The sequence below is a fragment of the Nonomuraea sp. NPDC004580 genome (assembly GCF_040609855.1).
GTDB lineage: Bacteria > Actinomycetota > Actinomycetes > Streptosporangiales > Streptosporangiaceae > Nonomuraea > Nonomuraea salmonea.
Window position 1 is genome coordinate 1 of record NZ_JBEXLH010000061.1, and the last position, 51,121, is coordinate 51,121.

General features: G+C 71.9%; 41 protein-coding genes and 1 pseudogene. 22 read left to right on the plus strand and 20 right to left on the minus strand.

Annotation, left to right across the window (positions count from 1 at the left end; all coding sequences use genetic code 11):
* Nucleotides 1–632, minus strand: a 632-nt coding sequence (locus tag ABZW11_RS37955) for an ROK family protein (protein WP_355428432.1), incomplete at its 3' end; no start/stop codon positions are given.
* A gap of 93 nt (nt 633–725) precedes the next feature.
* On the opposite strand from ABZW11_RS37955, the gene ABZW11_RS37960 reads away from it, so the two are divergent.
* The 4 genes from ABZW11_RS37960 to ABZW11_RS37975 all read left to right on the plus strand — a co-directional run bounded on the left by ABZW11_RS37960 (nt 726) and on the right by ABZW11_RS37975 (nt 3,416).
* Nucleotides 726–1,739, plus strand: coding sequence for a phosphotransferase family protein (locus ABZW11_RS37960; RefSeq protein ID WP_355428435.1), 1,014 nt, complete (start codon nt 726–728; stop codon nt 1,737–1,739).
* Nucleotides 1,740–1,907: 168 nt separating this feature from the next.
* Nucleotides 1,908–2,171: a hypothetical protein gene (locus ABZW11_RS37965; protein ID WP_355428438.1), complete on the plus strand. Its 264-nt coding sequence runs from the start codon at nt 1,908–1,910 to the stop codon at nt 2,169–2,171.
* Between the two features lie 57 nt (nt 2,172–2,228).
* Entirely contained in the window at nt 2,229–3,080 is an 852-nt protein-coding gene (locus tag ABZW11_RS37970; RefSeq protein WP_355428441.1) for a helix-turn-helix transcriptional regulator, read from the plus strand.
* Between the two features lie 69 nt (nt 3,081–3,149).
* Nucleotides 3,150–3,416, plus strand: coding sequence for a hypothetical protein (locus ABZW11_RS37975; RefSeq protein WP_345386917.1), 267 nt, complete (start codon nt 3,150–3,152; stop codon nt 3,414–3,416).
* Between the two features lie 104 nt (nt 3,417–3,520).
* Here ABZW11_RS37975 and ABZW11_RS37980 read toward each other — a convergent pair whose 3' ends face one another.
* The 3 genes from ABZW11_RS37980 to ABZW11_RS37990 form a co-directional block, all read right to left on the minus strand.
* Nucleotides 3,521–4,885: a HAMP domain-containing sensor histidine kinase gene (locus ABZW11_RS37980; RefSeq protein ID WP_355428444.1), complete on the minus strand. Its 1,365-nt coding sequence runs from the start codon at nt 4,883–4,885 to the stop codon at nt 3,521–3,523.
* Between the two features lie 17 nt (nt 4,886–4,902).
* Nucleotides 4,903–5,601, minus strand: a complete 699-nt coding sequence (locus ABZW11_RS37985) for a response regulator transcription factor (protein ID WP_355428446.1) — start codon at nt 5,599–5,601, stop codon at nt 4,903–4,905.
* A 65-nt stretch (nt 5,602–5,666) separates the two neighbouring features.
* Nucleotides 5,667–6,866: a cytochrome P450 gene (locus tag ABZW11_RS37990; RefSeq protein ID WP_355428449.1), complete on the minus strand. Its 1,200-nt coding sequence runs from the start codon at nt 6,864–6,866 to the stop codon at nt 5,667–5,669.
* 86 nt (nt 6,867–6,952) lie between these two features.
* Here ABZW11_RS37990 and ABZW11_RS37995 point away from each other — a divergent pair, with 86 nt between their 5' ends.
* Entirely contained in the window at nt 6,953–7,525 is a 573-nt protein-coding gene (locus ABZW11_RS37995) for a TetR/AcrR family transcriptional regulator (protein ID WP_355428452.1), read from the plus strand.
* A 54-nt stretch (nt 7,526–7,579) separates the two neighbouring features.
* Here the strand turns inward: ABZW11_RS37995 and ABZW11_RS38000 are convergent, their stop codons facing one another.
* Entirely contained in the window at nt 7,580–9,085 is a 1,506-nt protein-coding gene (locus ABZW11_RS38000; protein WP_355428455.1) for an NAD(P)/FAD-dependent oxidoreductase, read from the minus strand.
* A 166-nt stretch (nt 9,086–9,251) separates the two neighbouring features.
* On the opposite strand from ABZW11_RS38000, the gene ABZW11_RS38005 reads away from it, so the two are divergent.
* From ABZW11_RS38005 to ABZW11_RS38015, 3 genes are all read left to right on the plus strand, one after another.
* On the plus strand, nt 9,252–10,178 hold the full coding sequence (locus ABZW11_RS38005; RefSeq protein ID WP_355428458.1) for a pseudouridine-5'-phosphate glycosidase: 927 nt from the start codon (nt 9,252–9,254) through the stop codon (nt 10,176–10,178).
* Entirely contained in the window at nt 10,175–11,104 is a 930-nt protein-coding gene (locus ABZW11_RS38010; protein ID WP_355428461.1) for a sugar kinase, read from the plus strand. Before ABZW11_RS38005 ends, ABZW11_RS38010 begins: the two co-directional genes overlap by 4 nt.
* Nucleotides 11,105–11,186: 82 nt before the next feature.
* Nucleotides 11,187–14,414 (plus strand): hypothetical protein, encoded by a 3,228-nt coding sequence (locus ABZW11_RS38015; RefSeq protein WP_355428463.1) that lies wholly within the window; start codon nt 11,187–11,189, stop codon nt 14,412–14,414.
* 165 nt (nt 14,415–14,579) lie between these two features.
* On the opposite strand, the gene ABZW11_RS38020 is transcribed toward ABZW11_RS38015, so the two are convergent.
* From ABZW11_RS38020 to ABZW11_RS38045, 6 genes are all read right to left on the minus strand, one after another.
* On the minus strand, nt 14,580–17,597 hold the full coding sequence (locus ABZW11_RS38020) for an AAA family ATPase (protein WP_355428465.1): 3,018 nt from the start codon (nt 17,595–17,597) through the stop codon (nt 14,580–14,582).
* A gap of 49 nt (nt 17,598–17,646) precedes the next feature.
* Entirely contained in the window at nt 17,647–18,081 is a 435-nt protein-coding gene (locus ABZW11_RS38025) for a GNAT family N-acetyltransferase (RefSeq protein ID WP_355428468.1), read from the minus strand.
* A 93-nt stretch (nt 18,082–18,174) separates the two neighbouring features.
* Nucleotides 18,175–19,320, minus strand: a complete 1,146-nt coding sequence (locus ABZW11_RS38030) for an acyl-CoA dehydrogenase family protein (RefSeq protein ID WP_355428471.1) — start codon at nt 19,318–19,320, stop codon at nt 18,175–18,177.
* 3 nt (nt 19,321–19,323) lie between these two features.
* Nucleotides 19,324–20,229, minus strand: a complete 906-nt coding sequence (locus ABZW11_RS38035; protein WP_355428474.1) for a hydroxymethylglutaryl-CoA lyase — start codon at nt 20,227–20,229, stop codon at nt 19,324–19,326.
* Entirely contained in the window at nt 20,229–22,175 is a 1,947-nt protein-coding gene (locus ABZW11_RS38040; protein ID WP_355428477.1) for a biotin carboxylase N-terminal domain-containing protein, read from the minus strand. Before ABZW11_RS38040 ends, ABZW11_RS38035 begins: the two co-directional genes overlap by 1 nt.
* Before the next feature lie 3 nt (nt 22,176–22,178).
* Nucleotides 22,179–23,750: a carboxyl transferase domain-containing protein gene (locus ABZW11_RS38045; protein WP_355428480.1), complete on the minus strand. Its 1,572-nt coding sequence runs from the start codon at nt 23,748–23,750 to the stop codon at nt 22,179–22,181.
* 61 nt (nt 23,751–23,811) lie between these two features.
* Between ABZW11_RS38045 and ABZW11_RS38050 the strand changes: the two genes are divergently transcribed.
* Both ABZW11_RS38050 and ABZW11_RS38055 read left to right on the plus strand, forming a co-directional pair.
* Nucleotides 23,812–24,411, plus strand: a complete 600-nt coding sequence (locus ABZW11_RS38050) for a helix-turn-helix domain-containing protein (protein ID WP_355428483.1) — start codon at nt 23,812–23,814, stop codon at nt 24,409–24,411.
* 193 nt (nt 24,412–24,604) lie between these two features.
* A complete protein-coding gene (locus ABZW11_RS38055) occupies nt 24,605–25,102 on the plus strand; it encodes a hypothetical protein (RefSeq protein ID WP_355428486.1) in 498 nt (165 codons plus the stop codon).
* A 59-nt stretch (nt 25,103–25,161) separates the two neighbouring features.
* On the opposite strand, the gene ABZW11_RS38060 is transcribed toward ABZW11_RS38055, so the two are convergent.
* Complete coding sequence (locus ABZW11_RS38060; protein WP_355428489.1) at nt 25,162–26,493, minus strand: hypothetical protein; 1,332 nt, start codon at nt 26,491–26,493, stop codon at nt 25,162–25,164.
* Between the two features lie 199 nt (nt 26,494–26,692).
* Between ABZW11_RS38060 and ABZW11_RS38065 the strand changes: the two genes are divergently transcribed.
* Nucleotides 26,693–28,912: a thiamine pyrophosphate-dependent enzyme gene (locus tag ABZW11_RS38065; protein ID WP_355428491.1), complete on the plus strand. Its 2,220-nt coding sequence runs from the start codon at nt 26,693–26,695 to the stop codon at nt 28,910–28,912.
* On the opposite strand, the gene ABZW11_RS38070 is transcribed toward ABZW11_RS38065, so the two are convergent.
* Together ABZW11_RS38070 and ABZW11_RS38075 are read right to left on the minus strand one after the other, a co-directional pair.
* Nucleotides 28,901–30,532, minus strand: a complete 1,632-nt coding sequence (locus tag ABZW11_RS38070; RefSeq protein ID WP_355428494.1) for a protein kinase — start codon at nt 30,530–30,532, stop codon at nt 28,901–28,903. The genes ABZW11_RS38065 and ABZW11_RS38070 overlap by 12 nt on opposite strands.
* Before the next feature lie 46 nt (nt 30,533–30,578).
* Entirely contained in the window at nt 30,579–31,277 is a 699-nt protein-coding gene (locus tag ABZW11_RS38075; protein WP_355428495.1) for a M50 family metallopeptidase, read from the minus strand.
* A 121-nt stretch (nt 31,278–31,398) separates the two neighbouring features.
* Between ABZW11_RS38075 and ABZW11_RS38080 the strand changes: the two genes are divergently transcribed.
* The 7 genes from ABZW11_RS38080 to ABZW11_RS38110 all read left to right on the plus strand — a co-directional run bounded on the left by ABZW11_RS38080 (nt 31,399) and on the right by ABZW11_RS38110 (nt 37,737).
* Entirely contained in the window at nt 31,399–32,262 is an 864-nt protein-coding gene (locus ABZW11_RS38080; protein WP_355428498.1) for an LLM class F420-dependent oxidoreductase, read from the plus strand.
* Nucleotides 32,259–33,140 (plus strand): amidohydrolase family protein, encoded by an 882-nt coding sequence (locus ABZW11_RS38085; protein ID WP_355428502.1) that lies wholly within the window; start codon nt 32,259–32,261, stop codon nt 33,138–33,140. Before ABZW11_RS38080 ends, ABZW11_RS38085 begins: the two co-directional genes overlap by 4 nt.
* Before the next feature lie 7 nt (nt 33,141–33,147).
* Entirely contained in the window at nt 33,148–33,621 is a 474-nt protein-coding gene (locus ABZW11_RS38090; RefSeq protein ID WP_355428505.1) for a nuclear transport factor 2 family protein, read from the plus strand.
* Nucleotides 33,622–33,644: 23 nt separating this feature from the next.
* Nucleotides 33,645–34,763, plus strand: a complete 1,119-nt coding sequence (locus ABZW11_RS38095) for a magnesium and cobalt transport protein CorA (RefSeq protein ID WP_355428508.1) — start codon at nt 33,645–33,647, stop codon at nt 34,761–34,763.
* Nucleotides 34,764–34,889: 126 nt separating this feature from the next.
* Nucleotides 34,890–35,117, plus strand: a complete 228-nt coding sequence (locus tag ABZW11_RS38100) for a hypothetical protein (RefSeq protein WP_355428511.1) — start codon at nt 34,890–34,892, stop codon at nt 35,115–35,117.
* 29 nt (nt 35,118–35,146) lie between these two features.
* Nucleotides 35,147–37,180, plus strand: coding sequence for a hypothetical protein (locus ABZW11_RS38105; protein ID WP_355428513.1), 2,034 nt, complete (start codon nt 35,147–35,149; stop codon nt 37,178–37,180).
* Nucleotides 37,177–37,737 (plus strand): hypothetical protein, encoded by a 561-nt coding sequence (locus ABZW11_RS38110; RefSeq protein WP_355428516.1) that lies wholly within the window; start codon nt 37,177–37,179, stop codon nt 37,735–37,737. Before ABZW11_RS38105 ends, ABZW11_RS38110 begins: the two co-directional genes overlap by 4 nt.
* Here the strand turns inward: ABZW11_RS38110 and ABZW11_RS38115 are convergent.
* Both ABZW11_RS38115 and ABZW11_RS38120 read right to left on the minus strand, forming a co-directional pair.
* Nucleotides 37,708–38,567: pseudogene (locus tag ABZW11_RS38115) on the minus strand (winged helix DNA-binding domain-containing protein). The gene ABZW11_RS38110 and the pseudogene ABZW11_RS38115 overlap by 30 nt on opposite strands.
* Before the next feature lie 14 nt (nt 38,568–38,581).
* A complete protein-coding gene (locus ABZW11_RS38120) occupies nt 38,582–39,718 on the minus strand; it encodes a MoxR family ATPase (protein ID WP_355428519.1) in 1,137 nt (378 codons plus the stop codon).
* A 238-nt stretch (nt 39,719–39,956) separates the two neighbouring features.
* Here ABZW11_RS38120 and ABZW11_RS38125 point away from each other — a divergent pair, with 238 nt between their 5' ends.
* The 3 genes from ABZW11_RS38125 to ABZW11_RS38135 are packed head-to-tail and all read left to right on the plus strand — an operon-like array spanning nt 39,957 to nt 45,642.
* A complete protein-coding gene (locus ABZW11_RS38125) occupies nt 39,957–41,159 on the plus strand; it encodes a hypothetical protein (protein WP_355428522.1) in 1,203 nt (400 codons plus the stop codon).
* On the plus strand, nt 41,152–42,381 hold the full coding sequence (locus tag ABZW11_RS38130; protein ID WP_355428525.1) for a hypothetical protein: 1,230 nt from the start codon (nt 41,152–41,154) through the stop codon (nt 42,379–42,381). The genes ABZW11_RS38125 and ABZW11_RS38130 overlap by 8 nt, the downstream gene beginning before the upstream one ends.
* A gap of 57 nt (nt 42,382–42,438) precedes the next feature.
* Nucleotides 42,439–45,642, plus strand: a complete 3,204-nt coding sequence (locus ABZW11_RS38135) for a chromosome partitioning protein ParA (RefSeq protein ID WP_355428528.1) — start codon at nt 42,439–42,441, stop codon at nt 45,640–45,642.
* A 4-nt stretch (nt 45,643–45,646) separates the two neighbouring features.
* On the opposite strand, the gene ABZW11_RS38140 is transcribed toward ABZW11_RS38135, so the two are convergent.
* Nucleotides 45,647–47,047: a citrate synthase gene (locus ABZW11_RS38140; protein ID WP_355428531.1), complete on the minus strand. Its 1,401-nt coding sequence runs from the start codon at nt 47,045–47,047 to the stop codon at nt 45,647–45,649.
* 51 nt (nt 47,048–47,098) lie between these two features.
* Entirely contained in the window at nt 47,099–48,385 is a 1,287-nt protein-coding gene (locus ABZW11_RS38145; protein WP_355428534.1) for an MFS transporter, read from the minus strand.
* A gap of 105 nt (nt 48,386–48,490) precedes the next feature.
* On the opposite strand from ABZW11_RS38145, the gene ABZW11_RS38150 reads away from it, so the two are divergent.
* The gene (locus tag ABZW11_RS38150) at nt 48,491–49,123 is read left to right on the plus strand and encodes an HAD family hydrolase (RefSeq protein ID WP_355428537.1); all 633 of its coding nucleotides are present in this window, start codon (nt 48,491–48,493) and stop codon (nt 49,121–49,123) included.
* Nucleotides 49,124–49,129: 6 nt separating this feature from the next.
* On the opposite strand, the gene ABZW11_RS38155 is transcribed toward ABZW11_RS38150, so the two are convergent.
* Together ABZW11_RS38155 and ABZW11_RS38160 are read right to left on the minus strand one after the other, a co-directional pair.
* On the minus strand, nt 49,130–50,014 hold the full coding sequence (locus tag ABZW11_RS38155) for an NAD(P)-dependent oxidoreductase (protein ID WP_355428539.1): 885 nt from the start codon (nt 50,012–50,014) through the stop codon (nt 49,130–49,132).
* A gap of 154 nt (nt 50,015–50,168) precedes the next feature.
* Nucleotides 50,169–51,121 (minus strand): SbcC/MukB-like Walker B domain-containing protein (locus ABZW11_RS38160; RefSeq protein WP_355428542.1); only part of this gene is annotated, 953 nt, incomplete at its 5' end.

A 51,121-nucleotide genomic window follows, 5' to 3' on the forward strand; every position in this document is an offset into this window, starting at 1 on the left:
GGACGAAGGTCCTTCGAACGAGGGCCGTCCAGCACTGACGCCCGCTTGCCGAACGCGGCCGACCCCGACGCGTACGCCGCCAGGCACCCCGACTGCCCGCACCCGCACGCGAGCCCGTCGGGCCACACGGGGACGTGCCCGATCTGCCCGGCCCAGCCGCCCGCGCCGCCGTAGAGCGCGCGCGACGGCACCACGGCTCCCGCGATGCCCGTGCCGATCGGCAGGTAGAGCGCGTGTGCTTCGCCGCCCCCGTACGCCAGCTCGGCCTCCCCCGCCGACCGCACGTCGTGGCCGAGTGCGACGGGCAGGTCCACGTCGGCGAACGCGGTGGCGGGCACGTCACGCCAGCCGAAGGCGGCGGAGAAGACGGCATGCGCAGGGCTGACGAGCCCCGGCACGGCCAGCCCCAGCGCCACCGGCCGCGCCCCCTCCTCAACCGGTGAGGGTGTTCTTGAGCCGTCCCAGGGCCGGGTGAGGTCGGCGGCGAAGCGGGAGATCGCCGCGATCACGCGCTCCGGCCCCTCGGCGCGCGGCGTGGGCCGGCGTTCGAGGTGGAGGATCGTCCCGTCGCGGGCGACGAGCCCGCCCTTCATGGTGGTGCCGCCGACGTCGATCGCGGCCACGTACGTCACCCGCGGCATCCTTTCACAGCCCCATGGTTGACCGGCCGGGAGCCGCTCTCGTAAGGTCGGGCACCAGAATATCGTTCTGTCGAGGGGCGGCCCATGACCTCCACCCACATCGACGTCGGCACGATCGACTTCGACGCGCTCGGCGCGTGGATGGACGCCCAGGGCCTGCCCGGCGGCCCCATCACCGGCCGCGCGCCGGTGCTCGGCGGCACGCAGAACGTCATGGTCCGCTTCGAGCGCGGCGGCCGCCCGTACATCCTGCGCCGTCCGCCCGTCCACGCCCGCAGCAAGAGCAACGAGGTGCTGCGCCGCGAGGCGCGCGTGCTGGCGGCGCTGCGCGGCACGCAGGTCCCCGCGCCCCGGCTGGTGGCCGCGCAGACGCTGCGCGAGCCGGTGTTCTACCTCATGGAGCCGGTGAACGGGTTCAACCCCTCGACGGGGCTGCCGGAGCCGCACGCCTCCGATCCGGCGATCAGGCACCGCATGGGCCTGGAGGCCGCCGCGGCGCTGGCCGAGCTGGGGCGGGTCGATCCTGGCGTGCTGCCGGGGTTCGGGCGGCCCGACGGCTTCCTGGAGCGGCAGGTGCCGCGCTGGCTCAAGGAGCTCGACTCGTACGGGGAGCTCGGAGGCTATCCCGGCCCCGACATCCCCGGCCTGCGCGAGACCGCCGCGTGGCTGACCCGGCACCTGCCCCGCACCTTCACGCCGGGCATCATGCACGGCGACTACCACTTCGCGAACCTGATGTTCGCCTGCGACGGCCCGCGCGTGGCGGCGATCGTCGACTGGGAGATGTGCACGATCGGCGACCCGCTGCTCGACCTGGGCTGGCTGCTGGCCACCTGGCCGTCGAGCGCCGGGCACGTGCCCGGCCTGCCCGCGCCGCAGGAGATCGTCGCCTACTACGGCGAGCTGTCGGAGCGCGACATGTCGGCCGTCGAGTGGTACGCGGTCATGGCCTGCTTCAAGCTGGGCATCGTGCTCGAAGGCACCCACGCGCGGGCGTGCGCCGGCAAGGCGCCCAAGGACATCGGCGACCTGCTGCACGCGACGACGCTGAGCCTGTTCGAGCGGGCGCGGGAGTTCATGGGCGGCGCGCTCTCCTGAGCGGTCGAACACCCCGAATCCACACATAGCCACCATAAATCGCCATAAAAGGCACGTATCCGCACCCGGCCTTATATCACGATTTCCGGAAAAACGATCACATGCTTACCCCCGGCCCGTACAATTGCGCGCAATTGCATCAATCATCGGGGAAGGATCGTCATGCGCATGCGGTTTCTCGGCTCCACCTCGGAGGCGGGCGCCTGCCCCACCCTGTACGAGACCGATCGCGGCACCATCGTCGTGCAGGGCCTGCAAGTCACCGACGCGGAGGCGCTCGCGGACCTCCGCGACGTCCTCGACGGCGAGACAGCGGTCGAAGTGCCCCGCGAACTGCTCACCGACATCGCCCGCCGCGTCCTGCCCGATGATCGGAATGGGACGGTAACCGCTTTCCCGACCAGCGAAGGGACACCCACGGCAACCGCTTGATCACATTTGCGGAGGGCCCTGGCATGATCGGCGTGACCGGAGCTAGCCTCTTGCCGCGTGACGTCCTTTCAGCAGGCGCGCATCGATCTCGGCAGCCAGTTACGCCAATTGCGCGAGGCGGCCCATCTGTCGGGCAAGGAGCTGGCCGAGCGGTTGCGCTGGCAACCCTCCAAGGTCTCCCGCCTCGAGAACGCCCGGCAGACCGCGACCGAGGATGACGTCGTCGTGTGGGCGCAGGCCGTCAACGCCTCGCCCGACACGACCGACGAGCTCATCCGGCAGTCGATCGCGCTGCTCGAACGGCACGACGACTGGAAACAGCGCCACCGCAGCGGCCTTGCCGCACTTCAGGAGGACATCCGCGACCTGGAGGCGCGCACGAAGTTGTTCCGCGTCTTCGAGCCCGGCATCATCGTGGGCCTGCTGCAGACCTCCGAGTACGCCAGGCACGTCTTCCGCAAGGTCAAGCGCCTCTACAGCGCCGCCGACCAGATCGACGTGGCGGTCCGGGTGCGCATGCAGCGCCAGGAGATCCTGTACGACCGCACGCGCACGTTCAGGTTCGTCGTCACCGAGGCCGCGCTGCGCTCGGCGCTGGCCCCGCCTGAGGTGATGCGCGGCCAGCTCGACCGCCTGCTCGCGGTCAGCACACTGCCGAACGTGGAGTTCGGCGTCATCCCGTTCGGCACCGAGCTGCCGTCCAGCCCGATCAACGGCTTCTGGATCTTCAACGAGGCCATGGTCGCGGTCGCCACCATGACGAAGGACCTCATCCTGCGCGACCCCGACGACATCGCCTTTTACGTACGGGCCTTCGACGATTACGTGAAGGTGGCGGAGTTCGATGAGACCGGACGGGAGGTCATCATCTCCGTTCTTCACGAATACCGGAAACAAACTCCACATTAACCGCAGCAATTGCTTGCCTCCTCCGCCAAGATCGTGCAATTCTGTCGCGAGACGTTGCGGAGGTGACGCATGATGCTCGATACCGCGCTCAGCCTTGAGCGCTTCGCCTGGCACGCGGGTCGTCACGCTGACCTGTCCGTCCAGAGCATCGCGCTGGCCTGTGACCCGGCGTACGTGTCGGTCCGCAACCGGTTCTCCGCCACCCTCGCCGAGACCGTCACCTGCTCCGACGAGGGCGCGTTCATCACCTCCTGGGGCTACCGCCTGGGCACCACCGACGACGTCGAGTCGGCCGCCGCCCGCCTCGCCTTCCTCCTCGCCGCCCTCCCCGCCTGACCACCGCGCCTGACCACCGCGCCTGACCACCGCGTCCGGCCGGCCCGCGCTCAGCACCCGGCCTTGTTGTGGAGCACCTTCTGCACGTCGGGCTGGTCGACGTTTCAGGGCGCGGACTGGCGTACGTGACTCCCGGGCAGCTCCATGATCGCGATCGCGCCGCCACCGGGCGCGTTGCCCAGGCGTACCGTACCGCCCGCCTCCTCCACGGCCTGCTTGACGATCGCGAGGCCCAGCCCCGAGCCGGGCAGGCCGCGGGCGGAGGGCGAGCGCCAGAAACGTTCGAAGACGTGCGGCAGCTCCTCCTCCGGCAAGCCCGGCCCGTGGTCGCGGACGGTCAGCCGGCCGTCGAGCAGCCGCACCTCGATCTGGCCGCCGGGGCTGAACTTCGCCGCGTTGTCCATGAGGTTGAGCACGGCACGTTCCAGAGAGGCGGCGTTGCCCACGAGATACCAGGGCCGCAGGTCGGTGCTGACCTCGGCGCCGCGCAGCCTGGCCCGCTCGACCGCCGCGGTGACCACCTCGTGCAGGGCCAGCTCGACGTGCGGCTCGTGGTCGTTGTCGCCCCTGGCGAGCTGGAGCAGGTCGGCGACCAGTGTGGACAGCTCGGCGAACTGCGCCTTGACGTTGACCAGCAGGCGTTCCTTGGCGGCCGGGTCGAGGCTGCGGCCGGTCTGCTCGCTGCGCAGCAGCAGGTCGATGTTGGTGCGCAGGGTCGTGAGCGGCGTGCGCAGCTCGTGGCCCGCGTCGGCGACGAGCTGCTTCTGCCGCTCTCTCGACCCGGCCAGCGCGGCCGTCATGGCGTTGAACGACGACGACAGGCGGGCGATCTCGTCGTTGCCGGTGACGGGGATGCGGGTGCCGAGGTCCTCGGTCTGGGCGATGTGCTCGACCGCCTTGGTCAGCTCGCCGACCGGGCGCAGCGCGGCCCGCGAGATCACGAGCCCGGCCCAGGCCGCGCCGATGACGCCGAGCGCGGTGATGCCGCTCAGCATGAGCGCCGAGCGCCGCAGCGTGTTGCTCACCCACCACATCGGCCTGGCCTCCATCACGGCCACGCCCTTGTCGAAGTTGAGCGCCACCACCCGGACCGGCGTGCCGTCGCTGGTGTGGCCGTCGCGGTAGACCGGCTCGCACGGCTCGAACGCCTCGGAGTCCTTGTCGTACACGGGCACGATGGGCGGCCCGATCGAGCAGGTGGTGCCGTCGGAGTGCAGCAGCGTCGCCATGCCGTCGAACATGCCCTGCGTGCCCTGCTCGGTGCAGTGGTGCTTGAGGTAGTCGCGGTCGCTGTCCTTCAGCGACTCCACGATGCTCATGTCGAGGTTGCTGCGCAGCCGCTGCTGCACGATGTAGTAGGAAAGGCCGGCGCACGTCGCGATGGCCACCGCCACGGCGACCGTGACGAGCAGCGTCAGCCGCGTGCGCAGGCTGCCCTGCCTGGAGAGCGCGGCCAGACGTGACCGCATCGTGCTCATGCTCCTGCTCATGGGGAGTTCCGCAGGACGTACCCCACCCCGCGCACGGTGTGGATCACTCGCGGCTCGCCGCCGGCCTCGGTCTTGCGCCGCAGGTACATGACGTAGACGTCGAGCGAGTTGGAGGTCGGCTCGAAGTCGAAGCCCCACACCTCGCTCAGTATCTGGTCGCGGGTCAGCACCTGGCGTGGGTGCGCGAGGAACAGCTCCATCAGCAGGTATTCGGTGCGGGTCAGGTCGAGCCTGCGCTCGCCGCGGGTGACCTCTCTGGTGGCCTGGTCCATGCGCAGGTCGCCGTAGGTGAGCGTGTCGCCTTCCGGCGTGCCCGTGCTGATCGCGGCCCGCCGCAGCAGCGCGCGCACCCGGGCCAGCAGCTCGTCCAGCTCGAACGGCTTGACCAGATAGTCGTCGGCGCCCGCGTCGAGCCCGGACACCCGGTCGCCGACGGCGTCGCGGGCGGTGAGCATGAGGACGGGCACGGGGTTGCCCGACGACCGCAGCCTGCGGCACGCGGTGAGCCCGTCGAGCCGCGGCATCATCACGTCGAGCAGCACCGCGTCGTACGTCTCCGCGGCCAGCGCGTCGAGTGCCTGCTGCCCGTCGTCGGCGGTGGCGACCTTGTAGCCCTCGAACTCCAGGCTCGACTGCAGCGCCTCGCGCAACGCGGGCTCGTCGTCGACCACCAGCAGACGTGCAGGCTCACTCATACTTACCAAAGGTAAGACGTCATCATGAGAACCGGATGAACGATCTCACCTTTGTTTCCTGACGATCACCAGGCGACGGGCATCCTGGTGAGCCCGAAGATGGCCTTGCCGTACTTCAGGCCGAGCTCCTCCTCCGGCGCCGTGACGCGCAGCCCGGGCAGCCGCTCGAACAACGTGCGCAGCGCGATCTCCAGCTCGGCCCGCGCCAGGTTCTGGCCGAGGCACTGGTGCACCCCGTACCCGAAGGCCACGTGGTGGCGGGCGCCGCGCTGGACGTCGAAGTCGTCGGGCCGCTCGAACGCCCGCTCGTCCCTGTTGGCCGAGGCGCCGAGCACGTACACGCCCTCGCCCTTCCTGACGAGCTGCCCGCCGATCTCCTGGTCCTCGACCGCCACCCGGTCGAAGGCCACCCAGTCGACGATCGAGTGGTAGCGCAGCAGTTCCTCGACCGCGGCCGGCCAGCCGTCGGGGTTCTCGCGCAGGGCCGCGAGCTGGTCCGGGTTGCGCAGCAGCGTGTACGCCGACAGCGGGATCATGTTCGCCGTGGTCTCGTGACCGGCGACGAGCAGCAGGAAGGCCACCCCGGTCAGCTCCTCGGCGGTCAGCTTGCCGCCGGTGGCCAGCCGGCCCAGCAGGTCGTCCTCGGGCGCGGCGACGACGTCGGTGACGAGGTCGGCGAGATAGGACCTGATCTCGAACGTCGCCGCGCGCCTGGCCCGCTCGTCGGCCCCGGCGTCCACCATCATCCTGGTGCGGGACTGGAAGAAGTCGTGGTCGGCGTACGGGACGCCGAGCAGCCGGCAGATCACCAGCGACGGGAGCGCCAGCCCGTACGCCTCCACCAGCTCCCCCTCGTCGCCCTTGGCGATCATGTCGTCGAGCAGCTCGTCGGCCAGCCGCTGGATGCCTGGCCGCATCTCCCTGACCCGCCGGACGGTGAACTCGCTGATGAGCAGCCGCCGGAAGCGGGTGTGCTCGGGCGGGTCGTGGTCGATGAAGAACCCGACCGACAGCTGATGGGCGACGGCGATCTCCTCGGGCGTCATCGTCGCGGTGTCGAGGGCGTTGGGGTGACCGGGGGTGCGGGGGTCGGTGCTGAAGCCGGCTCCGGCGAGGACCTGCTGGGCCTCGGCGTGCCGGGTGACGAGCCACACCTCGCCGCGGGAGGTCTCGCCTCTGACGAGGGGGGCCTGGTCGCGCCAGCCCTCGTACTCGGGAGGCGGGGCGAACGGGCACGTGCGATGGGCAGGGAAGCTTTCCGCCATAGTCTGCTCCGTAATAGCCGGGCTCCGCATTGCTTACTTACGCGAAAGTAAACAATGCGGGCGCGGCCGTCAACAGAGGGAGCGAGATGGCAGGGCGGCGGACGGACACACGAGAGCGGATCCAGCAGGTCGCGCTGGAGCTGTTCGCCGAGCGCGGATACGACAAGACCTCGCTGCAGGAGGTGGCGGAGCGGCTGCAGATCACCAGGCCGGCGCTCTACTACCACTTCCGTACGAAGGAGGAGATCCTCGCCGGCGTGATCGAGGGGCTGGTCGAGTCGATCGAGGAACTGGTGGCCTGGGGGCGGCGGCAGCCGGCCACCACGGAGGCGCGGCTGGAGATCCTGCGGCGGATCTCCGGGCTGCTCTCCGACCAGTGGCGGCCGCTGTTCAGGTTCGCCCAGGTCAACCAGGGCGCGATGGAGCACCACCCAAAGGGCGAACGCCTGCGCGGGTGTGTGATCTCGCTGGTGTCGCTGCTGTGCGTGCCCGGCGAGAGCGCGGAGAAGCAGTTCGAGTCCAGGCTGGCGGTGCTCGCGGTGATCCTCGGCAACCTGCCGCTCCTGTTCGGGCCGGGGACGGACCCGGGGACGGACCCGGGGACGGACTTGAACGAGGTGGCGCTCCGCGTCGCCACCAAGCTCGTCACCGGCGAGTAACCGGCGGCGAGCCTCGCCGGCCCCCAAGCCCGGCCGGCCGCGCCGGGTGCGGCGTCAGGCGGTCAGCAGTGCCATGGCGGCGTTGTGGCCGCCGATGCCGCTCACGCCGCCGCCCCTGCGGGCGGCGGCTCCGCAGAGCAGGATGCGCTCGTGCCCGGTCTCCACGCCCCAGCCGCCGCTCTCCGCGTACGGCCAGCTCAGGTCGGTGTGGAAGATGTGGCCGCCGGGCAGGCCCGCGTCGGTCTCCAGGTCCACGGGGGTCTTGGCCTCGACGCATGGGGTGCCGTCGGGGGCGGTGAGCAGGCAGTCCTCGATCGGCTCTGCGAGGACGGCGTTGATGGAGGCGAAGGTGGCATCCAACGCCATCTTCCGCGCTTTCTCCGGATTTTTCCGGAAAAGGCGGGCTGGCATGTGCAGGCCGAACAGCGTCATCGTCTCCGCCCGCCCCCGCAGCTCGGGCCCCAGGATCGACGGGTCGGTCAGCGAGTGGCAGTAGACCTCGGCGGGCGGCAGCTCCGGGATCTCACCGCGGGCCGCCTGCTCGTACGCCCGCGCGAGCTGGTCACGTCCCTCGTTGATGTGGAACGTCCCGCTGAAGGCCGCCCGCGGATCCACCGTCGCGTCCTTGAGGCGGGGCAGCCGGGTCAGCACCATGTTGACCTTGAGCTGCGCGCCCTCGGGCACCGTCGCGGGCCGTCTCATGAGCCGGTCGAGCACCGCGGGCGGCAGGTTGACCAGCACGTGCCCGCCCCGCACGGCATGCTCGCCCGTCTCGTCCCTGAACGTCACCTCGCCCGACGGGTCGATGCCGACGATCTCCGCGCCCGTTTTGATCTCGGCGCCCGCCCGCCTGGCCGCGGTCTCCAGCGCGCCGGAGACCGCGCCCATGCCGCCGACGGGGACGTTCCACTCGCCGGTGCCGTCGCCGATCACGTGGTAGAGGAAGCACCGGTTGGCCGGCAGGTCGGTGTCGGGGTCGGCGAAGGTGCCGATGAGCGCGTCGGTGAGCACGACCCCGCGTACGGTGTCGTCGGCGAACCGCTCGGCCACGCTCTCCCCGATCGGCCGCCCGAACAGGTCGCGCCACGCCTCGGGGCCGACCATCCGCTCGATCTCGGCCTGCGGGCGCAGCGGCTCCAGCAGGGTGGGCGCCAGCACCCGCGCGACCTCGGCGACCATGCCGTAGAAGCGCCGCCACGCCTCGTGGTCGGACTCGCCGCCCGTCACGTGCCGGAACGAGGCCGCCGTCCGCAGGTCGTCCTCGTTGTCCACGAGCAGCCCCGTGTCGCCCTTGGGCGTGTACGAGGCGTAGCGCCGCCGGCGCAGCTCCAAGTCGAGCCCGAGATCGCGGGCGATCTTCGAGGGCAGCAGGCTGACGAGATAGGAGTAACGCGACAGGCGCACGTCCACGCCGGGGAACGCCTGCGCCGAGATCGCCAGGCCGCCGACGTGCTCGTGCCGCTCCAGCACCAGCACCCGCCGCCCGGCCTGCGCCAGGTACGCCGCCGCCACCAGCCCGTTGTGCCCGCCTCCGGCCACGATCACGTCATACGCGCTCATCCTCGCACCTTAAGGCCGATTCCGGTCAGGACGCCACGGGCCGCGCGGTCCTCAAGTGGACGGCCGGGCAAGGGGCCCGTACGCTGCTCTGTTCGGAACAAATTGCATCAGAGCCGCCGTTCCTCACACGCAGGGCCACCACCACTCAAGGAGCACGAGCCTCACCATGCGCAGCACCACCGACGCCGTTCCGCAGCCGTCCGACGAGGTCGCCGAGGCCCTGTCGACCGGAGCGCCGGTCGTGGCCCTGGAGTCCACGATCATCTCCCACGGGCTGCCGCAACCGCGCAACCTGGAGGTGGCGCGCGAGCTGGAGGGCATCGTACGCGCCGAGGGCGCCGTCCCCGCCACGATCGCGGTGCTCGACGGGGTGCCCCGCATCGGGCTGAACGAGGCCGAGCTGGAGCGCATCGCCACCGAGCCGGGCCTGCGCAAGCTGGGTCAGCGCGACCTGCCGATGGCGGCGGCGCTGAAGGCGAGCGGCGCGACCACCGTGTCGGCCACGTCGTTCCTGGCCGCCCGCGCCGGCATCCGCGTCTTCGCCACCGGCGGCCTGGGCGGCGTGCACCGCCACTGGACCGAGGACCAGGACGAGTCCGCCGACCTCGACACGCTCGCCCGCACCCGCATCACGGTCGTGTGCGCGGGCGTCAAGTCGATCCTCGACGTGCCGGCCACGCTGCAGCGGCTGGAGACGCGCGGGGTGAGCGTGGCCGGGTTCCGTACCGACACCTTCCCCGGCTTCTACCTGCACTCCTCCGGCCAGCCGATCGAGTGGCGGATCGAGACGGCCGACGAGGCGGCGGCCGTCATGCGCGGCCAGGACGCGCTCGGCGGCCCCGAGACGGCCCTGATCGTCGCCAACCCCGTCCCCAAGGAGCAGCAGCTCGATCCCGAGCTGCACGACCGGGTGCTCGCCGAGGCGCTGGCCGCCGCCGAGCGCGACGGCGTCAAGGGCCAGGCGATCACCCCGTTCCTGCTCGGTTACCTCGTCGACGGCACCAAGGGCGCGTCCCTGGAGGCCAACCTGGCCGCCGTGCGCGGCAACGCCGCGCTCGCCGCCCGCATCGCCCTGGCCTGGTCCCGATCGTGAGCGGTGACGCCCTCCTGATCATCGGCGACGTCGTCACCGACGTCGTGGCGCTGCACGGCTCGCCCGTCCTGGCCGGCGAGGACACCGCCGCCGAGATCGTGCTGCGTCCCGGCGGCTCCGGCGCCAACACCGCCGCCTGGGCCGCCTGCCTGGGAGCCGAGGTGCACCTGCTGGCCAAGCTCGGCTACGACAGCAGCGAGTGGCACGCCACCGAACTGATCAACACGGGCGTCCAGCCCCACTTCTCCGTGGACCCCGACCACCCCACCGCCGTGGTGATCGCCATGGTGGACAAGAGCGGCGAACGCTCGATGCTCACCAACCGCGGCGCCGGTGACCTGATCTCCGAGGACGACTGGGACCCGGCGCTGCTCGACGGCGTCGGCCGGCTGCATCTGTCGGGGTACGTCCTGTTCGCCGAGCCCGGCCTGCGCCTGGCCGCCCGCGCCATGGCCGACGCCGTGGCGGCGGGCATCACGGTGAGCGTGGACCCGGCCTCCACGGGGCCGCTGCGCGACTTCGGCGTCGAACGTTTCATGCAGGCGACGGCCGCCGCCGAGCTGATCCTGCCCAACCTCGACGAGGCGCTTCTGCTCACCGGGGTGACATCGGCCGAGCGTGCGGCCGTACTCTTGAGTGAGAGATATGGCACAGCGGTCGTGAAACTCGGCGCGGAGGGGGCGCTGGCCGCGCGAGACGGTGAGGTGGTGGCGACGGCCGAGGGCCGATCCGCTGAGGTCGTGGACTCGACAGGCGCAGGTGACGCCTTCGCCGCCGGGTTCATCGCCGCGACGCTGCGCGGCGCCGGGACGCGGGCGGCTCTGGAGGTGGGTTGCCGTGCCGGTGCCGCATGTGTGGCCCAGGTGGGCGGCCGTCCACGGTACGGTTTGGATCTGAACCGTCTTTACCCTATTCACACTGATTGATAGCTTGCCGCGTAGGCTGCACCATTAGCCACATGCGTTACGGGCAGCACACGCGGCTCACTGGGGAGGATAAGGTCCGCCGATGGAAGTCGAGTCATCGATCTGCCTGAGCGACCTGGTCCCTGCGCTGCGATGGAGCCGGCCCCAGCAGGTGGCCGAGGCGTTGGGCGACCCACGCCTGCCCGCCGGATGGTGGCACTCCCTGCCGCTGCCCAAGGCCCTCGGCATGACAGGGCTCGACTGGATCTGCGAACGCCTCGCCCGGCTCGCCTCCTCCCGCTGGGACCACCTCCCCCTGTCCGACCTGCTGCCCGCGCTGACGGTCCACCACATCGACCCCGCGCTGCCGGGCTGGCCCGACGCCACCCGCACGGCGATCACCGGCCTCGGCGGCTGGCAGCGGCTGCGCCGGCTGTCCCCGAGCGACCTCGGCACGCCGTCGGCCACGCCCGAGGTCGTCATCGGCTCGGTCTTCCGTGAGATCCTCGGCCGCATCCCGGCCCAGCCCGACGCATCCGGCGCCGCTCCTGGCGCCGCCGGCGTCCCGGGGGTCGCGGGCGGCCACCCCGAGGTCACCCGGCCGCTCCAACGCGGCCAGGGCGTACCGTCGGGCGCGTTCCCGGTACCGGAGTCCGGCCCCTTCCCCGCACAGGGCGACCCGGCCGCACAACCGCTGGCAGCCCAGGCCGGCGCCGGCGGCCCCTTCGCCCAGGCCACCCCCTCCGGCCCGCTCCCCGCACCCATCGACGCCACCACCGGCCGCCCCCGGACAAGCGGCCCCTTCGCCGCACAGGGCGGCCGGCCCCCAGCGGATGGCCAGAGCGGACCGTCCGCCGCACAGGCCGGCCGATCGCCGTCCAGCGGAGCCGAGGGCTCCCCGGCAGGCGCCCCCTTCGCCGCACAAGGCGGCCAGCCCCCAGCGGATGGCCAGGGCGGACCATCCGCCCCGCAGGACGGCCGGTCCCCGGCGGGCGGCCCCTTTGCGGGCTCCGGCACCCAGAACGGCCCGCTGCCCCAGCGTCCGGGCGGCTCCTACCCCGGCGCGCCCGCAGACGGCGACCCCCAACGCCCCGGCACCTTCCCCGAGGGCGCCCCCGGCCCGCGCCAGACGGGCTCCTTCCCGGCGGTGTCGGATGGCCCCCGCCCGACCGGCACGTTCTCCGACACCACCCCCGGCGCCCGCCAGACCGGCCCCTTCCCAGCGGTCCCCGACGCCCCCGGGTCGCGGCAGACCGGCAGCTTCCCAGCCGCCTCCAGTGGCGCGTCCGATTCCCGGCAAACCGGCAGCTTCCCGGCTGCTTCTGACAGTGCACCCGGCTCCCGACAGGCCGGCGACGTCCCCGGCGCCTCCGACGGCCAGCCCGGCACCGGCTCATCCCCCGCCCAGGGGGCCGACCCGCGCACGAGTGGCTCCTTCCCTGTTCCGCCCGGGTCGCGTTCGACCGGTTCTTTCCCGGCGGCGTCCCAGCCGGGGTCCCCCGGCGCGCCCGCCGACGGCGGCCAGCAGCGCCGCCCCGGCACCTCCCCCGAAGGCGCGCCCGGCCCCCGCCAGACAGGCTCCTTCCCAGCGGTCCCCGACGCCTCCGGCTCTCCCCAGACCGGAAGCTTCGCGGCGACCCCGGACGGCGCGCCCGGCGCCCGCCAGACGGGAAGCTTCCCCGCCGCCTCCAACGGCGCTCCTGGGGCGCAGGAGGGCGGCTCGCCCGCCGGGCAGGGCCCCGCAGGTCCCGGCCATAACAGCGCGCTCCCCGGTCTGGGCGGCGCGTACGCCGGCGATCAGCAGGGCGGCGCGGCCCGCCAGGGCTTCGCGGGCGAGGGCCTGCCCCAGCGCCCAGGCCAGCAGGACCTCGTCCCGCAACGCCCCGCACGTCCCCAGTCCGGCCGCCAGGACACCGGCTCCTCCACAGCCGGCGCAGGCAACGGCATGCCCGGCGCCCCCGGCAGCGCGGCGACCCCCGCAGGCGCCGGCAGCGCAGGCGGAGCGAGCACGGGCGGCCCCGGCACGGGCGGCGGACCTGGCGCGGGCGGCGCGCCCGGAATGGGCGCGGGCGGCCCCGGAACGGGCTCCCTTCCGGCGATCCCAGGCACGAACGCCCCCGGCTCCGGCACCCACGCACCGGGCTCGGGCTCGAACACCCCTGCCTCCGGCACGAACGGCCCGGCCTCGGGTGCGAACGGCCCCGGCTCCGGCACGACCAGGTCCGTCCCCGGGAAGGGCACGCCCGCCTACGCGGGCCCCGTCCCCACCGACCCGGACCACGCCATGGTCAGGGTCGTGGACAACCTCTTCCGCAACCTCGACAAGCTGGAGCTGGCCGTGGCCCAGCACCGGCTGTTCGCCGAGGACCCGGTGAGCCTGCGTACGCTCGCCCACAAGATGCTCGTCGAACGTGAGGCGCTCTCGCTGGCCCAGCGCACCGCCGAAGAACGCGTCCTGCAGTGGCTGCGCTCCTCGGAGTCCGCGCCGGTCACCGGGCACATGTTCCGGCTGACGGAGTGGCTGGGCGCGGCGGCCACCGAGGACCAGCTGATCGGCGCCGACCCGGCCCACCCGGTGACGGTCCCATCGCTGCGTACGCCGCTGTGGCGGGTCCTCGTGACGCTCATGCCGGACCGCCGCCTCCAGGACGGCTGGCTGGTCGTCGGCGACATGTACGGCCTCCAGGCGCGTACGCGGCAGCTCCTCGCCTCGGCCCCGCCCGACGCGGACGTCGTCGAGCTCATGAGCGAGCTGGGCATCCGCGCCCACTCCGCCAAGGCGTGGCTCGACGCCCTGCCCCCGGAGACGAGCCGCGACGCCGCAGCCGCGGCCCCCGGCCCTGCCCAGCCGCTCCCCCGCCGCACGCCGGGCGCGAACGGCCACCACCACCGCGGCGGCCAGCCCATCCCGCCCGCCGCGACCAGCTCGATCGACCCGTCGGCCGCGCTGGCCACCCTGTCGGCGCTGTCGGGCGGCCGCTCGCCCATGCTCTCCGGCACCTTGGCAGGCACGCCACCCACGCCTCCCCCGCCGCTGCCCAGCCCGTCCTCCGACCCGCGCCGCTGGCAACGCATCGAGGTCACCCCGGAACACCTCAGGGGCGGCCCGGTGCCGGTCCCGGAGGGTTACGCCGCCCAGCTCGGCATGCGCCCCGGCACCCTGCTGTCGGTCACGGGCCCCGGCGACAACGCCATCGTCCTGGTCTGGCAGGGTCACCAGCCCGTCTTCGACTCCCTCCAGCCGGTACTGATGCGCCTGAACGCCCGCCCCGGCGACCAGGTCTACGTCACGGTGGACGGCTACCGCCTAGAAGCCCAACTGACCGGCTGACCACCACCCGGCAAGGCAGAGGCAAACCGCAGAACACAAAAGCCGCGCCCCCACACAGACGCCCACTCAAGACACCCCCGCCGGCCCGTCGCACAAGGATGAGAAAGGCCGAAGCGGCAGCCTCGGCACGACAGAGGTGACACCGAGGCCGGACCACCAGCGGAGCTAGTCGAAGAGGTGGAGGCGGTGGGCGGTGGCGGCGGCTTCGCCTCGGGTGGCGACGCCGAGTTTGGCCAGGATGTTGGAGACGTGCACGCTCACCGTCTTGATCGAGATGACCAGCGCCTCCGCGATCTCGCGGTTGCTGCGGCCGTTCGTCACCTCGCGCAGGACCTCCAGCTCGCGTGCGGTCAGGCCCAGCGGCTGGGCGTCGGTGGCCTCGTCGGAGCCGCCGATCCTGGCGCGGCGGCCGAGTACGTCGAGTTGTTCGAGCAGCGGTGTGACGCCCAGGTCGCGGGCCAGCGTGCGGGCCCGGGCGAGCCGGGTGGCGGCCTCCTGGCGGGCGCCGCATGCGAGGGCCGCCTGACCGGCCGCCAGCAGGCACTGCGCCTCCGCGTACGGCTGCCGCAGCGCCGCCCACGCCTCCACCGCCTGCTCCCAGGCCGCGAACTGCCAGGCGGCCGGCTCGACCCCCTCGTCCCAGGGCTTCTCCGGGCCGGTCAGCGCGATGAAGGTGAGCCGATGCGCCTCCTGCAGCAGACCCTCGCACCTGAGCTCACGCCCGAGCGCCCGCAGCCGCCGCAGCAACACCAGCGCCTGCTCCACGAGCGCCTCACCCTGAGCCACCCCAGAACCCGGCGCGCCACCCGCATCCCCACTCAGCGCATCATCCGTGATCGCATCGAGCAGGCGTGAGGCGGGCACCGCCATGCGGACCAGGCGTCCGAAGGTGGTGACGACAGGCCAGGCGTAGCGGGGGCCGTTGATGAGGTCGTCGCCCTCCATGACGCGCAGCGCCGCCGCCACCGCCTCCCCGAGCTGCCCGCGGCACATGAGCGCCAGCACCTCCCTGCGCAGGTGGGGCAGGACGTGCTGGTCGCGGTGGGCGCCGCGGGCCAGGACGCGGCGGGCGGAGTCGAGCAGGCGGGCGGCCCGGTCGTGGTCGCCCCGCGCGAGCGCGATGTCGGTGGTGAACCCTCGCAGGCTGGCGGCGTAGGGGGCGGGCGGCGCGAGGTCGAGGGCGTGGTCGATCACCTGGAGCGCCTCGTCCCACCGCCCGAGCGAGACCAGCGGCTCGGCCAGGTTGATCGACAGGAACGCGCCGGACGTGCGGGCCAGCCCGTAGTGCAGGGACTGCTCGATGCCCTCCCTGGCCACCTCGGCGGCCTGCTCGTGCCGGCCCGCGCCTTCGAGCGCGTCGGACTCGGAGATCGCGCAGCGCAGGAGCGCGCTGAAGACCTCACCGCGCGCGGCGATCTGCCGGGCCTCGGCGAACGCCTGGAGCTGCGGCTCCATGTCGGAGTAGTCGGTCAGCCCCCAGGCGAGGTCGATGATGGCGTGGGCCTCGAGGCCGGCATGGCCCAGGGTGTGGCCGATCTCCATGGCGGCCCTGGCCGTGGCCGCGCGCTCGGCCCGGGTGGCCGGGCCGTGGAGCATGCGGGCCAGCGACTCCAGCACCCTGCCGCGCAGCAGCGGCTGGTCGTCGGGGACGAGCTCGGCGGCCCTGCGCAGGTCGTCGAGGGAGCCGGGGCGGCCGAGGTCGTAGCGGGTGTGGCCGCGCTGGCGCAGCAGCATGACGGCCCTGACCGGGTCGGCCTCGAGCCCGGGGTCGCGGGCCAGCTCGTCGAGCGCGGCGCTGGACACGGCGATGCCGCGCTCGAACTCGCCGGCCAGGTGGGCGACGACGGCGGTCACCCTGAGCACGTCGAGCCGGTCGGCGCCGATGCGCTCGGCCGCGTCGGGCACCTGGTCCCACAGCTCGAGCACGCGGGAGAGCATACGCAGTTGCTCGTCGTAGGCGGTGGACTTGCGGGCGGCGGCGGCCGCGTGCCAGGCGCTGACCAGCGCCCAGGTGGAGTCGTGGGCGGAGTGCCAGTGGTGGGCCAGCTCGATCGCGCCGCGCGGGGCGGGCAGGATCGACAGGTCGTGCTCGAGGGCCTCGGCGTAGCGGGTGTGCAGGCGGGTGTGCTCGCCGGGCAGCAGGTCGTCGTGGAGCGCCTCGCGGATGAGGGCGTGGCGGAAGGCGTAGCCCTCGCCGTCGACGACCAGGACGTTGCCCGCCACCGCCGGGCGCAGCGCGCGTGACAGGGCGGCGTCGTCGAGCCCGGCGACGGCGCTGAGCAGGGCGTGCTCGATGCGCTGCCCGCCGGCGCTGGCCACCCGCAGCAGCTCCTGGGTCTCCTCCGGCAGCCGCTCGACGGCGGCGAGCAGCAGGTCGCGCAGCGATTCGGGCAGCGGCTCGCCCGCCCCCGACTCGGTGAGCAGCGCCTCGACGAACAGCGGGTTGCCCTCGCTGCGGGCGTAGATGAGGTCCATGTCGGCCGCGGACGGCTCGCGCTCCAGCATGCCGACGGCCAGCGCGACGGCCTCCTTGCGGGTGAGCCTGCGCAGCTCGACCCTGCCGACCGACTCGATGCGCCCCAGCTCGGCGAGCAGCGGCCGCAGCGGGTGGGTGCGGTGGAGCTCGTCGGTGCGGTAGGTGACCACGAGCAGCACCCGGGCGGCAGTGCGCTGGTAGCGGACGAGGAACGTGAGCAGGTCGCGGGTGGAGCGGTCGGCCCAGTGGGCGTCTTCGACGACGAGCACCACGGGCCGCTCGTCGGCCAGGCGCTCCAGCAGCCCGAGCACCTGCTCGAACAGCCGCGCCCTGGCCTCGGCACCGTCTTTGCCCGGCTCGCCGAACTCGGGCAGCAGCCTGGCCAGCCCGCGCGCGTTGCCGCCCGGCACCAGCGCGGCGACCGCGTCGTGGCCCAGCTCGCGGACGAGCTGGCGCAGCACGGCGGTGAACGGCGCGAACGGCAGGCCCTCCGTGCCCAGCTCCAGGCAGGCGCCGACGAGCACCATGGCGTCGCCCGCGTGCCGCCCGGTGAACTCGTTGATCAGGCGGGTCTTGCCGGCCCCCGCCTCGCCGCCGACGAGCACGGTGGCCGGTATGCCGGCGTGCGCCCTGGACAGGGCGTCGCCGAGGGCGGCGAGCTCGCGGGAGCGCCCGACGAACAGCGGGCTTACGGCGTGAATCCTCACGCCCTCAGCATGCCACCCGGCGCCGACGGAATCGCCGGCCAGGTGGCCCTTATCGCAGCACCTTGCGGAAGAACGTGGCCGACGCCTCGTAGCCCAGCGCGTGGTAGAACTCCGGCGCCCGCCGCGTGGCCATCGCGACGTAGCCGGCCTCACGGGAGCGTGCCCACCGCTCGAACTCCTCCAGCAGCGAGCGCCCGACGCCCTGCCGCCGGGAGCCCGACTGGACCATGGCCTCCTCCACCCAGGCGACCGGCCCGTTGGCGAAGAGAGTGAGGTGGACGAAGCCGAGCAGGTAGCCGCGCACGCGCCCGTTGACGACGGCCACGAGCAGCAGGGCGTCGTCGTTGGCCAGCAGCGCGGGCAGCGCGGCGTCGAAGGCCTCGCGCTCGGGCCTGAAGGTCAGGCCGAACTCGCGGGCCAGCGCGAACACCTCGTCGGCGTCCGCTTTCTCCGCTCTCCTGATGAGAAGATCGTCAGCCGTCATGAGCATCGACCCTAGATCGTCGGTCGTCGCCTGCGCAAACCCATGCTTGACGTTTCCCCCCTTTTCGTGCCGGGATGAAACGGGCGCGGCGGGTCACAGGTCACCGAGCCCGAGCTGGCGGGCGATGAGCATGCGCTGCACCTCGCTGGTGCCCTCGCCGATCTCCAGCACCTTGGCGTCGCGGTAGAAGCGGCCGACAGGGAACTCGTTCATGAAGCCGTAGCCGCCGAACACCTGGGTCGCGTCGCGGGAGTTGTCCATGGCGGCGTTGGAGGAGACGAGCTTGGCGATCGCCGCCTCCTTCTTGAACGGCTCGCCCGCGAGCATCTTCTGTGCGGCGTGGTAGTAGGCGAGGCGGGCGGTGTGGGCGCGGGCCTCCATGTCGGCGACCTTGAACTGGATGGCCTGGTAGTGGCCGATGGGGTGGCCGAACGCCTTGCGGTCCCTGACGTACTTGAGGCATTCGTCCACGCAGCCCTGGGCCAGGCCGACGCCGAGCGCGGCGATGGCGACGCGGCCCTCGTCGAGGGTGCGCAGGAACTGGGCGTAGCCGCGGCCGCGCTCGCCGAGCAGGTTCGCGGCGGGCACGCGGCAGTCGGTGAAGGACAGCTCGCGGGTGTCGGAGGCGTTCCAGCCGACCTTGGAGTACTTCTTCGACACCGCGAACCCCGGCGTGCCGCTCGGCACGAGGATGGTGGAGATCTCGCGCTCGCCGGTGAGCCCGGTGAGCGCGGCCACGCCGACGACGCCGGTGATGTCGGTGCCGGAGTTGGTGATGAAGGACTTCGTCCCGTTGATCACCCATTCGTCGCCGTCGAGCACGGCCGTGGTCCGCATCCCGCCGGGCACGTCGGACCCGCCGCCCGGCTCTGTCAGCCCGAACGCGCCCAGCATCTCGCCCGAGGCGAGCTTGGGCAGCCACGTACGGCGCTGCTCGGGCGAGCCGAACCGGTAGACGGGCATCGCGCCGAGCGAGACCGCCGCCTCCAGGGTGATGGCGACGCTGGAGTCGACCCTGGCCAGCTCCTCCAGGGCCAGGCAGAGGGCGAAGTAGTCGCCGCCCATGCCGCCGTACTCCTCGGGGATGGGCAGGCCGAACAGCCCCATGGCGCCCATCTGCCGCACGATGTCGTACGGGAACTCCTCGCGCTCGTAGAAGTCCCCGATCACCGGCGCGACCACCTCGCGGGCGAATGCCTCGACGGTCTTGCGCAGCTCTTCGTACTCGTCGGTGAGCATCTTTCAGCCTTTCGCTAGCGCCTGTACGACGCGGGACGGGCTCGGCCGACCGAGCAGCTCCGCCAGCCAGGTGCTGGTGGCGACGAGCTTGCCCAGGTCGAGCCCCGTCTCGATGCCGAGTCCCCGGAGCATCCAGACGAGGTCTTCCGTGGCGAGGTTGCCGGTGGCGGACTCCGCGTAGGGGCAGCCGCCGATCCCGCCGGTGGAGGCGTCGATGGTGGTGACGCCGCAGTGCAGCGCGGCCAGGGTGTTGGCCAGGGCCTGCCCGTAGGTGTCGTGGAAGTGCACGGCGAGCCGGTCCGGGCGGCGGAAGGCGCGGATCAGCTCGGTGACGTGGCCGGGGGTGCCGACGCCGATGGTGTCGCCCAGGGAGAGCTGGTAGCAGCCGAGCCCGAGCAGCCGCTCGCCGACGGAGACGACCTGCGCGATCGGCGTCGGCCCCTCCCAGGGGTCGCCGAAGCACATGGAGACGTACGCCCGCACGCGGATCCCGTTGTCCAGCGCCCTGGCCACGACCGGCTCGAACATCTCGAACTGGCTCTCCAGGCTGCGGTTGAGGTTCTTGGCGGCGAACGTCTCGGTGGCGCTGGCGAAGATGGCGATCTCGGCCACGCCGAGGTCGAGCGCCCGGTCGAGGCCGCGCGCGTTCGGCACCAGCACGGGGTAGCGCACGCCCGTACGGCGGTGCAGGCGGCGCAGCAGCTCGTCCGCGTCGGCGAGCTGGGGCACCCACTTGGGGTGCACGAAGCTGGTCGCCTCGATCACCTTGTGCCCCGCGTCGGCGAGCCGGTCGATGAACTCGGCCTTGACCTCGACGGGGATGGTGGCGGCCTCGTTCTGCAGGCCGTCGCGCGGCCCGACCTCGTAGATCGTGACCTGCTGCGGAAGACCTTCCATCGGGTACGGCATCAAACCTCCTCGGCGGTGACCACGGCCAGGACGGCGTCCATGTCCACCGGCTGGCCCGCCTGCACGGGCAGCTCGGAGACCACGCCCTCGCACGGCGCGGTGACCGTGTGCTCCATCTTCATGGCCTCGACGACGACCAGCGGCTGGCCCGCACTGACCCGCTCGCCCTGCTGGGCCTTGACCAGCAGCACGGTGCCCGGCATGGGGCTCCTGACGACGCCGTCGCCGGCCGCCGCCGCGCCTGGGCGGTCGCCCGGGTCGCCGATGTGGTGGCGGGTGAAGGACCAGGACGCGCCGTCGCGGCCGAGCCAGAGCGTTTCGCCGTCGCGTACGCACAGATACCGCTCGCCGCGCCCGCCGAGCGTGACGGTCAGGTCGGCGCCGTCGCGCCTGATGCGCGCGGGCACCGCCTGTCCGCCCACGCGGACCTCCGCCTGCTCCTGGGGCAGCCCGCGCACCTGGATCGCGTGCACGCCGTCGCGGGACTCCAGCCGCCAGGTCGTCCAGGCCGGCTCGCCGATCCGCCAGCCGTCGGCGATCTCCCAGGGGTCGTCGCCGCGCGGGAGGTCGTGGAAGACCAGCGCCGCCGCTGCCGTCACCGCGTCAGGCGTCTCCGTGGCGGGCAGCAGGCCGGGCAGGACGCGTTCGACCAGGCCGGTGTCCAGCTCGCCGGCCGCGACGCCGGGGTGGGTGGTCAGGGCGCGCAGGAACGGGACGTTGGTGACGACGCCGAGCACCGCCGTGGCGGCGAGCGCGCGGTCAAGCGTCCGGTACGCCGCCGCGCGGTCGGACGCCCAGGCGATCACCTTCGCCATCATGGGGTCGAACTCGCTGCCGACCACGGCCCCTTCGGCAAGGCCCGAGTCCACCCGCACGACCGACTGGCCCGCCGGATCCCGAGGTTCGCGGAGCGCGAGCACGCGCCCGCCGGTCGGGAGGAAGCCGCGCGCCGGGTCCTCGGCGTACACCCGCGCCTCGACCGCGTGCCCGTCGAGCCGCACGTCCTCCTGCGCGAACGGCAGCCGCTCCCCCGCCGCCACCCTGAGCTGCAGCTCCACCAGGTCGAGCCCGGTGACCAGCTCGGTGACGGGGTGCTCGACCTGGAGCCGGGTGTTCATCTCCATGAAGTGGTAGGCGCCGGTGGCGCCGTCGACGATGAACTCGACCGTGCCCGCCCCGGTGTAGCCGACGGTTCGGGCGGCCTCGACCGCCGCCGCTCCCATGGCCGCGCGCGTCTCGGGGGTGAGGAACGGGGACGGCGCCTCCTCGATGATCTTCTGGTGACGGCGCTGCAGGCTGCACTCGCGCTCGCCGAGGTGCACGACGCCGCCGTGGGCGTCGGCCAGCACCTGGATCTCGATGTGGCGTGGGCTCTCGACGTAGCGCTCGATGAGCAGGGTGTCGTCGCCGAACGCGGCCCGCGCCGTACGCCGGGCCGACGCCAGGGCCTCGGGCAGCTCGGCGGCCGCGCGTACGAGGATCATGCCCTTGCCGCCGCCTCCCGCGGACGGCTTGATCAGGGCGGGGAAGTCGCGCCAGTCCTCCAGGCCCGGCCCTGTCGCGCCCGGCACCACCGGCACGCCGGCCGCCGACACGGTCTCCTTGGCGCGGATCTTGTCGCCCATGGCCTCGATGGCCGCGGCGGGCGGCCCGACGAAGACCAGCCCGGACTCGGCGCACCGGCGGGCGAACGCGGCGTTCTCCGCGAGGAACCCGTAACCGGGATGCACCGCCTGCGCGCCGGACGCGCGGGCGGCTTCGACGATCGCCTCGACGTCCAGGTAGGACGGCACCTGGAGGGCGACGTCGGCCTCGCGGACGTGCCGCGCCCCGGCGTCGGACGGCGTGTGCACCGCAATCGCTTCGATGCCGAGCGCGCGCAGCGTGCGGGCGATCCGTACGGCGATCTCGCCCCTGTTGGCGATCAGAACACGGTCGAACAACATGCGTCACATCCGGAAGATGCCGAAACCGGCGGGTTCGAGCGGCGCGTTGGCGGCCGCGGACAGCGCCAGGCCCAGGACGGTACGGGTGTCGAGCGGGTCGATCACGCCGTCGTCCCAGAGCCTGGCCGTGGAGTAGTACGGATTGCCCTGGTGCTCGTACTGTGCCCTGATCGCGGCGGGATCGGCGTCGCCGACGGTGGTGAGCACGTTCGCGGCCTGTTCGCCGCCCATGACCGAGATGCGGGCGTTCGGCCACATCCACAGGAACCTGGGCGAGTACGCCCGCCCCGCCATCGCGTAGTTCCCCGCCCCGAACGAGCCCCCGATCACCACCGTGAACTTGGGCACCCGCGCGCACGCCACCGCCGTCACCATCTTGGCGCCGTGCTTGGCGATGCCGCCCGCCTCGTACGCCTTGCCGACCATGAAGCCGCTGATGTTCTGCAGGAAGAGCAGGGGGATGCCGCGCTGGTCGCACAGCTCGATGAAGTGGGCGCCCTTCATGGCCGATTCGCTGAACAGGATGCCGTTGTTGGCGAGGATCCCCACCGGGTGGCCGTGAACGTGGGCGAAGCCGGTGACGAGGGTCGGGCCGTACTCGGCCTTGAACTCCAGGAAGCGCGAGCCGTCGACGATCCTCGCGATCACCTCGTGCACGTCGTACGGCCGGCGGGTGTCGGCGGGGACGATGCCGTAGAGGTCGCGGGGGTCGTGGCGGGGCGGCTCCGGCGTGATCGTCTCCCACGGGCGCGGGGCGCGCGGCGCCAGCGTGGAGACGATGTCGCGGACGATGGCCAGCGCGTGGGCGTCGTCCTCGGCGAGGTGGTCGGTGACGCCGCTGACCCGCGCGTGCAGGTCGCCGCCGCCCAGCTCCTCGGCCGTGACCTCCTCGCCGGTGGCCGCCTTCACCAGGGGCGGGCCGCCCAGGAAGATCGTGCCCTGGCCGCGGACGATGACCGCCTCGTCGCTCATCGCGGGCACGTACGCGCCGCCCGCTGTGCACGAGCCGAGCACCGCGGCGATCTGCGGGATGCCGCGCGCGGACATCGTGGCCTGGTTGTAGAAGATCCGGCCGAAGTGCTCGCGGTCGGGGAACACCTCGTCCTGCCTGGGCAGGAACGCGCCGCCCGAGTCGACCAGGTAGACGCAGGGCAGGCGGTTGTGCAGGGCCACCTCTTGGGCGCGCAGGTGCTTCTTGACCGTCACGGGGTAGTAGGTGCCGCCCTTGACGGTGGCGTCGTTGGCGACGATCACGCATTCGCGGCCGGAGACGCGGCCGACGCCGGTGATGATGCCGGCGGCGGGGGCCTGGTCGTCGTACAGGCCGCCGGCGGCCAGCGGCGACAGCTCCAGGAAGCGCGAGCCTGGGTCGAGCAGGCCGTCCACGCGGTCGCGCGGCAGCAGCTTGCCGCGCTCGACGTGCCGCCGCCGCGACCGCTCCGGCCCGCCGAGCGCGGCGGTGGCCAGGCGCTCGAGCAGCTCGGCGGCCAGCCGCTCGTTGAGCTCGGCGTTGCCTTTGTACGCCTCGCTCCCGGGCTCGATCGCCGATCTCAGCACCGGCCAGTCGCTGCTCATGAGTCCCCTCCCATGGCTCGGATGTTAGCCATCATTAACGTCATCGTCTAGCATGTGAGACGTGACCACCGCCTCCGCCCCCTCTACCCGCAGCAGGCGCAACAGGCGCGCGGAGATCCTGGAGGCGGCCGCCCGGCTGTTCGCGGCGCGCGGCTTCCACGGCGTCTCGATCGAGGACATCGGCGCCGCCGTCGGCGTCTCGGGCCCGGCCCTCTACCGGCACTTCGACGGCAAGGACGCGCTGCTGTCGGAGATGCTGCTCGACGTCAGCTCGCGGCTGCGCGAGTCGGCCGTAGCGGTCGCCACCTCCTCCCCCGGCCCCAGGGAAACCCTCGACGCGCTGCTCAACGTGCAGATCACCTTCGCGATCGAACAGCCCGCGCTGATCACCGTGCACGACAGGGAGCTGGGCAACGTCCCTGAGCCGCAGCGCAGGCAGATCAGGCGGCTGCAGCGGCTCTACGTCGAGGAGTGGGTGACCGTGCTGGCCGAGCTGCACCCGTCCTGCCCCGCCGCGCGGCTGCGGGCCGCCACGCACGCCGTGTTCGGGCTGCTCAACTCGACTCCGCACAGCGCGGGCGAGCTGCCAGGGCACGAGATGCGGCCGCTGCTGCACGCGATGGCCAGGGCCGCCATCGAGGCGGCCGTTAAGGCTTATTAACTTTTCCGCCTTCTCCGCCCAGCCGTCACCACCTCGGCCTCCTGCTCCTCGGCGCGGGGTCCTGCGGCTCGGAAAAGCCGACCAAGAGTTTCTCTCACATCAGCCTGCGCACACCCCTGTGCGGAGGGTAACTTTCCTGATGCGCCGCGCGGCCCCTTCCAGCAGTCCCCCCCGAGCATGAGGAGCTCACCCGATGGTGGATCTCGAAGCGAAGTACTTTGACCTGGAGAGCCGGATGCGAAAGGTCGAGGCGGCTATCGTGAGTGGCGTGCCAGATCTCAGCATCGCCGACCGGTTCGAGGCCCTTCATGATCGCGTCACACAGGTTCAGGACAACATCAACGCGAGAATCACGAAAGAGGCCCAGTCCATCAGGGCCGATATGAACGCCGGCTTCGTGGCCGTCAACAGGCGCTTCGAGCGGGTGGACGCGCGGCTCGATCGGATGGACGTGCGGCTGGATCAGATGGACGCGCGGCTCTATCAGATGGACGCGCGGCTCGAGCAGGTGGACAGACGACTCGAGCAGATGGACACACGGTTCGAGCAGATCGACACACGGTTCGAGCAGATGGACACACGGTTCGAGCAGATCGACAAGCGGTTCGAGCAGGTCGACACGCAGTTCGACGGTCTCCGGACGCTGCTTATGCGGATCGATGCCAAGTTGCCGGATGCGCAGGTCAACTAGCCAGGCCGAAAGGGCGAGGCCCGGGGTGGGTGCCCCGGGCCTCGTTGAATCGGGAGAGGTCAGCGGCGGACGCGGACGTAGTCCCTGGCGCTGTCGTCGCCGTTGGTGTCCGCGTCGCCGCGGAACACGAACTTCCAGTGGCCGGAGCGCCAGGCCCTGGCCTTGGTGTAGAGGCGGCCGCTGTCACCCGAGGAGGTGGTCTTGACGTACTGCCACTTCCTGGAGCCGAGCGGCTTGAAGTAGAGCGCCACCTTGCCGGCGTAGCCCTCCCACGAGCCGTCGTCGTCCACCTGCAGCACACCCCTGAACTTGAGGTGGCCGCCGCGCCTCGGCGGCTCGGGGTAGGCGTTGAACCTGATCAGCCGGGTGTCGGCCTTGTCCGCGGTGGGCGGCGGGGCGGGCTCGTTCACGCGGACCCAGTCGGGGCCGCTGACGGTGCCGTTGACGCCGCGCGTGCCGCGGTACTCGGCACGCCACCAGCCCGACTTCTCGGCGGTGGCGGTGGCGAAGAAGCGGCCGCCGTGACCGGTCACGTCGGAGGTGACGTACTCCCAGCGGCGGGAACCGTCCGCACGGAAGAAGACGGACACGCGCTGGCCGGACAGGCCGCCGCGGCGCTCGGCGCGCAGGGTGCCGGTGAAGCGGAGCCTGTCGCCCTGGTCCACGGGCTCGGGACTGGCGTCGAAGCCGGAGATGCGGCTGGCGAGGTCGGCGCGCCTGACGTCCACGCGGTCGCCGTCGCTGATGGCGCCCCTGGCCGTGGCGGTGGCCGCGAACTCGGCCCGCCACCAGCCGGTGGACAAGGCACGTACGCGGGCGGAGAACCAGCCGCCGCGTCCCGTCGTCACCTTGGCGACCTGGCGGTAGTCGTCGGAGCCGCGCCCACGGAAGGCGATGGCGACGGTCTGCCCGTCGTACCCCTTGCCGTCGGCGACCAGGCGGCCGGACACCTTGATCGTGTCGCCCCTGCTCACCCGGTCGGGGTCGGCGTCGAAGTCGCCGATCCTGGTGGTGAGCGCCTTGACGACGTCGAAGGTGCCGGTCTTCGTGGCATCGCCGTCACCCTTGGCGACGGCGTTGTACGTCCACTTGCCGACGGCGCCGGCGCCGAACGCCTTGGTGCCGGTCCACTTGAAGCCGCCCGGCACGGGCGACTTGGCGAGGTTCACGACGTCGTTGTTGAGCTTGAGCTCGGCGCTGTTCGCACGCCTAGTCGTGAACGTGAACGTCACGGTGACGTCCTTGTCGAAGACCACGATCGCGGGCGCGGGACTGATGCCCACGTCGCTGATGGCGGGTGCGGCTGCCGCCGTCGCCGTGCCAGGCGCGGCGGCGAGTGCCCCTGCCCCCAGTACGAGGGCGAGGGCTGCTACACGGATGCGTTGTAACATGCGGGTTCCTTTCTGGAGACCCCATTGGTTTCAACGCGGCATTGAGGGTGCCACGTGTGTCCTCCTAGTAGACGTGGCTCTCGCTGCGAAGGTTGGGAATTCTGACAAACAGTTATCTCGGTGGGTCAAGCGGACCGCTCCACAACATCTCCCCGGCGTCCGGCAGACGTCAGCGCCGATCAAAGACATAATCGGGGATGTGGCGCGCGACACAGTTGAGACTCATTTCATCCAGGCCGTTGCGACGCTGGAGGCGGGTCCCCCGCGAGATCCGGGGCTCCCGATCCGCGACGGCACGTCACTGACCGGCGCCCAGTGCAGGACGCTCTACCGGCGGCAGCTCGACAGCCGCCTGCTCGACATCGCGGCCAGGTGGCTGCGCGAGCGGGACGAGGGCCACTACACGATCGGCTCGGCCGGCCACGAGGGCAACGCGGCGGTGGCCGCCGCCCTGCGTCCCGGCGACCCCGCGCTGCTCCACTACCGCTCGGGCGCGTTCTACCTGACCCGGTCCGAGCAGGCGGGCAGGCTGCCCGAGCAGGGCATCCGCGACGTGCTCATGGGGCTGACCGCCGCGGCGGACGAGCCCATCGCGGGCGGGCGGCACAAGGTGTTCGGTCACCCCGACCTGGCCGTCATCCCCCAGACCTCCACGATCGCCAGCCATCTGCCGCGGGCCGCGGGGGTGGCGTTCGCGATCGAGCGGGCGCGGGCGCTCGGCGTGCCCTCCGCCTGGCCCGACGACGCCATCGCGGTGTGCAGCTTCGGCGACGCCTCGATCAACCACGCCAGTGCCCTGTCCGGCTTCAACACCGCCGCCTACGCCGCCTACCAGGGGCTGGGCATGCCGATCCTCTTCGTCTGCGAGGACAACGGCATCGGCATCAGCGTGCGCACGCCCAAGGGCTGGGTGGAGACGGCGGCCCGGCGGCCCGGCATCGAGTACTTCGCCGCCGACGGGTGCGACCTGGCCGAGGCGTACGACGTGGCCGTCAGGGCCGCCGAGCACGTACGCGAGCACCGCTCCCCCGCGTTCCTGCACCTGCGCACCGTGCGGCTGATGGGCCACGCCGGGTCCGACGTCGAGTCGGCCTACCGCACGCAGCGCGAGATCAGGGCCGACCTCGAGCACGACCCGCTGCTGCGCACGGCGGCGCTGCTGGTCGAGGCGGGGCTTGAGACGCCGGACGAGCTGCTCAAGTCGTACGAGCTGGCCCGCGAACACGTGCTGCTGATCGCCCAGGAGACGGCGCGCAGCCCGCGGCTCAGCTCGGCCAAGGAGGTCATGGAGCCCATCGCGCCGCGCAAGCCCGAGCTGATCGCCAAGATCAGCCCGATGGCGGCCTCGCCCGCGGTGCGGGAGAAGGCGTTCGCCGGGTCGCTGCCGGAGAACGACAGGGCGATGACGCTCTCGCAGTCCATCAACCGTACGCTCGCCGACGCGCTGGCCGTCTATCCGGAGCTGACCGTGTTCGGCGAGGACGTCGGCAAGAAGGGCGGCGTCTACGGCGTGACGAGGGGGCTGCAGAAGCGGTTCGGGGCCGGCCGGGTCTTCGACACGATGCTCGACGAGCAGGCCATCCTGGGTCTCGCGCTCGGGCAGGGCGTGTCGCGGCTCCTGCCCGTACCCGAGATCCAATATCTCGCCTATCTGCACAACGCCCTCGACCAGATCCGCGGCGAGGCGGCCACCCTGTCGTTCTTCTCGCGCGGCGCCTACACCAACCCGATGGTGGTGCGGGTGGCCGGTTACGCCTACCAGAAGGGGTTCGGCGGGCACTTCCACAACGACAACGCGGTGGCCGCGCTGCGCGACATCCCCGGGCTCGTCATCGCCTCGCCGGCGCGGCCCGACGACGCCTCCGCGATGCTGCGCACGTGCCTGGCGGCGGCCCGTACGGCCGGGTCGGTGTGCGTGTTTCTGGAGCCGATCGCGCTTTACCACACCCGCGACCTGTTCGAGGACGGCGACGGCGGCTGGCTGGCCCCCTACGCGCCGCCCGCGCGCTGGGCCGAGACGCACGTCCCGATCGGGCGGGCCCGCTCCTACGGCGACGGGCGCGACCTGACGATCGTCACGTTCGGCAACGGGGTGCGGATGAGCCTGCGCGCCGCGGTGCGTCTCACCCAGGAGGGGTACGGCTGCCGCGTGCTCGACCTGCGCTGGCTCGCGCCGCTGCCCCTCGACGACCTGCTGCGGGCGGCCGAGCTGACCGGCAACGTGCTGATCGCCGACGAGACCCGCCACTCCGGCGGCGTCTCCGAGGGCATCGTGGCCGAACTGCTCGACGCCGGCTACACCGGGAAGGTCGCGCGGGTGACGTCGTCCGACAGTTTCATCCCGCTCGGGCGGGCGGCCGATCACGTGCTGCTGTCGGAGGAGGAGATCGAGCAGGCCGCGCGCAAGCTACTCGGCTGAGCGGGCCACCGCTCCCCTGATGCAGTACGGCTTCGACCAGGCGACCGTCGACTTCTCCGAGATCTGCAGCGGCACCCCGACCAGGAAGCAGTAGCCGCTCTCCGGGTCAAGGCCGCTGATCCTCGCCGAGGTGACGCCCTGGCCGAGCGCGGTGATGGGCTGCTTGCCCCGCTCGACCGGAGAGCGCTGGATGACCACCGGGTAGCCGCGGGCCGCGGCGGGGAGCGTCCACTTCAGCTCGATCAGCGCGCCCTGGTCGGCGGTCAGCTTGACCTGGCGGGGGGCGTACGGGGATGCGTCCTGCCCGCCTGGGTCCTGGCGCTCGGTGGCCGCTGCCGTCGGGGTCGTGGTGGCCGGTGTGTCCTGTTGCGACAGGAAGACGGCCAGGGCGGTGCCGCCCGCCGCAACGACCGCCACGGCGCTCGCGATGAGGAGGACGTTGCGGGTGCGGGTGTTGCCCGAAGGCTGCGTCGGTAAGCTCGGCGGCCCGCTCATGGCGGGCTGGGCCGGGGGAAAGGGCCGGCCCGTGGCGGGGAACGCGTTACCGCCGGCCGGGCCCGGGACGTTGCCGCCCATCGAGTGGTGCCCCGTCGTGGGTGGTGCGGGGTGCCCCGTCGTGGGTGGTGCGGGGTGGCCCGTGGCGGATGGTGCGGGGTGGCCCGTCGCGGATGGTGCGGGGTGGCCCGTCGTGGGTGGTGCGTGGTGGCCCGTCGCGGGGAAGGCGGGGCCGGTCGTGGCAGGGTGAGCGGGCCGGGGCGGGGTGGCGTCGGAGCCGATGAGGTCGGTGACCGGCAGGCCCAGCTCCGCCTGTACGGCCTGCAGGTGCCGGGCGAGCTCGCGCGCCGACCCGTACCTGGCCTCCGGCTGCTTGGCCATCGCCCGCAGCACCGGCGCGAGCACCGCGGGCGGCACGTCGGCGCGGTTGACCGGCGGCGGCTCTGCGCTCAGCACCCGGTACATCAGCGGCGCGATGGACGGGTCGGCCGGGTTGTGGAAGGCGGGCTGCCCGGCGAGCAGGTGGTAGAGGGTGGAGCCGAGCGAGTAGACGTCGGTGGCGGCCGAGTGGGGCCGGCCGGTGAGGACCTCGGGGGCGGCGTGCAGCGGGGTGAACGCCTGCGAGGTGGCCGAGATCTCCGCCGCGTCGACGACCCTGGCCACGCCGAAGTCGGCGATGGCCGGCTCGCCGTAGCGGGAGATGAGGATGTTCTGCGGCTTGATGTCGCCGTGCAGCACCCCCGCCTCGTGGACGGCGGCCAGCGCCCCGGCCAGCTTCACCCCGGCGCGCAGCACGTCGGGGACCGGCAGCGGCCCCTCGTTGCGTACGCGGTCGCGCAGCGAGCCGTGCTCGAAGAAGTCCATCGCGATGTACGGCTTGCCCGACCCTGTCATGCCGGTGTCGAAGACGGTGACGACGTTGGGATGGCCGGTGAGGCGGCCGGTGAGCTGCAGCTCGCGCTGGAACCTGCGCATCGTCCGCTGGTCGACCCGGTCGACGGACAGCACCTTCAGCGCCACGACCCGGTCGAGGCGCTCCTGGTAGGCGCGGTACACGACGGCGAATCCGCCCTGGCCCACCTGATCGAGTACCCGGTAGCCGGGTGCGTCCTCGACTGGCAGCACTCCACTCTCCCCCTGTTGCTGTGGAGTTTAGTGGGAAATAAGGGGATCAGAGCGGGTTCATCAGGTACGCGCCGAACACCATGGAGACCAGCGCCACCAGCAGGAAGAAGAACACGTAGAAGCCGCCGGGCAGGATCGTCAGCCGGGCGAGCTGGTCGGCGTCGGAGTCTCTGGCCTGCCTGCGGCGCCGCTTGTGCTGCAGCTCGATGATCGGCCGGATGCCGCCCAAGAGCAGGAACCAGGCGGCGACCAAGGCCACGACCTGCTGGACCTCGGCGGGGGCGTACATGATCAGGGCGAAGACGGCGCCGCCGGTGACGAGGAGGATGAGGGCGCCGTACAGGTTGCGGATCAGCAGCAGCATGCAGACCAGGAGCAGCAGCACGCCCCAGATCAGCAGCGTGATGTGGCCCTGCTCGGTCAGCCACGCGGCGCCGAGCCCGAGCAGCGGTGGCGCGACATAACCGGCCATCGCGGTCAGCACCATGCCGGGCCCGGTCGGCCTGCCCCTGGTCAGCGTCACGCCGGAGGTGTCGGAGTGCAGCCGGATGCCTTCGAGCTTGCGCCGGGTGAGCAGCGCCATGACGGCGTGACCGCCTTCGTGGGCGATCGTGATGAGCCCCCGGGAGACCTGCCAGGGCATGCGGAAACCGACGATCACGAGCGCGGCGAGAGCCGAGACCCCCACGACCCAGGGGTCGGGGTCAGGCTGAACCTCGATCAGGTGGGCCCAGAACTTGTCCATCGAGGACAAACCCTAATCGCTCCGGCCTGTCCGCGGCGCCCGTACGGGGGCGGCGATCCAGGAGATGCGGATGACGTGATAATGAACCGGAGATACCTCCGATTCACGACGGGATCAGCCCATGGAACTCGGACTGCACATTCAGCACTTCACCTGGCCCGGCGGCGCCGAGCGGATCGGGCCCGAGCTGGCCGAGATCGCGCGTACGGCGGAGGACGCGGGCGTCGCCCGGCTGACCGTCATGGACCACGTCTGGCAGATCGACTCGGTGGGGCCCGCCGAGCAGGACATGCCCGAGCCGTACACGACGCTCGGTTTCCTGGCCGCCGCGACGCGGCGGGTCCAGCTGCACACGCTGGTCACCGGCACCGTCTACCGGGAGCCAGGCCTGCTCGCCAAGACCGTGACCACGCTCGACGTGCTCTCCGGCGGACGCGCCTGGCTCGGCATCGGCGCCGCCTGGTACGAGGCGGAGGCCCGCGGGCTCGGCCTGCCGTTCCCGCCGCTCGCCGAACGCTTCGAGCGGCTGGAGGAGACGCTGCAGATCTGCCTGCAGATGTGGAGCGGCCGGGACGAGCCGTACGAAGGACGGCACTACCGGCTCGAACGCACCCTCAACGCGCCCCAGAGCATCGGCAGGCCGCACCCGAAGATCATGATCGGCGGGTCGGGCGAGAAGAAGACGCTGCGCCTGGTCGCCAAGTACGCCGACGCCTGCAACCTCTTCGGCGGCCCCGAGGTCACCCGCAAGCTCGACGTGCTGCGCGAGCACTGCGCGCGCGAGGGCCGCGACTACGACGCGATCGAGAAGACGACCGTGCTGGTCATCGGGCCGGACGACGACGCGGGACGCGTGCTCGAGCGGCTGCGCCGCATGCACGAGCTCGGCTTCACCGCCGTCTACGTGACCGTCCGCGACGGCGACCAGCGCAAGGCGATCGACCTGCTGGGCGGAGAGGTGATCCCGGAGGTCTCGGGCTGGTGACGGGCGTGGACTCCGACGTCGATGTGCCCGAATGGTTGCGGCGGCTGGGGCTGCCGGGGCTGATCGACCTGCACGTACACTTCCTGCCCGAACGCATGGAACGCCGGGTGTGGCACCACTTCAACCACGGCGGGCCGCTGATGGGCGGGGGATGGCGCATCGCATACGAGTGGCCGGTCGAGAAGCGGGTCGAACGGCTGCGCGAGCTGGGCGTACGGACGTTTCCCGCGCTGGCGTACGCCCACAAGGCGGACATGGCGGCCGACCTGAACGCGTGGACCCTCGACTTCGCCCGGCGCACCCCCGGCTGCCTGCCCTCGGCGACCTTCTACCCCGAACCGGGCGTGGAGGCGTACGTGCGGCGGGCGCTCGACGACGGCGCCCGGATCTTCAAGGTGCATCTGCAGGTGGGCGGGTTCGATCCGCGGGCGCCCGAGCTGCACGACGTGTGGGGGTTGCTGGCCGAGTCGGGGGTGCCGGTCGTGGTGCACGCGAGCTCGGTGCCCGTACCGGGCGGGCACGTCGGCGTGGAGCCCATCGCGGAGGTGCTGCGCCGCCATCCGGCGCTGCGGGTCGTCATCGCGCACCTCGGCATGCCCGAGTACGGCCCGTTCTTCGACCTGGCCGCCCGCTACGAACGCGTCGCCCTGGACACCACGATGGCCTTCACCGACTTCAGCCAGGAGCGGATGCCGTTCCCCGAACGGCTGCGGCCCGCGCTGCTTGATCTCGGCCTGGCGGGGAAGGTGGTCCTGGGCACGGACTTCCCCACCATCCCGTACCCCTACGCGCACCAGCTCGACGCGCTGGCCCGCCTCGGGCTGGGGGACTCCTGGTTGCGGGCCGTGTGCTGGGACAACGGTGCGGCCATGATCTGATAGAGGGGTGAACGATCGGCACGTGGCGCTCATCAGCGCTTTCTACGACGCTCTGGGCCGCGCGGACTTCGCGGCCATGGAGCGCTGTTACCATCCCGCGGTCAGTTTCGGCGACCCCATCTTCCAGGAGGTCGAGGGGCGCGACAGGGTGATGAGGATGTGGCGGCTGCAGCTCGGCGTACGCGACGGGCTGAAGTCGGAATACCGTGACGTGACGGCCGACGGCTTCACCGGCACCGCCCACTGGACGGCCATCTACACCTTCTCCAGTACGGGCCGCCAGGTCGTCAACGAGATCGACGCGCTGTTCAGGTTCGAGGACGGCCTGATCGTCCGCCACCACGACGACTTCGACTTCAAACGCTGGTCGAAGATGGCTCTGGGCCGGCCGCACGGGCTGCTGTTCGGCTGGACGCCCATGTGGCGCAAGACCATCAGAGACCGCGCGACACAGCAGCTCGACGAGCTCGGCTCGTCCTAGTTCTTCCGGTTGGGGAGGTGCCCATGGCCAGGGTGAAGGGGCTCAGGAGCGGCGGTGACGTACGCGAGGAAGCGCCCGAACACTCGATGGACCCGCGCGCCGTGGAGGAGCCTCCCTACCGCCCGACCGTCATCGACAACGCCATCTACTGCGACGGCGAGCGGGTCGACAACCCCGGCTCGCTCGCCGACGCCTTCGAACGCCTCAAGCAGACCCCCGACGCCATGGCCTGGATCGGGCTCTACCGGCCGAAGGAATGGGAGCTGGTCAAGCTCGGCGAGGAGTTCGAGCTGCACGAGCTGGCGCTGGAGGACGCCATCGTCGGCTCCCAGCGCCCCAAGGCCGACCGCTACGGCGACACCCTCTTCGTCGTGCTGCGCGCCGCCCGCTACCTCGACGACGTGGAGGAGGTCGCGTTCGGCGAGCTGCACGTCTTCGTCGGCCCCAACTTCGTGATCACCGTACGCCACGCCGAGGCGCCCGACCTCCAGGGCGTGCGCAGGCGCATGGAGTCCGACCCGGACCTGCTGCGGCAGGGCCCGCAGGCCGTCCTGTACGCCATCCTCGACGCCGTCGTCGACGGTTACGCCCCGGTCGTGGCCGGGCTGCAGAAGGACATCGAGGAGATCGAGGTCCAGGTCTTCAGCGGCGACCCGTCGGTGTCGCGGCGCGTCTACGAGCTGTCCGGCGAGGTGATCGAGTTCCAGCGGGCCACCGCGCCGCTGGTCGGCATGATCCACGGCTTCATCGCCGGGGCGCGCAAGTACGGGGTCACCGACGAACTCCAGAGCTACCTGCGCGACGTCGCCGACCACGCCATCACCGTGACCGAGCGCATCTCGTCGTTCCAGCAGATGCTCCAGAACATCCTCGTCGTCAACTCCACCCTGGTCACCCAGGCGCAGAACGCGGAGATGGCGCGGATGACGGAGGCCAGCATCCGGCAGGGCGAGGAGGTCAAGAAGATCTCGGCGTGGGCGGCCATCCTGTTCGCGCCTACGTTGGTGGGGACCATTTACGGGATGAACTTCGACTTCATGCCGGAAACGCACTGGGCCTTCGGTTATCCGTTCGCCATCGTCCTGATGGGAGCGGTCTGCCTGATTCTCTACACCGTCTTCAAGCGGAGGGACTGGCTCTGACGCCATTCCCGAGCGATTTTTCCCGACATATCATCATCCATTCCATCGCCCTTTTGCGGGCTTGATGATTTCCGCCCTGACCTGCTTTTATGATGCCTTCGACCCCGCCCCTACAGATCGGCGACGATGGCGACGCAGGAACACATCAACACCGCCCGGCGGCACCTGGAGCATTTGCGCGACCACCACCAGGACGACGTGCTCGCACTCGCTCGCCTGGTCGAGGCAGGCGCGCTCAAGGGCCCCGCCGGCGAGCGACTGGCCGCCGACCTCCGCTCCTGGGACCACGCCGTCAAAGACCTCTTCACCCGCGCCCTGTCCCTCCTGGACACCCTCACCCCGGACGCCCGGTGACCCCGCAGGTAGGCATCGACCCGGCCCTGATGACCCAGCTCATCAACGGCATGCGAAGAACCGCCCAAACCCTCCCGGAAGTGGCCGTCCGCATCGAACGCGATTTGACCGCTTTGGGCCTCCATGTGTGGGGCCCTTCCCACCTCCACACAGTGGCCCGCCGCCTGACCGATCAACTCCCCGCCCTGCAGGGCCGCCTTGACCTCATCCTCGCCACCCCCGACCGCACCCTCGGCAAGGACGGTCTCCTCTGGGCCGACGAATCCGCCTGGCTCTCCAAGTCCCCCGCCGAAGGCACCACCAACGCCCAGGTTCTCGCCACCCGCCTCCGCACCGAGATCACCGCCCACGCCCTCACCCCGGAAACAGTCGCCGCCCTGGAACGCCACAAGAACGACCCGTACTTCGCCCTGGCCTTCACCCAGTTGATCGGCCCCGCTCAACTCAGAGCCCTGATCGCCCGCGCCTACGGGTCAGGCCTCCCACCCTCAGAACGCCCCCTCCAGTACGACGTGGCGACCCAGGACCGCCTCACCACCATCCTCAGCACCCTGCTGGCCACGGCCTCCCGAGGCGCCGGCCGCCTCACCCTCCCACCGGACTACACCAACCTCCTGACCGCCGACCTCCACCTCCCAGAAAACGCCTTCGCCCTCAAGCGTCTCCTCCAGGACGGCACCTTCGACCACGCCTTCCTCCTGACATTGGTCCGCAAGCTCTACGACCTCGACCTGGCCCACCCACCGGACCTCTCACTCCCCCGCGACACGTGGACGAACCCCGGCCCCCGCGACGCCTCCCCCGGCGACCTCAGCCCGATGGGCACCGCCCTGGTCGCCCTCGCCCACCACCCCGCCGTGGCCCAGGACTTCTTCACCGACCCTGACCGCCGCCCTCTGGCATATCTGATGCGCACCCACCCCTGGCACGGCACCGCCGGAACAGACCTCGCCTGGGCCATCGAATCCGCCACCACGGAATTCCGCGACCACGACCTCCCACCAGCAGAAAGCCGCGGCTACAAATCCGCCCTGCTCGCCTCCTGGGCCCTCCACTTCTGGAGCGACCCCAAGGTCCGGACCAATCTCCCAGAATCCCGCCTGCATGTCGGCAGAATTCTCGCTGCTTACATCGGCGACATTCATCGGGATACGAAGTCTTTCAGCGACAAGTCGCCGGGGGTGGTGATGAGCTCCGATCCGGACAAGAACCTGCCGGGAGCCGAGCCGTACGGAGCCAAATTCAACTCGGAAGAGCTGAGAAACCTGATGAGGTGGACTTTCGACGATGACAGCGCTTTCGAGACCGTTGTCGCAGCGCATGGAGAGTACTCCAGCAGGATGCTGGACGACGCGGCGAGAAGGATCGCTCAGGAAGTCGAAAACGCGTGCACGGCGTGGCGCAGATCCCACCCTGGTGCTACGCAGAAGGAGTTCGACGCCATGCGGCAGGAACTCCTCGAAGAGCACATGAGCCGGAGCGGTGGTGGCGAACTCGCGCATGCGGCGCGCTCCCTCGCCGTGACGACCTGGGTGATCGCCGATGCCGCTCAGATCTCCCGAATCGAAGAGGCCAAAGAGCATGATGCACGGCTCGCCGCATTCAAGAAGATGGCCGAGAGCGTGGTCGAATTCGTCGCAGGTCCCTCAGAGCAGGTCGTGGGACTCATTTCGGTGACTGCCGAAAACTCCGTCTTCAGGAGCGAAGATACGAGCCGGGAGGAGACGGCGAGAAAGGACGCCGACACCGCGTTGAGCGTGACCAAGCACATGTTCGGCGACCTGACGGCCGCCGCGATGATGCGTCACGGCCTTTTCGGAGACGGCACGCCGCCCGCTCGGACCCACCCTTACCACTACAAGGACTTCTCCCCAGGCGCGGACGGGCACTTCCTGGTCGACGGCAGGATCAGGGCCTGGGCGGACATGAACCAAGCCCAGCGCGAGGCGTATGAGGAATGGCTGGCCGTCAACGCCGTCGGCCGGGTCTACAGCCGACCGAGTGAAGCCATCGCGGTGGGCTTCAAGGAGTCGGAGAGCAACTATTCAGGGCACAGGCCATGAATGCACGGAGTGCGGCGATCATCGTCATGCTGGCTCTGGCGTCGGCCTGTTCCGGTGTTTCTCCTCCGCCGCGCGACCATCGCCCCTTGGGAGACGTGATGGCCGCGCCTCGAGAGTGCGACCTGATCTCCACCGATGCGATCAGGATCGCCACCGGGTTCCGCGATTATGTCGCGTTGGGCACCAAGTTGGGTGAGGGGCGGTTCGGATCATGCACAGTGAGCGAAGATGCCGGCGATCTGGGGCTGGTGATCGAAGTCTTCGACCCTTCCCCTCACGATGCCAAGGATCTGGAGAGGACAAGAAAGAGCGTGCGTGGGAAGAATCTTCCGGCCGGATTGAGCCCGGGATTCGCGGCACGACGGACAGGCCCCCAGGGGAAGAACATCGCTTTCGTTTATGGGTGGACATCCGATCACCGGCGCCTGCTCAGCGTGAAGATAACGGAGGGTGCTGCCGGGCGGGATTCGGTGGCGGATGCGGTGGAGTTTTTTCGGCAGCTTAAGCCGGTTCTGCTGGACGAGCGGTCAGGTGAGGAAGCGGTGGATGTCGGTTAGCTCGGGTGTAGTGAGCGATGGTGTGAGGTTGTCGAAGACAGTTACCTCGGCTTCTGCGTGTTTCTCGGCGAGGATCGGGGGGCGGGTGCGCCAGCCCAGGAGGTACTCGTCGAAGGCGGAAATCAGGCGGGCGAACGGGTCCGTGGAGGGTGGTTTCGGCGACGGTGGGGTGAGGCGCCAGGCGGTGCGGGTGGCGCCCAGGGGCAGGCCTGACCAGGTGGCTAGGTCCTCCGGGGTGGCGGGGTGGTGGGCTCGGCGGTAGCGGGTGGCGAGTTCTTTGAGTGCGCGGTCCCTTGAGGGTTCGGGGACTATGGGGTGGCCCAGCCAGTCGGCTGCGTGGACGTACATGGGCTTGCCGGCGCGTGACGGGCCGAGGACGGCCAGACCGTGGTGGGCGGCGAGGGCCACCAGGTGGACGATGCCTTGGCCGTGGGCTCGGCCTGACAGGCGTTCTTCCAGCTCTGCCTTGGTCAGGGGCCCTGACCGTCCAGGGCGCGGGTGATGAGGTCGAGGAGGTCGTCGCCGGTGACGCCTTCCTGGGCGAGGCGGCGCAGGGTGTTCGTGGGGCGGCTGGTCAGGGCGTGGAGCCAGGGAAGGTCGTCCACATGGATGAAGTGGAGGGTGCCGCGCGGGCCCCACGTTCTGACGATCTCGCGGGCGTGCCAGGCGGGTTCCGCGTCGGCGCGGGTGAGGGTGGCGGAGCGGGCGCGGAAGGCGAGCAGCGCGGACGGTACGTCCTGGGCGTGCACGGCGCCCAGGTGGCGGACGATGTCCCCGGCGGTCAGGCCCGGCGGGCGGTGCAGGAGCTGGGCCTCGACGCTTCTCGGCATGCCGGGCGTCGCTCTCAGGCGGCTTGGGGGACGGGCATGGTGGTCAGTAGTTCGGTCAGGGCGGTGGCGGCCGTGAGGTCGCGGAGTTCGGCTTCCGGGGTGAGGATGAGGCGGTGGGCGAGGACGGGGACGGCCAGGGCCTTGACGTCCTCGGGCACCACGTAGTGCCGTCCCGCGGCGGCGGCCTTGACGCGGGCGGCGCGCAGCAGGGCGAGGCTGCCGCGCGGGCTGGCGCCGAGCCGGAGGTGCGGGCTCGTACGGGTGGCGGCGCAGAGCGCGACGATGTAGTCGTAGACGGGGTCGGCCACGTGGATGCGCGAGGCGAAGTCGATCATGCCGGCCACGTCCGACGAGCGCGCCACCACGGGCAGCCGTTCGACCTGCGGCCCGGTCGGCATGCCCTTGAGCACCTCGACCTCGGAGGCGTGGTCGGGGTAGCCGACGGAGATCTTCATCAGGAAGCGGTCGAGCTGGGCCTCGGGCAGCGGGTACGTGCCGTCCATGTCGACGGGGTTCTGCGTGGCCACGACGAGGAACGGGCGAGGCACCGGGTGCGGCTCGGCGTCGACGGTGACCCGGCGTTCCTCCATGACCTCCAGGAGCGCGGCCTGCGTCTTCGGTGAGGCGCGGTTGATCTCGTCGGCGAGCACGATGTTGGCGAAGACGGGCCCGTGGTGGAACTCGAACGTCTGCTGCGCCTGGTTGAAGATGGACACGCCGGTGATGTCGCTGGGCAGCAGGTCGGGCGTGAACTGGATGCGCCGCCACTCGGCGTCCACGCTGGCGGCGAGCGAGCGGGCGAGCGTGGTCTTGCCGGTGCCGGGGACGTCCTCGATGAGCAGGTGCCCTTCGGCGAACAGGCAGATCAGGGCCAGCTCGATGGCCTCGTGCTTGCCTCTGATGATGCGTTCGATGTTGGTGGCGAGCAGGTGGAAGCGCTGGGCGAACTGGCCGGCGAGTTGCGCGGTCTGCTGCTGGAGGTGGGCGGAGGGGTCGTACGGCCCGGTGTGCTGGGGATGCGCGGCCTGCTGCTGGTACGGCGGCGCGGCCGGCTGCTCGCCGGGGTCCTGGTAGCGAACCCCGGAGTCCTGGTAGTGGGCGCCGGGGTCTTGGTAGTGGGCGGCGTGGTCCTGGTAGTGGTACTGGGTCAACTGAGTCCCCTTCTCAGGCGGCGCACTCGGATAGTGGCCCTCCGCGGAGGCAGCGGCAAGGGCAGCCGGCACACCGCTACACACCCCGATATTTCCGACTGCACACCGTTCGCCCCCGTATTACCGGGGATCACCCTAGCGCTCGGGAATCACTCGCGCGCGCGTACCGGCTGGTAGCGCTGGGACTCCGGGTGCGGGCGTGCGTGGAGTGTCGGTCCGAAGCCGTACCTTAGTGCCCGTGTCCGAACAGCCCCTGACCCTCGACTCCGTGCTCACCGACGAGGCGGTCCTGTCGACCTATCGCCGCATGTTCGCCGCGCTGGCCCGCGACAGCGGGGCGGTGGTCGACGATCCCGCCCTGGTCGACATCGCCGAGACGTTGTTCGCGGCGTTCGCCGAGGCGGGCGAGGAGTGGCTGACGCACGAGCAGATGCGCTTCGCCTGCCGGGCCTACCCGACCGACCAGTTCGACAACCGGCTGCGGGTGCTCAAGGGGCTGGGCGCGATCCGCGAGGTGTTCCCCAAGCCCAACCAGCTCCGCTACCGCGCGTCGTTCACGAGCGTGGTGGGGCTGATGTTCATCAGGCGGATGATGGACGACGGCGGCCAGTCGGAGATGCACCGGCTGCTGGCGCTCGAAGACCTCAACGTCGCCGACCCGCGCACCACGATGGAGGAGGCCAGGCAGAGCGCGCTCAACCTGGCGCGGGCGTTCCGGCTGTGGGCGCTCGAGCTGATCACGCTCACCACCGGCACCATCGAGGAGCTGCGCGAGCAGGCGCCCAAGCTGTGGGGCACCGAGGAGATCGCGCGGCGGGCGCAGGGCCTGCACGGCACGATCCTGACCCGCTGGCCCGAGCTCGACCGGGTCTGCACCGACCTGCGCGCGTCCATCTACGCCTACAGCGACGCCTCGCGCAGGGCGGCCGGCCGGCTGGCCGACTCGGCGGGCACCACCCGCAACCTCACGCTGCTGCCGACCGAGACGTGGCGCACGTTCGCGCAGACGGCGCCGAAGGAGCGGCTGGCGGCGGTGCTCGACGGGTTCGTGTTCGACGCGCCCGCGCCCTGGCACGACCCGGCCGCGATCGCCCGCGCGGTCGACGAAGCCCCGCGCCCGGCTCCTGCGCAGCCCACTCCCCCGCGCTCCAACCTGCCAGATCCGGGTCCTGACTCCGAGCTCGGCGCCTCGCAGGATGCCGTGCTCGAGCGATTGCGCGAGACGGCCGAGTCGCTGCTCGGCGGGTCGGAGCGGGTGGCGCTGCGCGACGTGCTGGGCTCCGACTGGGTGGCCGCGCGGCGGGTGCTGGCCGACCTGACCACCGTCGACCTGCGGCCCGAGCTGCCCTATCGGCTGATCTGGGCCGACGGGCTCAGCATCGACCCCGATCACGAGCCGGCCTGGCTGTCCGACGGTCACCTGGAGCGCGTCCATGGCTGAGCATCCCGAGCCCGCCGTCGTCGCCCACGCGCGCGCCCGCGCGGACGGTCCCGTCAGGCTGGGCGCGGCCGAGCCTGCGCCGCCCGGCATGATGCGGCTGACCAGGGCAGACTCCACCGGCGAAGCGCTGCCGGTGTGGCCGGATGGGGTGACGCCCGCGCTGCTCGACGAGCACCAGGTGCCGCCCGTGGCGGTGGAGCGCTCCGGCGAGACGCGGCGGGTGCTGGCGGCGGTCCTCAAGTGCTGCTGGCACGACCTGTCCGCCGACCCGTGGCCGGGCCGGCCCGCGCCCGTCGACCTGGTGCTCGACACCTACCGCGAGCTGATCGGCCGCACCGACGACCTCATGCGCAACTGGGCGGTGGGCGCGCTGCGGCGGCTGCACGACTCCGCGTGGGTGGTGATGGGCGACGGCGTGGTCACGCTGGGCCCGCGCTGCGCCCTGTGGCCGGTCGAGTCGCACGCGCAACTGCAGGAGCTCGTACGCAGGCTGCCCGAGCCGGCCCGGCCCGAGCTGACCGTGGTGCCCGACGACGACCTGGTGAGCGCCGAAGGCGGCGGTGCCGGAGACCGGGCGGGCGGCCGGGCGGAGGCGGCCGTGGCCGAGTTCGACGACCTGCTGAGCGGCTACGACGAGCGGCGGCGGGCCGAGTTGGTGGCGGCGTACATGGTGGTCGAGCACGCGGCCGAGCCGGTGCAGGAGGTGCGCTTCGCCGCGCTGCGCGACCCGGCGCTGCGCCACACGCTGGGCGAGATGCTGGCCAGGCGCGGCCGTACGCTGATCCAGCACCGCGACCGCTGGACCTCCGGCTACGACGACGCCGTCGCCGCCCGGCTCGGCGCCGAGGGGCCGGCCCGGCTGGGGGTGAGCGAGCGTGCGGTGCTGGCGCTCGTGCTCGTGCACTCGGTGGCCATCCCGCGCGCCGAGGGCCTGCTGCCGGAGGACTCCTGGCTGTCGCCGCACCCCACGCCGGCCGACGAGCTGCGCCGCCACACCCAGCTGCCGATCGGCGAGCTGGAGTCGGCACTGCGGGTGCTGCGGCACGCGGGGCTGATCAGCCAGGTCAAGGCGGGCGAGGAGGCGGGCGGCTACGTGCCGGGGCCGCAGTTCCACCGGCTCACCCCGGCGGCGCGGCGGCGGCTGCAGGAGGAACTGATCCTCGCGGCCGGGCCCAGCACGCCGCTCGCGGCGGCCGTGCTCGCCAGAAGATCGGCCAGATGAGATCACATGTCAGCGTTGATGAGGGATGGAAGGGTCACGGGGGTTCAGGTGTCGCAGGTGGAGAACGTCGTCGGAGACCGGGTGCTGATCGCCGTGCAGGCGGTCAACATCTCGCGGTTGTCGACCCATCCGGTGCCCACCGTCCCCGGCACGCTGATCGTGGTGGCGGGCGCGGGGCCGAAGGACTCCAACGGGGCGGGCAAGTCGTCGTTCATCGCCTCGATCACGGCGCTGCTCGGCGACGAGCAGTGGCGGTTCGCGTCGGGGGCCAAGGCGGTGTCGGAGCTGCTGTTCAACGCGGAGCTGGCCAGCGGCGCCGGGTCCAGGCAGTGGGCGAGCGCCGACCACGGCTACATCGTGGGCGTCTTCGGGCCGCCCGGCATGGATGGGTTCGCCCCGCCTGCCCCTGAGCCGCAAGAACCCGCGGCCGACGGTGAGCTGTTCGAGGTGCCCGACACCTCGGGCGGCGCGATGACCGTGTGGCTGCGGGTCAACCAGGAGGCGCCGCACCTGGAGATCCGCTGGCGCGAGGGGGTGCACCTGGCGGCGTCGCCGTCGGAGGCGGAACGGGTGGCGCGGGCCGACGAGATCTGGGCGTCGCTGCCGCGCTCGGCCGGGAGGCGCGACGTCGTGGCCCGCGACCTCACCAAGGTCCTCTACGGCGACCGGGTCAGGTGCGTGTCGTTCCTGTCCACGTCCGTACGCAGCAAGGTCGCCACCAACCTGCTCTCCCAGCCGCTCAACGAGATCTCCCCTGAGCGCGTCTTCGAGGCCATCGCCGCGCTGACCGGCCTCGACGCCGAGCTTGAGCAGGAGCGCGAGGCGCGCCGCGACGAGCACGCCAAGCGCGTGCGCGCGGCGCAGGCGGCCGACCGGCTGGCCGAGTTCGAGTCGGAGTCGAAGGCGCTGCTGAGCACGTTCGACCGGCGTGACCAGGCGCGCGTCAGATTGGCCGACGCGCTGCGGTGCTGGCGCGGGCGGCAGGCGCGCAAGCTGGCCGACGCCGCCGCGAAGGACGAGGCGCTGGCCGCCGACCTCGAGCGGCACCGGGCGGCCGGTGAGGCGGCGGCCGAGGCGGTCTCCCTGGTCAGGGCGGAGATCTCCACCCTGCGGGAGGACACCCTCGACCGGCAGGTCTCCGAGGCGCGCAAGGAGCTGGCGGCGCTGCAGGCGCGGGCGGGCAAGCTCGACGCCGACCGGGCCGTCGCCGAGAACTCCGCCGACGAGCTGCGCGGGCTCATCCCCGCGCTGGAGGAGACGCGCCGCTTCGCCGACGGGCGCGACGTGCCGGCGGCCGAGCGCGAGCTGGGCGAGGTGCGGCTGCGGCTCAACGAGTCGCTGAAGGCGCTCGGGGTGGCCGACCAGGAGGTGGCCTCCGCGCAGGCCGCGCTCGACGACGCCGAGGGCGGGCCCGCGGCGGCCCAGCTCGACGCGCTGGCGGCGGCGGGCATCGGCGCGACCGGGCTGCTCGACGCACTCGACGTGGCCGAGCAGGCCCGCGACGCCAGCCCGTCCAGCGGCGGTCCCCGGGGGGCCGGACGGGGCGCGGGCCCCGGCGACGGGCGCAGGCCCGCCGCCAAGGGGACGGGCGGCGCCGGTGACGCGCAGAAGGCCGGCGCTGCGAGTGCCAAGCAGGCGGCCGGGCAGGCGGCCGGGCAAGCGGCTGGGCAAACGGACGGGCAGGCGGCCGGTGCTGCTGAGGGGGTGGCGCTGGGGGCGGCGCTCAAGGCCCGTTACGGAAAGCCGGCCGCGGTCGGTGATCTGCGGGGGTGGCCGCACGAGCACGCCGTGATCGTGGACGCGGGGCAGCTCGCCGCCGCCGCCGCTGCCCTGGCCGACCTGCCCGGGTCGGTGCTGGTGAGCGCGGCGGGGGTGAGCGTCGTCGGGGCGTTCGACGGGGTGGCGACCGGGCGCGAGGCCCGCATCAAGGCCGCCGAGCAGCGGCTCAACCGGGCCAAAGACGTCCAGGAGAGCGCCGCCCAGGCCGTGCGCGAGTCCGAGGAGGCGGTCACCGAGGCGCAGCGCCGGCTCGAAGGGGCCAGGGCCGGGGTGCGGCTGGCCGAGCTGGAGGTCAAGCTGGGCGAGCGGCGGGCCAAGCTGGCCGAGCTCAACACCGCCATCGAGGAGCTGGCCCCGAAGGTCGCCGAGGCCGAGCGTCAGGCGGGCGCGCTCGACTTCCGCGCCCGTACGCGTGACATGGAGATCGAGCGGATGGAGGGCCGCAGGCACCGGCACGAGAGCGAGCGGGCGCAGGCCCGCGAGCAGGAGTCCAAGGTCACCGCAGAACGCGAGGCGCTCAAGCTCGACGCGCTGGCCGCCGACTGGGGCGGCACGGTCGAGAGCGCCCGCGAGTGGCTCGACGCGCTGCCCGACGACGAGCGGCCGCGCACCGCCGACGAGTGGTGGCGGGCCGCCGAACGCCTCCTCGACCAGGCGCTGCGTGACACGTTCCCGGACGACGACGCGGAGCTGCCTGAGGAGCTGCGCTTCCTGCTGGGCGAGCGGGAGGGCAGCACGGCGCGGGAGCAGGCGACGTTTTCGACGGTGTGCGGGTCCCTTTCGTCCTATCTGCGGGGCCAGGAGGAGTACGAACGCCACCAGCGCCGCCAGATCGAGGCCCAGCTCGTCACCCGGCAGCGCGACCTGGCCGCGGCGGCCCGGGGTGCGGAGGAGGCCGCGCAGTCCACGGCGGTGCACCGGGCCGCGCTGACGGCCGCGATCAAGGCCCGTCTCGCGCGGGTGGCCGAGGAGTTCGACAAGCTCGACACCTCGTACGGCGGCTACGGCGCCACCCTGGAGTTCCCGGTGCCGCCCGCGCCGGCCGACCCCGAGCAGCGCTGGCAGTGGCGGGTCACGCCGAAGTGGCGGCGGGGCGAGGGGCAGGGGTTCGTGCCGTACAACCGGCGGGCCAACACCGCGCTCATGGACGAGAAGGCCGTCAAGCTGGTGTGCGCGGCGGCCATCGCCTCGTCCGGGGGCGGCCACCTGTGCCTGGTGCTCGACGAGCTCGGGCGCAACCTGGGCAAGGAGCACCGGCGGGAGGCCGTCGCGCTGTTCCGGCGGATCGGGGAGACGTACGGGATCACGGTGATCGGGGCGCTGCAGGACGACATGGAGCCGTACGCGATCGACGCCTGCGGCCAGTACATCAAGCTGCGGCGGTCGTCGGACGCCATGCCGTACAACGAGCCGCCGGTCATCGTGGGGCACGACCAGCACGCGGAGCGGGTGCGGGCGCTGGCGGCGTACGTCGAACGGTGAGCACTCACCTGGGTGGCGGGCCGGTGTAGGAGGCGCGCAGACGGAGGAGGGAGCCGCGGCGATACTCCTCCATCGCGTGCGCCAGCCAGCCCGCCGCCCTGGCCACCGCGAAGATCGCCTCGCCGGCGCCGCGGGTCATGCCGCTGACGGTGACGAGGGTGGCGAGGGCGAGGTCCACGTTGGGGTGCGGGAGGCGGCGGCGACGCATCTCGGCCAGTACGGCGTCCAGCATCGCGATGCGCTCGCCCGCCGGACCATCGGAAGGCATGGCGGCCTTCTTGAGCAGGTCGAGGAGGAGGGTGGCGCGGGCGTCGCCGCTCTTGTAGACGCTGTGGCCGAAGCCGGGGATGCGTTCGCCGCGCCGTAGCCGTTCGCCGATGACGCGGGGGGCCTCGCCCGGGTGGGTGATCTCGGCCAGGAGGCGCTCCGCGGCGTACGAGGCGCCGCCATGCAGCGGGCCGCTCAGCACGCCGAGGCCGGTCAGGACCACCGCGTACGGGTCGGCCCTGGCGGAGGCGGCGACCCTGGCGGCGAGCGTGGAGGCGGCCAGTTCGTGGTCGGCGAGCAGCACCAACGCGGCCCTGAGCGCGTCGAGCAGGCCGGGGCTGACGGGGTGCGGGGACAGGCGGGCCCAGAGGCGTTCCGCGATCGTGCCACCCTGGGGATCGTCGTCGCCGAGGGGCGGCATCGCGTCCACCATGCCCGCGATCAGGCGGCGGGCGGTGGCGGTGACCGAGGCGGGGCCGAGCTGGTAGCGCAGGGAGTCGGACGCGCCGAGGACCGTGACGATGACCTGGAGGCGGTCGAGCGGCAGGAGGTCGCCGGGCAGCCCGCGCTGGGTGGCGACGGCGGCCCGCAATCCGTCGCCCGGCTCGAACCGCCACCCGTCCTGACCGATCGCCGGCCCCGGCGGCCCGGCCGGCCCGCCCGCACCCTCCGACCGCCCCAGCCCGTCCGGAAGCGCCCGCCCCAGCCCGTCCGGAAGCGCCCGCCCCAGCCCGTCCGGAAGCGCCCGCGCCTCCGACCGCCCCAGCCCGTCCGGACGTTCCTGCTTGGGGCGGCGCGGCCGTGCCGGGCGGTGCCAGATGGCGGGGTCGCCGGTCCACAGCCACTCCGCGACCGTCTCGAACGGCGACGTACCGGCGAGGGCCAGCGCGTCCGCGCCCCGATAGTAGGGCCGGTCCACGCCGAGCGACGTGACGGCCGACTCGATGACCAGCTCGGGCGGCTGGGCGCGGGGCCGGCCGCGCCGGGCGAGGCGTTCGATCTCCTCGGCGGAGAACAGGCTGCGCCGCCCGTCCTCGCTGTGCCGCCGCTGCACGACGCCGCGGCTCACGTACGCGTACAGCGTGGCGGGTTTGACCCCGAGCCGCTCCGACGCCGCGGCCGCGTCGATCCACTCCACCCCGAAGGCCCTTCACGTTGACGACCGTCAACGTTGATTGAAGCACGGCCGTCACAGGGTGCGGTCGCCGGTCTCCGGCAGGGCGAGCAGGCAGAGCAGGCTGAGGACGGCCATCGCGGAGACGTACCCGCCGACGGCCAGCGCGCCCAGCCCGCTCGCCTGCATGCTGGTGGCGACCAGGGGCGGCACCGCGCCGCCGAGCACGCCGCCGAGGCTGTAGGCGACGGACGAGCCGCTGTAGCGGTATTCGGTGTTGAACAGCTCGGGCAGGTAGGCCCCCATCGGCCCGAAGACCAGGCCCATCAGCCCGAGCGCGCCCGCCAGCGCGAGACCGACGAGGAAGATCACCCGGGTCTCCATCAGCGGGAACATCACCAGCCCCCACACGATGGCGGCGATCACGCCGGTGATCAGCGTACGGCGGCGGCCCAGCCGGTCGGACACCATGGCCGAGACCACCGTGCCGGCCGCCATGAACACCACGCCGATCATCGACAGGGCGAGCATCGTGGTCTTGGAGATCTCGAGGACGTCGGTGCCGTAGGCCAGGCAGTAGGTGGTGGCGGTGTAGAAGAGCGTGTACGCGATGGTCATCGCGCCGGCGCCGAGCAGGACGCGCCGCCACTGGTGCCGCATCAGGCCGGCGAACGGCACCCTGGCGATGCGGTGCTGGTCCATGGCGGCCTGGAAGACGGGCGTCTCGGAGATCTTGAGCCGGACGTACAGGCCGACGACCACCAGCAGCAGGCTTCCCACGAAGGGCAGCCGCCATCCCCAGCTCTCGAACTGCCCGTCGCTCAGCGTCTCGCCGAGCACCAGGAACAGCCCGTTGGCCACGATGAACCCGGCCGACGGGCCGAGCTGCGGGAACATGGCGTACAGGCCGCGCTTGCCGGGCGGTGCGTGCTCGGTGGCGAGCAGCGCCGCGCCACCCCATTCGCCGCCGAGGCCGATGCCCTGGGTGAAGCGCAGCAGCACGAGCAGGACGGGCGCGATCACGCCGATGGCGGCGTAGCCGGGCAGCAGGCCGATGGCGACCGTGGACAGCCCCATCACCAGCAGGGACACGACCAGCATGGACTTGCGGCCGATGCGGTCACCCCAGTGCCCGAACACGGCCGAGCCGAGCGGGCGCGAGATGAACGCCACGGCGAACGTCGAGAACGCGGCCAGGCTGCCCGCCACCGGGTCCATCTCGGGGAAGAAGGCGGTGTTGAGCACCAGGGCGGCGGCGGTGCCGTAGATGTAGAAGTCGTAGAACTCGATCGCGGTGCCGATGAGGCTGGCCGCCGCGATCCGGGACCGGCTGGGGGCGCCGGTCTGGGGGGAAACCTTCATACTGTCTCACTATGCGGACGATCGTCTTGTGAATCGATACGAGGACGCTATCACCTGGGGCGATGTTAGGTTTCACTACGGAACGATCGCGAAGAAGGAGTGGATTTGACGGTCGAGCTGGTGATCTTCGACTGTGACGGGGTGCTGGTGGACAGCGAGCCGATCTCCGTACGTGTGGGGCTGGCGGCGCTGCGGCGGCTGGGCCGGGACATGACCGAGGACGAGTACATCGAGCTGTTCGTCGGGCGTACCGGCGACTACTGGGAGCAGTACATCGGCGCGACCCCGCCCGGGTGGCGCGACCGGTTCATCGCGGAGTACCGCGCCGCGATCGACGCCGAGCTGCGCGTCGTCGAAGGCATCACCGACGTGCTCGAACGGCTCACGATCCCGTTCTGCGTGGCCTCCAACGGGCGCCACCGTACGATCCGCCACAATCTGCGGCTCACCGGGCTGGCCCACCATTTCGACGGGCGCGTGTTCAGCGCCGAGGACGTCGCCGAGGGCAAGCCCGCGCCCGACCTGTTCCTGCACGCCGCCGCCACCATGGGGGCCGAGCCTGAGGCGTGCGTGGTGGTGGAGGACAGCCCCGTCGGGGTGACGGCGGCGGTCAGCGCGGGCATGCGCTGCCTGGCCTTCGCCGGCGGCATCACGCCCGTCTCCCGGCTGGAGGGCCTGGGCGCGACGATCTTCCAGCACCCCGCCGAACTGCCCGCCCTGATCACCGCCCTCTCCTGACGGGCGTCACCCCTGGCGCGAGCGGCCGTTCTCGTCCAGGTAGTCGCGCCACGTCCGCTTGGGGGTCCAGCCCAGCATCCGGTGCGCCTTCTCGCAGGAGATGCCCGACGAGTCGACCCGGGACAGCGGGCGCAGCTCGATCTTGACACCGTGGATCTGGCGCAGCATGGCGGCGAAGTCGTGCCCGCCCGCGTTGTCGGGGGCGGCGATGTAGAACACCTCGTGCCCCGGCAGCTCGGACTCGACGGCCAGCACGATGGCGTCGGCGAGGTCGTACACGTCGGTGTAGCTCCAGAGCCCGGCCCCGATCTCGCCGGCGTCCCGCACCTGGGGCCCGAGGTTGCGCTCGTAGTTGCCCTCGTGCTGCACCCAGCTCGGCCGCAGCGAGATGCACCTGATGTCGGAGCGGCGCACCGCCGCGTCCATGAGCTGCTCGCCGAAGTGCTTGGACAGCGCGTACGGGTCCTGCGGCCGGGCCGGATGCTCCTCGTCCACCGGCGCGTAGTCCGGCAGGAACGGCCGCTCGGCGAAGAAGAACCCGGGGACGGTCTCGCTGGAGATGTTCACGAACCGGCTCACCCCCAGCCGCACCGCCGCCTCGATCAGGTTGAACGTCGCCATCAGGTTGTTGTGGAACACCACGTGCGGCGCGTTGGAGGTGGGGTCGGGGATGGCCGCCGCGTGCACCACGGCGTCGGCCCCGTGCGTGATGGCGTACGCCTGCCCCGCGTCGGTCAGATCGGCCTGCAGGTAGCGCGGCTCACCGGGATCGTGCCGCTCGAAGACGGGACGGGCCAGGTCGGTGGCGGTCACCTCGTGCCCCGCCTCGGCCAGGGCCTTTACGGCCGCCCTGCCCACCTTCCCGTGTGCTCCGGTGACGACGACGCGCATGAGCCGCTCCTCAGAGGCTGAAACCCTCGATCTCGCCCACAACCTATACCTGTCGCCCCACTCTCCTCACCACCAGCCCACCCCCCCGGGAAACCGCGCCTTGCGGGGTGGCGTTTCCCCCTTCCCCCCTAGCTGATCGGCGGGCGGTGGGAGGTCAGGTGACGCCGACGGCGCTCAGGGTGGAGCCGGTGCGGGTCTTGGTGACCTTGAGCTGGGCGGTGATGCGGGAGCGGAGTTCGGGGACGTGGCTGACGATGCCCACGGCGCGGCCCCCGTCGCGGAGGCCGTCGAGGATGTCGAGGACGCCGTCCAGGGTGTCCTCGTCGAGCGTGCCGAAGCCCTCGTCCACGAACAGCGTCCCCAGCTCCGCGCCGCCCGCCTCGGCGGTGACGACGTCGGCCAGCCCGAGCGCCAGGGCCAGCGAGGTGATGAAGCTCTCGCCGCCGGACAGCGTGGCCGGGTCGCGGTCGACGCCGGTCCAGCCGTCGGCCACCTTCAGGCCCAGCCCGCCGCCCGCACGCCCGCGCGCCCCGGCCGTCTTCCCGAGGTCGTGCCTGAGCAGGTAGCGGCCGCCCGACATGTGGTCGAGCCGCTCGTTGGCGGCGGCCACGACCTGCCGCAGCCGCTCCCCCAGCACGAACGACGACAGGCTCATGCTCCACTGGTTGTCGCTGGACGTGCCGCTGGCCAGGGCCGCCATGCGTTCGGCGAGGCGGTGCCGGTCGGCGGCGGGACGCCAGCGTTCGAGGTGACCGGCGAGCTCGTCGCGCAGCTCGGCCAGCCGCCGCGCCCTGACCGCCGCCCGGTCGCGTACGCTCGCCAGCCGCGTGTGCTCCTCCTCCAGCGCGTCACGCTCCGCCCCGGCCGCGGCCAGGTCGGGCGCGGGCTCGGCCGCGGCGGCCACCAGCTCGGGGTCGGCGAGCACGCCGCTGACGGCCGCGTGCTGGTCGTCGAGCCGCCGCAGCAGCTCGGCCTTGCGCTCCCGCTCGGCCGGGCTCCGGTACGCGGCCTCCGCATCGCGCACGTCACCGAACCCGGCCTCCGCCGCCGCCTCCTCGGCCGCCCGCTTCGCCCCGGCCAGCTCGTCGCCGGCGGACACCGCCGCCT

Coding starts and splice junctions, on each gene's coding strand:
- ABZW11_RS38060 (WP_355428489.1), bottom strand. CDS start 26,493: ATGTTACAACGCATCCGTGTAGCAGCCCTCGCCCTCGTACTGGGGGCA.
- ABZW11_RS38025 (WP_355428468.1), bottom strand. CDS start 18,081: ATGACGGCTGACGATCTTCTCATCAGGAGAGCGGAGAAAGCGGACGCC.
- ABZW11_RS38130 (WP_355428525.1), top strand. CDS start 41,152: ATGGCTGAGCATCCCGAGCCCGCCGTCGTCGCCCACGCGCGCGCCCGC.
- ABZW11_RS38030 (WP_355428471.1), bottom strand. CDS start 19,320: ATGCTCACCGACGAGTACGAAGAGCTGCGCAAGACCGTCGAGGCATTC.
- ABZW11_RS37980 (WP_355428444.1), bottom strand. CDS start 4,885: ATGCGGTCACGTCTGGCCGCGCTCTCCAGGCAGGGCAGCCTGCGCACG.
- ABZW11_RS38110 (WP_355428516.1), top strand. CDS start 37,177: ATGAATGCACGGAGTGCGGCGATCATCGTCATGCTGGCTCTGGCGTCG.
- ABZW11_RS37965 (WP_355428438.1), top strand. CDS start 1,908: ATGCGGTTTCTCGGCTCCACCTCGGAGGCGGGCGCCTGCCCCACCCTG.
- ABZW11_RS37975 (WP_345386917.1), top strand. CDS start 3,150: ATGATGCTCGATACCGCGCTCAGCCTTGAGCGCTTCGCCTGGCACGCG.
- ABZW11_RS37960 (WP_355428435.1), top strand. CDS start 726: ATGACCTCCACCCACATCGACGTCGGCACGATCGACTTCGACGCGCTC.
- ABZW11_RS38040 (WP_355428477.1), bottom strand. CDS start 22,175: ATGTTGTTCGACCGTGTTCTGATCGCCAACAGGGGCGAGATCGCCGTA.
- ABZW11_RS38075 (WP_355428495.1), bottom strand. CDS start 31,277: ATGGACAAGTTCTGGGCCCACCTGATCGAGGTTCAGCCTGACCCCGAC.
- ABZW11_RS37985 (WP_355428446.1), bottom strand. CDS start 5,601: ATGAGTGAGCCTGCACGTCTGCTGGTGGTCGACGACGAGCCCGCGTTG.
- ABZW11_RS37990 (WP_355428449.1), bottom strand. CDS start 6,866: ATGGCGGAAAGCTTCCCTGCCCATCGCACGTGCCCGTTCGCCCCGCCT.
- ABZW11_RS38000 (WP_355428455.1), bottom strand. CDS start 9,085: ATGAGCGCGTATGACGTGATCGTGGCCGGAGGCGGGCACAACGGGCTG.
- ABZW11_RS37995 (WP_355428452.1), top strand. CDS start 6,953: ATGGCAGGGCGGCGGACGGACACACGAGAGCGGATCCAGCAGGTCGCG.
- ABZW11_RS38100 (WP_355428511.1), top strand. CDS start 34,890: ATGGCGACGCAGGAACACATCAACACCGCCCGGCGGCACCTGGAGCAT.
- ABZW11_RS38035 (WP_355428474.1), bottom strand. CDS start 20,229: ATGCCGTACCCGATGGAAGGTCTTCCGCAGCAGGTCACGATCTACGAG.
- ABZW11_RS38080 (WP_355428498.1), top strand. CDS start 31,399: ATGGAACTCGGACTGCACATTCAGCACTTCACCTGGCCCGGCGGCGCC.
- ABZW11_RS38155 (WP_355428539.1), bottom strand. CDS start 50,014: ATGCGCGTCGTCGTCACCGGAGCACACGGGAAGGTGGGCAGGGCGGCC.
- ABZW11_RS38015 (WP_355428463.1), top strand. CDS start 11,187: ATGGAAGTCGAGTCATCGATCTGCCTGAGCGACCTGGTCCCTGCGCTG.
- ABZW11_RS38145 (WP_355428534.1), bottom strand. CDS start 48,385: ATGAAGGTTTCCCCCCAGACCGGCGCCCCCAGCCGGTCCCGGATCGCG.
- ABZW11_RS38055 (WP_355428486.1), top strand. CDS start 24,605: ATGGTGGATCTCGAAGCGAAGTACTTTGACCTGGAGAGCCGGATGCGA.
- ABZW11_RS38095 (WP_355428508.1), top strand. CDS start 33,645: ATGGCCAGGGTGAAGGGGCTCAGGAGCGGCGGTGACGTACGCGAGGAA.
- ABZW11_RS38005 (WP_355428458.1), top strand. CDS start 9,252: ATGCGCAGCACCACCGACGCCGTTCCGCAGCCGTCCGACGAGGTCGCC.
- ABZW11_RS38105 (WP_355428513.1), top strand. CDS start 35,147: ATGACCCAGCTCATCAACGGCATGCGAAGAACCGCCCAAACCCTCCCG.
- ABZW11_RS38045 (WP_355428480.1), bottom strand. CDS start 23,750: ATGAGCAGCGACTGGCCGGTGCTGAGATCGGCGATCGAGCCCGGGAGC.